This window comes from Thiomonas sp. (assembly GCF_054608695.1).
In genome coordinates, this window is the sequence record NZ_JBTRXV010000031.1 from 1 (window position 1) to 43,574 (window position 43,574).

Sequence of the window (43,574 nt, forward strand, 5' to 3'; positions counted from 1 at the left end):
CCTTGTTCGACCAACTTCAACTCGACGTCCCCACCAAAGAGCCCTTCGACATCGCCTCGTAGTGCCAATTTCGATCGCCTGAACATCGGCAAATCAATGACTTGCGCAAAAATATGTCGAACTCGGGGGGCCTGATCGGGCGGCAGATGTTCGCCATTGATGGCGTCAAGCTGCCGGCCAACGCCAGCAAGGAACGCAGCGGCACCCATGGCGAACTGCTGCACCGGGCCGAGCGGCTGGACAAGGCTGCCCGCAAGATCATCCAAGCGCACCAACGGCTAGACGTCGGCGGGGATGAGTCGGGCCTGGACGGACAACGCCAGAGCCGCATCAACGCGCTGCGCCAAGAAGCGCAAGCCACGCGCGACTTCATCGCCCGCAGCGCCCCGCGCCTCAACCGCAAAGGCCAGGAGCTCAAGACCAACGTCACCGCCCCCGACAGCGCCAAGATGGCCACTGGCAAAGGCGTGATCCAGGGCTACGCGGCGCAGGCAGCGGTGGACAGCGAGCACCAGATCATCGTGGCTGCCGAGGTCATCGGCTCAGGCTCGGAGCAGGCCACGCTGCTGCCCATGGTCCAGGCCAGCGAAGCGGTGAGAAACCAGGACACGCTGATCACGGCCGATGCCGGCGACCACAGCAGCGAGAACCTGCAGGCCCTGGCTGAGCAAGGCATTGAGGCACTGATCGCAGACAACCAGATGCGACAGCGCGACGCGCGCTTGGAAGGGCAGGGCAAACACAAGGCCAAGCCCGATCCGCTGTACCAGAAGAAACCCACGGGGCAAGGACAGGGCAAAGAGGGAACGATCCGGCTGTACCGCGCGCAAGACTTCCGCGTGGCCGAAGACGCCAGTCACTGCATCTGCCCGGCGGCCCAGAAGCTCTACAGCAACGGCAGCGGCTGCACGATCAACGGGCGAGGCTGCCACAAGTACACCGGCAGCAAGAGCGGCTGTGGGCCGTGTGAACATCGACAAAGCTGCCTGCGTCACCCGCAGCGTACGGCGGTGCGCCAAGTGGCGATCTTCAAGAAGAACCAGACCAGCCCCAACGAAGTGCTCCAGGCGATGAAGCAACGCATCGACAGCCCAGAAGGCCGCAGGCGCTACAGCCAGCGCATCGGGACCGTGGAGCCGGTGTTTGGCAACATCCGGCACAACAAGAGGTTGAACCGGTTCACGCTGCGTGGCAGCAAGAAGGTGGGCACACAGTGGCGGCTGTACTGCCTGGTGCACAACATCGAGAAGCTGGCCGGGTACGATCTGAAGAAATAGCGTGCATGGGCAGGGCCGGCTCGGTGCCAGAATGGGCACCACAGGCCCGATCAGACGGGAAGATCAACCGAAAACGAGATCAGGAAGGCTCGAGTCCATGGACATCCGAACGACCACGCTCATGCGCCAGCCAGCGGCTGGACTTGGGGTTTTTGCACAGCTTCGTTAGCCCACTTCAATCGCGAGAACTTGATGATCACTACAGAAGAAATAGCGAGCTGCATAACCGAAATTGAGCGCGACTCAAGGAAACGAAGGGCCGCGCCCAGCCAGTCGGGCCAAGCCTGTTCATGCCAGGGCTGCAGCCAGATGAAGGCGCGCATTTGCAAGCCTGTCTCCACCAGCCAGGCACGCCAGAGGGCCGTGGCGGGGCAAGCTGGCGCCTCGTGGCGGGCACACCGGCCTGCCAGGACATGCAGGCCGGTGTGCGGCAGGTAGCCGGCGGGCAGGCCGAGCGGGACCAGCAGCAGCGCAAGCCCGGGGTGGCCGAACCAAGCCAACACCCCACCCAGAACCAGCAGCGCGGCGAGCTGCGCAAGCAGGAGATAACGCGGCCAGCGGGCGGTCATGGATGGAGGTTCATGCGGAGTTGTGTTGAGTCTGCGCCGGAATTCAAGCGTGCCGCATCGGCCAGTTCATCGGCCACGGGTCAGCGCTTCATCAGCGCCATCAGGCGCGTGAAGGTTTTGCCATACGGCGGGCGGATCAGCGCGGTGCCGGCCAGGCGCGGCTGGCGCAGCACGGGCTTGAGCTTGCTGAGGGTGTCGAAGCCCCAGCGGCCGTGGTAATGACCCATGCCGGAGGGGCCGACGCCGCCGAAGGGCAGATCGTCCTGCGCCACGTGCATGAGCACATCGTTCACCGTCACGCCGCCGGCATGGGTGGTGCGCAGGGCGCGGGCGATGCGGCGCTTGTCGCGGTCGAACCAGTAGAGCGCCAGCGGGCGTGGGCCGGCGTTGACATGGGCGATGGCCTGTTCCACCGTGTCGTAGGGCAACACCGGCAGCCAGGGGCCGAAGATCTCCTCCTGCATCAGCGCGATGTCGAGCGGCGGGTCGATGAACAGCGTGGGCGCGAGGCGATGCCGCAAGTCCATGCGCTGCGCGCCGTCGAACAGCGCATGCAGCTTGACCCCGGCGGCGCGCGCTTGCGCCAGCAGGCTGGTGAGCCGGCTGTAGTGGCGCAGGTCGACGATGCTGCAGTAGTCCGGGCTGTCGAGGCCTGCGGGGTAGAGGCGGCGTGCCGCCTGTTCGCAGGCGGCGACGAAGGCGTCCAGCTCGGCGCGTGGCACCAGCACATAGTCGGGCGCAACGCAGGTTTGCCCGGCGTTCACCAGTTTGCCGTAGACGATGCGCTCGGCGGCCAGGGCGAGGTTGCATCCGGGCGTCAGCACCGCGGGCGACTTGCCGCCCAGCTCCAGCGTCACCGGCACCAGGTTGGCGCTGGCAGCGGCCATGACGCGACGGCCGACTGCGGTGGAACCGGTGAACAGCAGGTGGTCGAAGGGCAGGGCGCTGAAGGCCGCGGCCTCGTCGGCACCGCCGGTGAAGATGGCCAGCTCGGCGGGGTCGAACGCCGCGCGCACCAGGCGCGAGAACTGGACGCCGAAGGCCGGGCTGAATTCGGAGAGCTTGACCATGGCCCGGTTGCCGGCGGCGAAGGCCGAGGCCAGCGGACCCACGGCCAGGTAGAGCGGGTAGTTCCACGGCACGATGATGCCCACCAGGCCGAGCGGTTGCGGCAGCACCTGCGCGCGAGCCGGCCAGAACCAGATGGAGGTGGACGCGCGGCGTGGACGCATCCAGCCCGCACCGTGGCGCAGCGCATGGCGGATGGCTTCGAGCGAAGGCATGATGTCCAGCACCTGCGTCTCGGCGATGGCGCGGTGGCCGAAGTCGTCGGAGATGGCGTCGCACAGCAAGGCCTCGTGGTCCTGGATCAGGGCGGCCAGCCGCTTGAGGCGGTCGCGCCGCGCCGACCAGTCGGGATAGGGGTCTGCGCGGCTGGCCGCGTGCAAGTGCTCGTAGGCGGCGCGCAAGTCCGAGGAGAACAAAGGGGGTCTGTCCATGCTGCTTCCTCCGGTTGCGATCCGCCTTATGCTAAATCTGCTCGAAACCAGCCGCCACCCCGTGTTTGCGGCAAGTTTGCAGCACCGGGCCGCAGCACGAGCGCCAGCCGCAACCAGCAGCATTGACATTGCCTCCACCATGCCGAGCCAACCCCTGCACACGCTTTCTCTGCCGACGTCTCCCCCACCCCCACCCCCCACTTCCACGCCTTCCAGGGGTTCCATGGCCACACCTCTCCTGCCGCATTCCATGCGGCTGCTCGAACGCGGCTGGCTGTCGGCCAACAACATCGTGTTCCTCGACGACGCACGTACCGCCAGCGTGGTGGACACCGGCTATGTGCTGCACGCGGCGCAGACCGTGGCATTGGTGCGGCATGCGCTGGGCGGGCGGCAGCTCGCGCGCATCGTCAACACCCATCTGCATTCCGACCACTGCGGTGGCAATGCCGCGTTGCAGTTGGCGTTCGGCGGCGCCGCGCACTGCGCCGTCACCGTGCCGGCTGGCGAACTGCGGGCGGTGAACAACTGGGACGAAGACGCGCTCTCCTTTCGCTCCACCGGCCAGCAGGCTGCCGGCTTCAGCGCGGCTGCCGGCATGGCGGCGGGCGACCTGCTGCAGTTGGGCGGCATGCCTTGGCGGGTGCATGCCGCGCCCGGCCACGACCCGCATGCGCTGATGTTGTTCCAGCACGATGCGCGCCTGCTCATCAGCGGTGACGCGCTGTGGGAGCACGGCTTCGGCGTGGTCTTTCCCGAGATGGTGGGCGAGAGCGGCTTCGCGGCAACGCGCAGCACGCTGGACGCCATCGCGGCCCTCGCTCCCGCCGCCGTCATCCCCGGCCATGGCGCCGTTTTCACCGACGTGGCCGCAGCATTGGCGCGTGCGCGCTCGCGCCTCGGCGTCTTCGAGGCCAGCCCCGAGCGCCATGCCCGCCACGGCCTGCGCGTGCTGCTCAAGTTCCAGTTGCTGCAACAGCCCGAAGGCGTGGCCCGCGATGACTTGCGCGCCTGGTTTTGCGATGCCGAGCTTGTGGCGCGCGCGGCACGCCACTTCTGGCCGAACCTGACCCTGGACGCGCTGTTTTCCGAAACCCTGGACGCGCTGTTTCTGGCCAGTGCCGCAAGCCGCCGCGATCACCTGGTGTGCAACGCCGATCCGGCCTGAATCACCAGCGCATCAGCATCCGATGCGCTGGTGTCGCTGATCCAGCGGGTGCCGCTGGTGCCTTGAACCCGGCTCACTCGGCATGGCCGGCAAATCCCATCCGCTGTTCGCCCATCATGCCCAGGCGCTGGTTGGCGATGGCCCTTTGCTCGGGGCTCAGCACGGCGTAGAGATGCTTGAAGGCCTTGGTCATGGCCTCCATGCCGGTCAGGCGTTGCTGCAACAACTGCGTGCGCGCCTGCATGCGATCGGGGGCGGTTGCGTTCGCGTCCCGCAGCTTGCCGCGCATGGTTTGCATGGCCTCGGCTTGCTGCTTGGCCTGGGTGGCGAAGGCTTGCCAGGCGGGTTCCTGCGCGGCGGTGATGTTCAGCGCGGCCTTGGTGTCGGCCAGATGGCTGTCCACCATCGCCGCGGTATCACCCCCATGCATCATGCCTTCGGCCATGCCGCGCTGACCCATGATGCCCTCGCTCATCATGCCCCCGCCCATCATGCCTCCACCCATCATGGACCCCGGCTCCATGCCGGTGGCGGCGTCCGACATGCGATATGAGCCCATGCCGCCGGATTGCGCAAAGGCCGTACCGATGGCGGCGGCGGACAAGACGGCGGTGATGCCGACAATGACTTTCTGACTGCGTTTCATGGTGCTGCTCCTGTCTGAATTAGTGAATGGCTCAAGGGATGATCCCGCCGGGCCAGATGGAAGGAAGTCCTTCGCAACGGTTCCCATTTCAGCCTCGGCATGTAAGCGCGCCATGTCAACAAAGCGCTTTTTTGTATCGCACTGCGCGCAATCCTGACGTTGACATGCTGCGTTACATTGTTTTTTCCTGAGCACCCGGCCAGCCGGCCAAAATCGGCGCATGGAAACCTCCGACCACATCCTGATCGTCGATGACGACGCCGAGATTCGCCGCCTGCTGAGCGCCTATCTGCAGAAGAACGGCTTGCGCGTGACGGCTGTTGGCGAGGGAAAAGCGATGGAGCGCGCGCTGCTGGCCTCCGGCGTCGACCTGATCGTGCTCGACCTGATGCTGCCCGGCGACGACGGCCTGACCCTGTGCCGCAAGCTGCGTGCCAAGTCGGACATTCCCATCCTGATGCTGACGGCGCGCGGCGAGGAAACCGATCGCATCGTCGGCCTGGAAATGGGCGCCGACGACTATCTGCCCAAACCCTTCAGCGCGCGCGAGTTGCTGGCGCGCATCAAGGTCATCCTGCGCCGCGCCCGCAGCCTGCCGAGCAATCTTCAGCCGGAAGAGGTGCGCCAGGTGCGCTTCGCCGGCTGGACCCTCGACACCGCCCATCGCCACCTGGTTTCGCCCACCGGCGTGGTGGTCGCGCTGAGCGGCGCCGAGTACCGGCTGCTGCGGGTTTTTCTGAGCCACCCGAACCGGGTGCTCAACCGCGACCAGTTGGTCGATCTGACGCAGGGCCGTGAGGCCGACCCGCTCGATCGCAGCATCGACGTGCAGGTCAGCCGCTTGCGCCAGCGCCTGGGCGACGACCCGCGCGACCCCGCCCTGATCAAGACCGTGCGCGGCACCGGCTACGTCTTGTCGGCCCCGGTCGAGGGAACGGCTTGATGCGCCTGCTGCCGGCGTCGCTGTTCGGGCGGATGATGCTGATCCTGTTCAGCGGCCTGGTGCTTGCCCAGATCCTGAGCGCCTCGATCAATTTCGCCGAGCGCGATCGCCTGCTGTTGCGCAGCAGCGGCATGCAGTCGGCGCAGCGCATCGCCGACATCGTCAAGCTGCTCGATTCCCTCGGCCCGGCCGAGCGGCAGCGCATCGTCACCATTCTCAGCGTGCCGCCGCAGGTGGTGAAGCTGGAGGCAGCGCCGCGGGCGCCGAGTGCCGCGGCGCTGGACAACCCCCATGCCGCCATGTTCTCGGCCGCGCTGCATGCCGCGCTGGGCGATGCGCGGCCGCTGCGGGTTTCCGTCCGGCAGGTCGCGCCGGGCGCCAGGCCATCCGGGCTCGAGTCCGGCCGCCAGGGCATGATGGGCGAACATGCGGGCATGGCAGCGGCCATGTCGGCAGCCATGCCGGGCATGCCGGATATGCAGGCCATGAGACCCTCCATGTCATCGGGCTTGATGTTCCTGACCCAGGTGCAACTGCGCGACGGCAGTTGGGTCGCTTTCGACACCCAGCTGCCGCAAGGCCCGGCCAGCACGCCGTGGCGACTGCTGCTGACCCTGCTGGTGCTGCTGCTGACGGTGCTCGTCCTGTCGTATGCGGCGGTGCGCTGGATGACCCGGCCGCTGGCGGTCCTGGCATCCGCCGCCGATGCCCTGGGCAAGGACATCAACCGGCCGCCGCTGCCCGAGACCGGGCCGACCGAGGTGAGGCGCGCCGCGCATGCGTTCAACATCATGCAGTCCAGCCTGGTGCGTTTCATTCAGGACCGCACCCGCATTTTCGCCGCCATGTCGCACGACCTGAAAACGCCCATCACCCGCATGCGCCTGCGCACCGAACTGCTGGAAGACGCCGACTTGCGCCAGCGCTTCGACAAGGATTTGCGCGAGATGGAGCTGATGGTGACGCACACGCTGGATTTCATGCGCGGGTTTGAGCCGCCGCAAGTGGCGCGGCCGATCGACATCACGGCGCTGCTCGAAAGCCTGCAGGCGGACAACCAGGACATGCACCGCGAGGTGGCCATCGAAGGCCAGGCGCTGGCCCCCTACGTCGGCGACCCCGAGCGGCTCAAACGCTGCCTCTCCAACCTGATCGACAACGCCATCCTCTACGGCAGGCAGGCGCGCATCATCGTCGAAGACAGCCCCGCGGCCCTCACCCTTCGCATCCGGGACCAGGGGCCTGGCATCGCGCCAGACGAACTCGACAAAGTGTTCGAGCCGTTCTACCGGCTGGAAGCATCACGCAGCCGCGAGACCGGCGGCACCGGCCTGGGGCTCGGCATCGCCCGCAACATCGCGCGCGCGGCCGGTGGCGATGTGACCTTGCGCAACCACCCGGATGGCGGCCTGGAGGCCACGTTGCATCTGCCGCGCAAACCCGGCCTTCCATGAACCGCGATGGCGTCCTGTCCGCAGGTCGGTTGATCGAGTTCCCGGCGCCCGGCCGAGCGTGAGCCTGACCATCAGGCTCGAGTCTGCGCCATGGAAAAGAGCCCTCGTGGGCTCCAGGGCTCAAAACCAGACGCGCCTTGGAGCCGCTGGGCTCTTAGGCGGACCCATGGCGTTAAGAGGTCCGAAGTGGCTTATGGATTTTGCAATCCCGTAACCTCAACGACGACGCGACGATCCGGCTGTAGGCAGGCGATTAATTGCTTGGTAATTTTATTGCCCACGCACTGATCGGGTTTTGTTGCTGGATCTTCTCCATCCTTGCCCATTGCAGTTATTTTCGCTGCGTCTATGCCGTCAACATCCACGAGATATTTCTTGACGGCTTCGGCGCGACGCTTTGACAGCAGCATATTATAATGGTGCGCACCAATTCTGTCAGAATAGCCGGTTACGGAAATATCTGAATATTGTGCCCCTTTCAGTTTTTGTGCGAATTGATCAAGTTGCTCTTTGCCTTCGGGCATAAGCTTGGATTGATCGAAGCCGAAAAATGAATCAGCCAGAAACGTAACGCGAGTCGGTTTCGGCGCAGGCGCCACCACGACTGGGGCTGCCATGATTGGTGTCGGCGCTGGTGTGCTGGCAACTGGCTCTGGAGTCATGACAACTGGTTTTGGTTCAGGCGGCTGCGGTTGTGACTCGCGACCAAAAGGAAAAACGAGGCTGACCGAATAAACATCAATATCACCAAGATTTCCAACCGCATCGTTCACACGGTAACGCTTTGCGTCGGCGCGCAAAGAAACCCAATCATTGATTTTATATTGAGCGCCCAAGCCGAAATTGTAACCTCCGCCATTGTTATTGGCAGTCGGTATGGTGTGAACGCCGCCTGTGCTCGAAAAGCTGTCTTGCGTTCTCGTGTACTGGCCGCCAATGAAGCCGAGAAGAGTCATGCGCGGAGTGATTGGCCAAAGCCCGACGGCATCAAGAGCCAGCCCTGAAAACTTGGCATTTCCAGATAGTGTTCCCGCGGGATTTGTGCTGGCGTTGTAGCCAAATTCACCAAGATTAAAATAACCGCCTTCTAGTGCGAAATAGTGGTTAAAGCGATAGCCCAGGAATAAATTGTATGCCGTATCCCCTTGGCTATTGTTGATTCCATTAACCCCGAAGCCTGACGCTTTAAGGCCTGAAATAATGCGCGGGTCATCGATCGATGCCCTGGAGTGACCAATGCCTCCGATTCCATACAGGTTTGGAAGTCCATCCGCGTGAACAACCTGAAACGCAAGGCCTTCGAGGCATAACAAACCAGTCAATGCTGTAACTCTCATAAGTCTCATTTTAATTCCCCAAGAATGATTGATGCGGAGCTTTATTTCTGCTTATCAAATGCTGCATGCCCTATGGGGCGGCAGCATTTGATGGCAAATTGACAGAGATTCGAACGAGTTTCGAAAATGGTCGTCATGCTCATCAAGGAAGCGTGATGGTGGTGTTAACCATGGTCACGGATGCAACCAAACTCAAGGCCCTGCCGATCAAACTTGTCTGGATCGCCGTGCCGGCTGTCGAAAATGTGATGCCCGAGTTTGAAATGATGGTCCCGGCCATGGCACTTCCGGTCGCAATCGTGGCCGCGCTGCCGACTGCCCAAAAAACATTTTTCGCCTGTGCATTGTTGATCAACAGGATCTTGGGGGCAAATGTCGGGGATCCAACCGTCAAACTGCTGGCCATCTGGAAAACCCATACGGCATTATTATTGCCTTGACCGTCGAGCGTCAAATTACCCGCGGTAATCGAGAATGTTCCACCCGCAGCGGTGTAATCACCGGGCGCTAAAGTCAAATTACCAAGTTCACCAGCTCCAGGGCTAGGGCCTGGCGCCAGGGATTGCAGATAGTTATAGGCCGTGCGTGCATCCGATTGTGCTTGGGTCGCGATCGCAAGGGTTTGCGTCGTTCCTGGTGCCGGGGGGCCGCAATCAATGGTTCCCGTGACCTGCCCTATATTCAGGGGTGTTTCGGTATAGACGGTACCCGTGCTATCGTGGAAACCAGTAATCAGGGTGCATGCGGCCGTTGTGCCGAGATTGCCAGCAACGATGGTATTAATTCCCTGATTCGTGACTCCAGCCCCACCGCCAAATGCACCGAAAGCTGCAGCGGTTCCAAGTATGCTTGCTGAAGTGGTTGGAGGGGTCGTATTTGTCGGGGTAGTCGTGTTCGTTGGTGTGGTTGCCCCTGGAGCACCAGCGCCGCCACTCGCGGCAGGTTGAACAGACGCACCTAAAATGGGATCTTTCCCCCCGCCTCCGCCACAACCGGAGAGCAGCGTTGCGAATATCACAACGAAAAGCCACCCGGCGAAATTGAAATTAAAATAAGTTTTAATCATCGCTGTCCACCTAATGTGTTTATTGAAATCAGAAAATATTCATTATTTTCGGTCACATCTTAATTCTATTTGGCAAAAAAATAATCTGTCTGTTCGGTAGAACACATAGCGGATATCGTCAGATCACAATCATCCAAGCCGCGTTGAGCGCCTTGTCTGTGGCATTTTTGAAACAATAGGCAATCGTGTTGAATGGCCGCACGATGAGCTGGATCAAGCCTGATTTGCGTGAGTTTTGTGACGCCGAGATGCGTTGCTGCGCGCAATATGGGCGAGCAAGTGGGCGAGCAAGGCGCAATGCGAGTGATTCCCGGCTGTCAGTGGACAGTCGGATTTGTCCCACAGCGGCCCACTGCGAAAAATCCGCACGGACTGGTCAGGCAGCTCGCCGTCGTGACATCGGCGGGGGATTTTGCCGGCCGCAAACCTGGACCTGGTCTTTGGCGGTCTTGGCGCCACTGGGTGGAGCCGATGAAAAGCTCATGTCGCCACAATCGGTGGCGTCGAGGCGAGGCCCATGGTGTTGTGGTTTACGCCTGTCGGACAGCCTCTGAAACGGGTTCCGCATGGCATTCGCAGGGCTCGCCAGCCGCAGCGTGCTGCAGGTTCTGCAGGATGCCGCATGCGCTCGCCGTCTGGTTGGCGTGGCAGGTCTCGCGTAGTGCGTGCAACTGCTGCTCCAGCAGGCGCAGCGATTCGAGCTGATGGTGAATGCGGGCGATCTGCTCGTCGATCAACTGGTTGATGGCGTCGCAAGCCGATTCAGGATGCTCCTGAAAGCTGCGCAACACGCGCACGTCTGGCAATCCCATGCTCAGCGAGCGGCAGTGGCGAATGAAGTTGAGCTGCGCCAGGTGGCCACTGGTGTAGTTGCGATAGCCGTTGCCCTCGCGGGCGGGCGCGTCCAGCAAGCCTTCGCGCTCGTAAAACCGCACCGTCTCCACGTCGCAGCGGCCGCGCTGCGCCAATTCCCCGATTCGCATGATGCATTCCCCTATCGTTCAAAGGCACTTGACCCTGTAGCAGGTACAGACTGTTCAATGATGGCACTGTTCACCGAGATCCGCCATCATGAGCCAGCACGACCCCACCAGCACAGCGTTACGCCTGCCTGTCCAGGCGCAAAACCATGGACCCGTCTGTGACCACGATCATGCGCACGATCATCGTCACCACCACGGCCCTGAAGCCCATGCCCATGCACACTCGGCAGCCGATCCCTGCTGCGCCCCGGCGACGCAGACCGACTGCGCGACGGGGGCGTGCAAAACCAATCCGGCACCCGACGGGACGAGCCGGGTTCGCTACCGTATCGACAAGATGGACTGCCCCACCGAGGAGCGCCTGATCCGCAACAAGCTGGAGGCCATGCCCGGGGTTGTGCAGCTCGACTTCAATCTCATGCAGCGGGAACTCACGGCCTATCACCGTTTGGACCAGCCGCAGGAGATTGCCGTGGCGCTGGGCAAGCTGGACATGGCACCCAAGTTGCTAGAAGCCAATGCGCCGCCTTCCGTGCTTCCCCCGGCCCTGAGCCCGCGGCAAAAAGGCCTGCTCGCAGTTGCTGGCATCGCCGCGGTCGCGGCCGAGATCATCGCCTGGTCGAGCGGGCGGGAGACCTCATGGATGGTGATGGCGCTTGCCGCCGTGTCCATCGTCAGCGCCGGCCTGCCCACCCTCAAAAAGGGCTGGATCGCACTCAAAAACCTGACCCTCAACATCGACTTCCTGATGTCCATCGCCGTGGCCGGGGCCGTGGCGCTCGGCAAGTGGCCGGAAGCGGCCATGGTGGTGTTCCTGTTCGCCGTGGCCGAAGCGATCGAGGCGCTGTCGCTGGAGCGTGCCCGCAACGCGATCAAGTCGCTCACGGCCATCGCGCCGGAAACCGCCGAGGTCAAGGCCGGCGAGGCCTGGCAGACCAAGCCGGTGGCCGAGGTGGCCGTCGGCAGCCGCATCCGGGTGCGCACCGGTGCGCGGGTGCCGCTGGACGCACGCGTCGCGTCCGGCCGCGCGGCGCTGGACCAGGCGCCGATCACCGGCGAAAGCCTGCCCGTGGACAAACAGGCGGGCGACCTGCTGTATGCCGGCAGCATCGTTGCCGATGGCGTGGTGGAAGCCACCGTCTCGGCCTCGGCCGGTGACAGCACCTTGGCCCGCATCGCCCTGGCCATCCAGAGCGCGCAGTCCCAGCGCGCGCCGACCCAGCGTTTCGTCGATCAATTCGCGCGCTACTACACCCCTGCGGTGGCGGTCTTCGCCATCGCCGTGGCCATTCTCGGCCCGCTGCTGAGCGGTGGAGGCTGGAACTCCTGGCTGTATGAGGCCCTGGTCATGCTGGTCATCGCCTGCCCCTGCGCCTTGGTGGTTTCCACCCCGGTGACGGTGGTCAGCGGTCTTGCGGCGGCGGCCAGGCATGGCATCCTGATCAAGGGCGGGGCTTATCTCGAAGGCGGTCGTCTGCTCAAAGCCGTGGCGCTCGACAAGACCGGCACGCTGACCCGCGGCAAGCCCGCGCTGACCGACGCCATCCCGCTTGGCGACCTGCCGATCGCGCAAGCCTTGCGGATCGCCGCCAGCCTCGATGACCACAGCACGCATCCGGTCGCCCAGGCGCTGGTTGCCGGTTGGCGGGCGCAGCAGCCGGGTGCCGCAGTGCTGCCCGTCGAGGGTTTCGGCGTGCTCCACGGGCGTGGCGTCAAAGGCAGCGTCACCGGCCAGCTCTGGCATCTGGGCAATCACCGTCTGGTCAAAGAGATCGGGGTGTGTTCGGTGGCACTGGAGGCGCGGCTTGCCGTGCTGGAAAATGCCGGCAAAACCGCCATCGTTCTGTGCGGCGCGGCCGGCCCCGTGGCCGTGTTTGGCGTCGCCGACACCCTCAGGCCGGAGAGTGCACAGGCCGTTGCGGCCCTCAAGGGGCTGGGTGTCGAACCGGTCATGCTGACTGGCGACAACCCGGCCACGGCACGGGCCATTGCCGCCCAGCTCGGCATCGCCGATGCGCGCGGCAATCTGCTGCCGCAGGACAAGCAGGCCGCCGTTGCCGAACTGCATGCGCGCTACGGTTCGGTCGGCATGGTCGGCGACGGCGTGAACGATGCGCCGGCGCTGGCCCGCGCGAACATCGGCTTCGCCATGGGGGCGGCCGGCACCGCCACCGCGCTGGAGACCGCCGATGTCGCCATCATGGACGACGACCCGCGCAAGATCGCCGACTTCATCCGCTTGAGCCGGCGCACGGCCATGATCCTCAAGCAGAACATCGCCCTGGCGCTGGGCATCAAGGCGGTGTTCTTCGCCTTGGCCCTGAGCGGCGTGGCGACCTTGTGGATGGCCGTGTTCGCCGATGCCGGGGCCAGCCTGCTGGTGGTGTTCAACGGCATGCGATTGCTGCGCGAGACGTCGCTGCGCCAAACGCCTGGCGTCGCGATTGTGTCCACCTCACCTCGTGGTGGCGCAGAGGTCTTGACCGGCTGATCCACATGGAGAACACGTCAATCGGGCTCAGTCTGGGTTTGCCGCCGGCATCACTGCTGCGCTTGACGATGCATCGAACAGCAGCCCGGCCTGCAGCTTGAGCAGCGCTGCCGACTGGGCGGCGTCGAAGCGTGATTGCAGCGCCTGCCGCACCGCGTCGAGCGCGCTGCGGCGGGCCAGCAGCCAGTCGGAGATGCCGGCTTCGCCCAACTGGTAGGCGCGCAGCATGCGGGCACTGGCCTGGGTCTGCACCTGCGCGGCCCGATCCATCGCCTTCGCACCCGCAGCCTGCGATTGGGAGGTCGCCCAGAGCCGCTGGAATTCGGCCAGCGCCAGCGCTTGGGCGTCGCGCAAGCGCCATTGCGCGGCCTCCACTTCAGCCAGTGCGGCGCGCTCGGTCGACACCCGCGCCGGGCCGCCGAAGGGCATGGCAAACTGCAGGCCGATGATGCGCTCGCGACCGCCGCGATCGGAGCCAACGTAGGCCCCCACCGTTGGCTGCGGGGTGCGCGCTGCCGTGGCCTGCCCAGCCTTTGCCTGCGCCTGTTGCAGCGCGGCGCGGTCGCGCGCGAGGGTGGCGCTGTTTTGTTCCACGAGGGCGCGCAGGGCGTCGGCCGGCTGATCGGGCAGGGCGAGCTGCGCCGTGCTCCCCGCCTGCCCGCTCAGGGTGGTGTCGCCCGCGAGCGCGGGATAGCGCGCCTCCAGCGCGGCGCGGCTGCTCGACGCCAGCCCTTGCGCCAGCAACAGTGCGGACTGCGCGCGCGCTTCCTCGGCCTGCATCTGCTCCAGTTCGAGCATGCTGGCGTCGCCCAGCGCCTTGCGGCGCTGCAAGGCCTGCACCTGCCCCTGCATCAAGCCGAGGTTCTGCTGCGCCAGTGCCGCCTCGGCCTGGGCGCGCTGCGCGGCGAACCAGGCGGCGAGCACATCGGTCAACAGCTGTTGCCGCGCACCGATCAAGCCGGCGTTGGCCGATGTGGTCAAGGCGTCCGCCAGGCGGTTGTCGGCCTGCGCCTGCGAGGGCAGGCGGATCTGACGGTTGAGCAGCAACTGCCATTCGGCGTAGTTGCCGTTGTCCGGCGGGGCGTCGATGCGGCGCTGCTGCACCTGCGCCTGGCCGGTGAACTCCTGTGTGCCGGAGCGCAGCACCTGGCCGTTTTGCAGGGCGGCCTGCTGCATGGCCTGCGCCACGTGCAGCAGGGGCGTGTCGGCCAGCAGCCGGTCAAGCTGGGCGAATGGCGGCAGTGTGGGGCGCGGCAGGGCGCTCAACTGCGGCAGCATGTCCTGCGCGATGGCCGACTGGGGTGCTTGCGCCGACGGCTTGGCCGGCCCGGAGCCAGGCTGTGGCGTACCGGCCAGCGCCGGGACGGACGTGGTGAACAGCAGCGCCAGCGCGGCCACCAGGGCGCGCAGGGCGAAGGGTTGCGAGGTGAAATGCATCAGACGTTCTCCGTCGGGTTGGCTGCGGCTTCGGCCTCGCGTTCTTTGCGCGGCAGACCGAAGCGGGCGAACAGCAAGGGCAGCAGCACCAGGGTCAGGGCGGTGGAACTCAGCAGTCCGCCGACCACGACGATGGCCAGGGGTTTCTGGATTTCCGAGCCCGGCCCGGTGGCCGACAGCAGGGGGATGAGGCTGAGCGCGGTGATGGTGGCGGTCATCATCACCGGCCGCAGGCGGCGCATGGAGCCTTCGCGCACCGCCTGCAGCAGCGGCAGGCCGCGCTGCAGCAGCTCGTTGAAATGGCTGACCAGCACCACGCCGTTGAGCACCGCAATGCCCAGCAGGGCGATGAAGCCGACCGAGGCGGGCACCGACATGTACTGCCCGCTGGCCCACAGCGCGAGCACCCCGCCCACCAGCGCGAACGGAATGTTGGCGAACACCAGCACCGATTGCCGCACCGAGCCGAAGGTGGTCATCAGCAGCACGAAGATGAGCGCCAGCGCCACCGGCACCACCAGCCCCAGGCGGGCGGCGGCGCGTTGCTGGTTCTCGAACTGGCCGCCCCACTGCAGGCGCACGCCCTCGGGCAGCTTCACCTTGGTGGCCACGGCCTGCTTGGCGTCGGCGACATAGCTCACCAGGTCGCGCCCGCTCACATTGGCCTGCACCGCGGCGAAGCGGCTGCCGTCCTCGTGCGCCACCAGCACCGGGCCCTGCGTCGGCTTGAGCCGCGCGAGTTGCGACAGCGGGTAGGCGGTGCCGCTCGGCGCGGTGATCATCACATGCGAGAAGGCTTGCGGATTGCTGCGCAAATCGGCCCCGCCGCGCAGCAGCAGGGGCGTGCGGCGCACCCCTTCGAGCACCATGCCTTGCGGCTGGCCTTCGACCAGGGCGCGCAAGTCTTGCTGCAGGCTGTCCACATCGAAGCCGGCGCGGCCCGCGGCGAGGCGATCGACCTGCACCGTGAGGTATTGCACGCCCTCGGGCCGCGCCGCCAGCACTTCCTGCGCGCCGGGAACGGCTTTGAGCACCTGCGCGACTTGCTGCGACAAGTCGCCGAGCTGGGCGATGTCGGGGCCGAAGATTTTCACCACCAGATCGCCACGGCTGCCGGTGAGCATTTCCGACACGCGCATCTCGATGGGCTGGGTGAAGCCGAAGTCCACGCCGGGGAAACGCTCCAGCACCTTGCGCATCGCTGCGATCACCTGGTCCTTGCCGCCGCGCCATTCCGATGCGGGCTTCAGGACCAGGAAAGTATCCGTCTCGTTCAGCCCCATCGGGTCGAGACCGAGGTCGTCCGAGCCGCTGCGGGCGACGATGGACTTGATCTCGGGCACCGCTTTCAGCAGCGCCTGCTGCACCCGCAGGTCGAGCGCGGCGGTTGCACCCAGGCTGACCGAAGGCAGTTTTTGCAACTGCAAGATCACATTGCCCTCGTCGAGCGTCGGCATGAAGGTTTTGCCCACGCGGGTGTAAGCCCATCCCGCGGCGACCAGCGACAGCAGCGACACCGCGACCACGATGCGGCTGTGGGCGAAGCTCCAGTTCAGCACGCGCTTGTACCCGGCCGAGAGCTTGCGCACCAGCCAGGGGTCGCTGTGCGGCATGGTCTTGAGCAGCAGCGAGGCCATCACCGGAACGATGGTCAGGGCGATGAGCAGCGACGCGCCCAGCGCGAACACGATGGTCAGCGCCACCGGGCGAAACAGCTTGCCCTCCAGCCCTTCGAGGGTGAGCAGGGGCAGGAACACGATGGCGATGATGGCCACGCCCGCCAGCACCGGCCCGGACACTTCCGACACCCCGCGCATGATGCGTCCCAGGCGGTCGGTGGTCGCGGCGCCGGGGTTGCGGTCAGGAGCGTGTTCCGGGTCGTGGCTCATGTGGTTGACCAGGTTTTCCACCACCACCACGGCGGCGTCGACCAGCATGCCCAGGGCAATCGCCAGCCCGCCCAGGCTCATCAGGTTGGCGCTCAAACCGGCCCAGCGCATGAGGATGAACGTGGCCAGCGCCGACAGCGGCAGCGTGATGGCCACCACCAGCGCCGCGCGCCAGTTGCCGAGAAACAGCAGCAGCATCACCACCACCAGCGCCACGGCCTCGCCCAACGCTTCGAGTACCGTGCCCACGGCGCGCTCGACCAACTGGCTGCGGTCGTAGAACACCTGGATTTTCATGCCTCGCGGCAAGCGCGGCTCCAATTCGGCGAGGCGTTCTTTCACGCCGTGAATCACCTGCTGCGCATTGGCGCCGCGCAGGCCGAGCACGATGCCTTCCACCGCTTCGCCCTTGCCATCGGCGGTGACGATGCCGTAGCGCGTGCTGCTGTCCACGCTGACCTGTGCCACGTCGCTCACCCGCACCGGGGTGCCGCGCGCGTTGGCAATCACGGTGTTGCGAATGTCGTCGGCATTGGCGAAGGCGCCTTGCACCCGCACGATGCGCGTTTCTTCGCCCTCGTCCAGGCGGCCCGCGCCGTCGTTGCTGTTGTTGGTTTGCAGGGCCGTGCGCAACTGGTTGAGCGACAAGCCCCAGGCTGAGAGCCGCGCCGGGTCGGGACGAACCTCGAACACGCGCACATCGCCGCCGAGCATGTTGACGTCGGCCACGCCGGGCACGGTGCGCAGCACAGGGCGGATGAGCCATTGCAGCGCGCTGCGCTTTTGCTCCAGCGTCGCATCGCCTGCGATGGTGAACATGAACAGATCCGACAAGGGCGTGGTGATCGGTGCCAGCCCGCCTTGCGCCGATGCGGGCAACTCGCCGCGCACACTGGCCAGCGCCTCGCCCACCTGCTGCCGCGCCCAATACACATCGGTGCCTTCCTCGAAGTCCACCGTGATGTCGGCAATGCCGTATTTGGACACCGAGCGCACGATGCGCTTGTTGGCGATGCCCAGCACCTCCTGCTCGATGGGCAGGACGATGCGCGTCTCCACTTCTTCCGGGGTCATGCCCGGCGCCTTCATGATGATCTTCACCTGGGGCGACGACACATCGGGAAAGGCGTCGATGGGCAGCGCGCGCCAGGCGAAAATGCCGCCCACCACCAGCGCCAGCATGGCACCGATGGTCAGCAGGCGCTGGCGCAGCGCGCCATGCGTCAATGACATGAGGTTCATGGCGCCACCTCGCCCGCAGCCGCCTTGATCGCCACCACGCTGGCGGCCGCGACCTTGTCGCCCGCCTTGAGAGCGCCGCTGACCATCACTGCGTCATTCAAGCGTCCGGCAACGGTGACGGGCACGATGCGGAAACCATCTTTCACCATCACGAGCACCGCGTCACGCCCGTTGATCTGCGTCACCGCTGCGGGCGGCACGCGCCACACTCCGGCTCGCGCCGGCAGGCTCAGGCGCGCCAGCACCACGGCGCCGGCCTGCAAGCCGCCGGGCTGGGTGACGCGCACCCGCAGCAGCACGCTCTGCCCTGCATTCAACGCGGTGGATTTGGCCTGCACCACGCCTTGCGCCTGCAACTCCGGCACGGTCACCGCTGCGCCAACCTGCAGCGCTGCGGCCTGCTGCGGGCTGGCGTCGATCTCCAGCCACAACTGCCCCTGCTGCGCGATGCGGAACAGCGGCGCGGCCATGTCCACCCGCTGCCCCGGCAGGGCGGTGGTTTCGGTGACGACCCCGGCGATGGGCGCGCGCAGCACAGCCACGCCATTCAGCCCGGCGCCTCCCGCGGCCAGCTTGAGCGCCAGATCGCGTTCGGCCAGCATGGCTTGCGCCTCGCGGTTCTGGGCGCGGGCGGCGTCCAGCCGGGCGCTGGGCACGATGCCTTCGTTCACCAGCGCGGTGTCGCGCTGCAACTGGCGCTGCGCCAGGTCGAGGCGGCTTTGCGCGTCGCTGCACTCGCGCTGCAGCTGGGCGATTTGCGGGCTGCTGAGTTCGGCCAGCGGCTGGCCGCTTTTCACCGCGTCGCCAGGGTTCACCAGCAGGCGGGTGACCAGCCCGGCGGCGGGCGCGGCCACCACGGCCTGCTGCGACAGCGGCACCGTCACGCGGGCGGGCAGATCGATCTGCGCGGCGGTGGCGGCCTGCACCAGCGCCAGGCGCACGCCCAGCGCGGTTTGCTGGTCGGCGGAGATGGCGATGACGCCGGGAGATGCTGCGGTGGCCGTGGCGGGCAAGGCAGTGAGCGCAAGGCCCAACAGGGCAGCGGACAGGGAGCCTGCAAGCGGCGTGCGCGAAAAGACGATGTGAGACATTTGTCATCCCGGCGGTGCCGGGCTCCTTCAATGGCTGGATGGCGCAACGTTGGCGTCCACAGGTTTCACCTGTGTTTCACGCCTGTTGTCATGCGTTACGCGGCGGTAGCCGCGCGTAGGCGTCAGGCCAGAAGGAGAGGGGGCGCGTGGCCCGGAGGCGGCAGGCCGGCTGCGCCGCGTGAGGCGGGCGTCGTGGGCCGCGGGTCGGCGTGGCCGACACGTTCGGCGGCCGTTTGCCGGGCCAAAACCAGGGCATGCGCCGGGCCGGCGTGCAACCAGGGTTGAGGCGCGGGAGCCGGTATGTGCGCCGAGGCGATGCGCAAGACGCGCATCGCGTTCGGGCCGACAAAGACTCCGACCTCCGGCGGCTCGTGCGCAAACAGGCCGCTGCCGGCCCGCTGCGCGCCGGGGGCGGCCAGCGGAGCACTGCTGCTGCCGACTTGCAGCGGCCCGGCATGGATGTGCCAGCCCCGTTGCACGGGTTGCCCCAGATGCCCATGCACGAACGGCGCCAGCGTCAACAGCAGGACCAGCATGGTCACGGCGACCAGGCGGATGCTGTGGATGATGGCGCGGGCGTTCATGGTGGGCTGGAGCGAAGTGCAACGAAATCTAACAAAAAGACAGCAATTGTGCAGGTTCGGGGATTTGCCGCTGGCGCCCGGCGCGCCTGTGGCCAGTTGGCCAGCCCAACCAAGTACAGCCCAGCCCAGCCGAAGGCCGACAAACCCCAAAACAGCCCCTTCCTACAATGGGCCGATGCCTTCCCGCCCGCGCCGCCCAGCAGCCGCCGCCGCCACAATGGCGGGGGCTGCCGAGGCTGCGCCAAGCGCCTCGCCAGCATCTCGGCCCAAACCCAAACCCACCTCGCCCGGCGAGCGCCTGGGATTGCGCAGCGACTGGGACTACGCCCTGCACCTGCCGCTGCACTACATCGACGAAACCCGCCTCACCGCCATCGCCGCGCTGCGCGAAGGGCATGCTGCCGTGGTGCAGGCGCGGGTGGTGCTGGCTGAAGTCGCGGGCGGCGCTCGCAAGCAGTTGCGGGTGCAGGTGGAAGACGCCAGCGGCCAACTCGAGCTGCGCTTTTTCCACTTCTACGCCAACTGGCCGCGGCAGTACGCGACGGGCCAACTGCTGCGCATTCGCGGCGAGCCGCGCGCCGGGCTGTTCGGCATGGAGATGGTGCACCCCACCTGCCACGTGGCCCGCCCCGACGAGCCCATGCCCGACCGCCTGACTCCCGTCTACCCGGCGGCGGCCGGCATCAGCCAGGCGTGGCTGCGCAAGGCCATTGCCAGCGCGCGCGCCCGGCTCGACGTGCGCGAATGGCTGCCGGCGGCCTTGCTGGCGCAGCGGCATCTGCCCGACATCGCCAGCACCCTGGATATGCTGCACGCGCCCACCCCCGAGGTGTCGCTGGCGGCGCTGGAAGACCGCAGCCACCTGGCGTGGCAGCGGGTGAAATTCGACGAACTGCTGGCCCAGCAACTCGCGCAGCAACAGGCGCGGGCCAAGCGCGCCACCCTGCGTGCCTGGCCCATGGCGGCGCAGGCCGGCGGGCAAAGCCTCACCCGGCGGCTGCTGGACATTCTGCCCTTCACCCTCACGCCGGACCAGCAGTCTTGCGTGGCTGGGATCGCCGCCGACCTGGGGCGCGAACAGCCCATGCACCGCCTGCTGCAGGGTGATGTGGGCAGCGGCAAGACGGTGGTGGCGGCGCTGGCGGCGACGCAGGCCATCGACGCCGGTTTTCAATGCGCGCTGATGGCGCCCACCGACATCCTCGCCAGCCAGCACCTGCGCAAGCTGGCCGACTGGCTGGCGCCGCTGGGCGTGCATGTGGCCTGGCTCAGCGGCGCGCAGACCAGGCGCGAGCGCGCCGCCGCGCTGGCCGCTGCCGCCAGCGCGGCGGCGCAACTGGTGGTGGGCACGCATGCCGTGATTCAGGACAAGGTGCGTTTTGCCCGCCTCGGCCTGGCCATCGTCGACGAGCAGCACCGCTTCGGCGTCGCCCAGCGCCTGAGCCTGCGCGCCAAGGGGGCGCAGGGTACGGAGGTGTCGGACGCCGCCAACACCGGCCAGCCCGTGCGCGAGCCGCATCTGCTGATGATGAGCGCCACCCCCATTCCCCGCACCCTGGCGATGGCGGTGTTCGGCGATCTCGACGTCTCCACCATCGCTCATCTGCCGCCCGGCCGCAGCCCGGTGCAGACCCGCGTGTTCAGCGACGCCCGGCGCGACGCGGTGATCGCCCGCGTGTGCGAGCTGGTGGCCGCCGGCCGGCAGGTGTACTGGGTCTGCCCGCTGGTGGAGGAAAGCGAGGTGCTCGACCTGCGCAACGCCGAAGCCACTTACGCCGAGTTGCAGGCGGCGCTGGCTGGGGTGGGTGCCACGGGCGAAGGTGCGGACACCCGCGTCGGCCTGCTGCACGGCCGCATGCCAGCCGCGCAGAAAGCCCTGGTGATGGCCGATTTCGCCAGCGCACGCCTGCGCCTGCTGGTGGCCACCACCGTCATCGAGGTGGGGGTGGACGTGCCCGCCGCCACGCTGATGGTGATCGAACATGCCGAGCGCTTCGGCCTGTCGCAGCTGCACCAGTTGCGCGGCCGGGTGGGGCGGGGCGCCGAGGCCTCGGAATGCCTGCTGCTGTTCAGCGCGCCCTTGTCGGAGATGGCGCGCGCCCGGCTGCAGGCGCTGCGCGACAGCGGCGATGGTTTCGTGCTGGCGCAAAAAGACCTGGAACTGCGCGGCCCGGGCGAGTTGCTCGGCCAGCGCCAGAGCGGCCTGCCGGCGCTGCGCCATGCCGACCTGCGGACCGACACCGAACTGCTCGAAGCCGCGCGCGACGCCGCCATCTGGCTGCTGCGCCACGATCCGCCAGCGGCGCAGCAGCACTTGCAGCGCTGGCTGGGCGGGCGGCTGGACTGGCTGGCGGCGTGAGGGTTGGGTTCGCGCAGGACCCAACCATTGGGGCCGGTGAGTGCCGAGGATCAACCCCGGCCATCCATAGCGCCGAACCATGCCTTTGATAATCTGCTTCAATCGAAGCTATGACACTCACTGAACTTCGCTACATCGTCGCCGTCGCCCGCGAGCGCCATTTCGGCCGTGCCGCCGAGGCCTGTTTCGTCAGCCAGCCCACGCTGTCGGTGGCGATCAAGAAACTGGAAGACGAGCTCGACATGAAAATCTTCGAGCGCGGCGGCACCGAGGTCAGCATCACCCCGATCGGCAGCGAAATCATCGAGCAGGCGCAGCGCGTGCTGGAGCAGTCGGCGGCGATCAAGGAAATCGCCAAGCGCGGCAAAGATCCGCTGGCAGGTCCCTTGCGCCTGGGCGTGATCTACACCGTGGCGCCTTATCTGCTGCCGCCGCTGGTCAGGCGCATCATCCGCGACACGCCGCAAATGCCCCTGCTGCTGCAGGAGCAACTGACAGTGAAGCTGCTGGACATGCTGCGCAACGGCGAGCTGGACGTCGCCATCCTGGCCGAGCCCTTCCCCGAGCATGGCCTGGCGATTGCGCCGCTCTACGACGAGCCCTTTCTCGTCGCCGTGCCGCACGGTCACCGCCTGGCGCATGGCAAGCCGGTGAGCAGCGAAGCCATCAAGGAAGAAACCATGCTGCTGCTGGGCACGGGCCATTGCTTCCGCGACCATGTGCTGGAGGTGTGCCCCGAGTTCGCGCGCTTCTCGCCGGCTTCGGAGGGCATCCGCAAGACGTTCGAGGGCTCGTCGCTGGAAACCATCAAGCACATGGTGGCCTCGGGCATGGGCATCACCATCCTGCCCAAGCTGTCGGTGCCGTTCGAGCCCGGCAAGGCGCCGCCCGAAGGGCCGGGGCAGATTTGCTATGTGCCGTTTTGCGAGCCGGTGCCCACGCGCCGCGTGGTGCTGGTGTGGCGCAAGAGCTTCACGCGGCTGGAAGCGATCGAGGCACTGCGCCGCGCCGTGCTCGACTGCGACCTGCCCGGCGTGGTCAAGCTGCACCAGACGCAAGCGGCAGCCCAGGCGGCCTGAGCGCGAAGCGCCGCGCAACAACACAAAAGGCGCTCTCGGGCGCCTTTTGTGTTGTTGCGGTGCCGAAGCGGTGTCGAAGTCGCGTCAAAGCCGCGTCGAAACCGGGAAGCCAAAGTGAACCGCGGCCGCTTCACTCCACCTGCAGGGCCTGGGAGTTCTTCACTTCTTCCATCACCGCGTAGGTGTGGGTTTCGCGCACGCCGGGCAGGCTCAGCAGCACGCTGCCGAGAAATTCGCGGTAGGCCGGCATGTCGGCCACGCGGGTTTTCAGCAGGTAGTCGAAGCCACCGGCAACCATATGGCATTCCATGATTTCCGGGCGCGCCTGCACGGCGGTCTTGAACTGCTCGAACACATCGGGCGTGGTGCGGTCGAGCACGACTTCGATGAACACCAGCAATGCCGCGCTCAGTCTTTGGGGGTTGAGCCTGGCCTCGTAGCCGAGGATGAACTTCTCGCGCACCAGGCGGCGCACGCGTTCCAGCACGGCCGTGGGCGAAAGGTGCACGGCCTGGGCCAGCGCCAGATTCGACATGCGGCCATCGCCTTGCAGCAAGGCCAGGATGCGCCGATCGACACGGTCGAGGGCGTTTGCGGGGTCTTTCATGGTCGAGCCTCCGAGCAATCTAGGAATTGGTTTGTTGAACTCAATAGACAAATTAAAACAGGGGTGTCAAGAATCGTGAACTGAACGAGCGTGCCGATTGTCGTTGAAAAACCGAGCAAGCTTACACAAGCTGCGCGGCTTTGCCCATGATTTATTTGAGATAGTCGTGCACCACCCTGCCCAGCCCCAGGGTGAGGTCGGAGACCAGATGCACGCTGCTCAGCACTTCCAGCACCGGCAGGCTGGCCACCGGGGCCAGCGCGTGGGCATGCAGTTCCAGCGCGGCCGGGCCGGTCCATGCCCCCTTCACCACCACGTCTTCCAGGTTGTAAGTCACCAGTTCGCAAATGCGCGGCGTGCAATCCACATCGGGAATGATCTTCAGCAGATAGTTCGCCGCCAGCAGGCTCTTGCGCACTTGTTCGGTGTCCAGCACCTTGTGTTTGTAGCCCATGGTGCCGGTCGCCACGCGCACCGAGCCGTAGTCCAGCGTGCCCAGCAAGGTGTCGCTCTCCACAACCAGGCGGGGTTTGGCCAGCTTTTTCGGGAAGCCCCAGATTTCACGCCCACCGGCCAGCGGCGCCTCGTCGTCCAGGAACATGGCGACCTGGTAGGTGCCCGGCTTGCCCTTGTAGGTCACGGGCACCACCTGGCCAGATTCGGTGTAGTCGCCAAAGCCGGTGGAGTCGGGCATGCGGATGAACTCGAACTTGGCCGTATCGCCCGCGGGCTGCAGCGGTTCCGGCACCAGTTCGCGCAGCAGCGCGGGGTCGGTGCGGTAGGTGATGATGAGGAATTCGCGGTTGATGAAGCGATACGGCCCGCGCGGATAGGCCGGGCTCGACAGTGGCATGGAAAAAGCGGACTTTGCGACCTGTTTGGCTTGCATGGTTGAGATCCTTTCAAGAAAACGATGGGTCATTCTCGAATCTTCCTGACCCCCAATGGACGGGCCCGGCTGCTTGACCCTGGAGCGATCCAAGAGAAACAGTATTCAGTCTGTGCAGCGCAAAGCTGGAAAGTTCACGGAAATCGTCCGGTTTCAGTTTGGCTTCATCCGGTCATGGCGGGAAAATACGACAGCAGTTGATGCCGCTGCGGTTCAGCATGGCATCCAAATGGCAAAGTGGAAGAGTAAAATTAAACGCTTAAAATTGTCGGTTAACCGAATAATTATCGGCCATGCTAGCCCAAATGCAACACCCATTTTGGGGGGAGAGGCCTAAAGTCCTTGCTGTTGCACAGCCACCTGCCATCCCCTCAAAAACCATGTCCGCCCTGCCCACCTCGAACGCTCTCCGCTCCCTTGCCTCCACGCAGGCTTGCTCACCTTCCGCCATCCCGCGTCTGCCGGAGCCCGTGCGTGACGAAGCCGTGGTGATGCGCCAATTGCTCGCCCGCCTTGCCGGTTTCGACTGGGCCGCAGCCACCGCCGTGGCCGAGCCCTGGGTGACGGCCGTGCGCACCAAGCCCGCGCCGTTCTGGGCCCTGGAATCGCTGCTGCGCGAATACCCCATCGCCAGCAGCGAGGGCCTGGCCTTGATGCGCCTGGCCGAAGCCCTGCTGCGCGTGCCCGACACCGGAACGGCAGCCCTGCTCGCGGCCGATCAACTGGGCCAGGCCAAGTTCGACAAGGACGACGACCCATCCACCCTCAAAGCCCTGTCCGGCCGCCTGCTTGGTTTTTCACGCCGCCTGCTGCCGGAAGACGACTCGGCCACGCGCGGCCTCATCGCCCGCCTGGGCGCGGGCACCGTGGTGGCGGCGGCGGTGCGCGCCATTGCCTTGCTCGGCAAGCAGTTCGTGCTGGGCGAAAACCTGCAGCTTGCGGCCAAGCGCGCCCAGGCCATGCGGCGCGAGCAGCCCAACCTCACCTTCTCGTACGACATGCTGGGCGAGGGCGCACGCACGGCGGAAGACGCGGCGCGCTACGCCGCCTCCTACCGCGCCACGCTGGCGGCGCTGGCGCAGCAGCGCACGCCGGGCGGGCCCGAACTGCGCGACGGCATGTCCATCAAGCTGTCGGCGCTGCATCCGCGTTTCGAAGAGGCGCAGCGCGAGCGCGTGTTCACGGAGCTGCTGCCGCTGGTGGAACAACTGGCGCGCGAGGCCGCCGCGGCGGACGTGAATTTCACCCTCGACGCCGAGGAGAGCGAGCGCCTGGAGTTGCAGCTCGACCTGCTCGACGCCCTCGCTGCCCGCCTGGCGGCCGAGCCAAGCACCGCCACCTGGGGCGGCCTGGGCCTGGCGGTGCAGGCTTACCAGACGCGCGCGCCCGAGGCCGTATCGGCCGTGATCGCCATCGCCCGGCGCCACCGCATGCGCCTCATGGTGCGGCTGGTGAAAGGCGCGTATTGGGACGCCGAAATCAAGCGCGCGCAGGAACTCGGCCTGGCTGGCTATCCCGTGTTCAGCCACAAGCACCACACCGATGCCAGCTATCTCGCCTGCGCCCGGATCATGCTCGATGCAGCCGCGGCCAGTGACCGCCCCCAGGCCGCTGCCTTGCATCAGCCGCCCCCCGAGGGGGATGTGAAAACTTGGGGCGGCCCAGCGTTTTCTCATGACGCCCCCATCTACCCCCAGTTCGCCACCCACAACGCCGGCACCATCGCCGCCGTGCTGCACCTGGCGGCGCAGCGGCCCACGGCACGCTTCGAGCTGCAGCGCCTGCACGGCATGGGCGAGGGCATTTACCGCGAGGTGCTGAACAACAAGGCGCTGCGCTGCCGCGTGTACGCCCCCGTGGGCGAGCACCGCGACCTGCTCGCCTACCTGGTGCGCCGCCTGCTGGAAAACGGCGCCAACTCCTCCTTCGTGCATCTGCTGGCCGACACCTCCGTGCCCGCGCAAGAGCTGTTGCACGACCCGCTGTGGCTGGCCGACCGCAGCACGCTGCCCGCCCCGCGCAACCTCTACGGCCTGCTGCACGGCGAGCCGCGGCCCAACCCGCTGGGTTTCGACGTGGCCGACGCTCCCGCGCGCGAGCCCGTGCTGGCCGCCGCGCGCGCCTTGCCCCTGCCCGCCGTGGCCGAGGCGGGTGCGGAGGCGGTCGAGTCCGCCATGCGCACGCTGCATGCGGCCTGGCCCGCGTGGAATGCCACGCCCTTGCCCGAGCGCTGCGCCGTCTTGCTGCGCGCCGCCGATCTGCTGGAGCAGCGCCGCGACGCCTTCATCGCCCTGATGCAGCGCGAAGCCCACAAGACCCTGGGCGACGCGCTCTCGGAGGTGCGCGAAGCCACCGACTTCTGCCGCTACTACGCCCTGCAAGCGCGCCACCTGCTGGCCGAGCAGGAACTGCCCGGCCCCACCGGCGAGCGCAACGCCTTGCGCAGCAACGGGCGCGGCGTGTTCGTCTGCATCAGCCCGTGGAATTTCCCGCTCGCCATCTTCGCCGGCCAGGTGCTGGCGGCGCTGGTGGCCGGCAACAGCGTCGCGGCCAAGCCCGCCGAGCAAACCCCGGCCACCGCGCAAGCCTTCGTCAATCTGTTGGCCGAAGCCGGCTTGCCGCGCCAGGTGCTCGCCTTGCTGCACGGCCCCGGCGAAACCGTGGGCGCGGCACTCGTCGCGCACCCGCTCACCGCCGGCGTGGCCTTCACCGGCTCCACTGCGGTCGCGCGCAGCATCAACCGCGCGCTGGCCGCCAAGGACGGGCCGATTGCGCCGCTGATTGCCGAGACCGGCGGCGTCAACGCCATGATCGTCGACTCCACCGCCCTGCCCGAGCAGGTGGTCGACGCCGTGGTCAGTTCCGCCTTCCGCTCCGCCGGCCAGCGCTGCTCCGCGCTGCGTCTGCTGTGCGTGCAAGACGACGTGGCCGACGCCATGCTCGCCATGCTGGCCGGCGCCATGCACGAACTGCGCATCGGCCCGGCCTGCGACTTCGCCACCGATGTGCCGCCCGTGATCGACGCCGACGCCTGGAAGGGCTTGCGCGCACAAACCGAGCGCCTGCAGCGCGACGCCCGGCTGCTGGCGCGCACGCCCTGGCCGTGCGACATGCTGGAAGCCGCACGGACGGCTCCCCCTACCGACCTCCCCCATGCGATGGCGGAGGAGTCAAGCACACTACGCACTGACGCGATGAGAATAGAGCTTGGCTCCCTCCCCACTGGTGGGGAGGGCTGGGGTGGGGAGCTTGCCAACCCGATACAGGCTGCACTCGCGCTGCGTATCCCCGAGGACGCGCCGCTCCCCGGCGCACAGCCCGCTGCCCGAACGCTGCACTTCATCGCTCCCAGCCTGTTCGACATTGGCGGCGTGGTTGGTGTGGCCAAGGCCAAGGACGAAATCTTCGGCCCGGTGCTGCAGGTGGTGCGCTGGAAGGCGGGTGAGCTCGACGCCCTGATCGACGCCATCAACGCCCTCGGCTACGGCCTCACGCTCGGCGTGCAGACGCGCATCGACGGCCGCGCCCTGCGCATCGCCGAACGCGCCCGCTGCGGCAACGTCTACGTCAACCGCAACATGATCGGCGCCGTGGTCGGCGTGCAGCCCTTCGGCGGCGAAGGCCTCTCAGGCACCGGCCCCAAAGCCGGCGGCCCGCATTATCTACCGCGCTTTTGCAGCGAACAAACCCTCACCATCAACACCGCAGCCGCTGGCGGCAACGCGGCACTGCTGGCGCAGGCGGCGGTGTGAGGTGAAGGCCCTGGAATCTCCCCGAAGCAGGGGAATTCCAGGGCGGCGTTGATCGCGCAACGTCATCAATATTGCCGCCAGGCGATGGGCTTGTTCATCACGTTGCCGCCGAATTGAATCGGGCTGATCGAGTTCGGTGTCGTCGTGTTGGGTGGCGTGCTGCTGCCCGGGTAGATCACCGTTCCCGTGGGCGTGACGTAAACCGCCGGCGACAGCGGGATGCCCGCACCCAGCGCGATGACTCCATTGGTCACGGCATTGTTTTTATAGGTGATGGTGATTTTTGGCAGGTTGCCGGTGAGTAAGTCGAACAAGTCGTAGAAGCCGGTGCCTGCCCCACAGGTGCTGCCCGAAGGCGGCACATACACCGGCACCACCAGCACACCATTCACCAGGACGGGGGCAGCGGAAATCTGCCCGCCGCTCTGCAAGGGCATGACCGTCGTCGAGGAAACAGCCGTCAGCGTTCCACTGCTGTTGGGCTGGTAGCCGCTCGTGCCGCTGCTGGCCCAGAGAATGTTGGAGCTGCCGCCCGACAGGGCAAACGTGGTGATCTCACTGGCCGTTGCCGCCCAGACATAGGGCAAGCCGCGAATTTCGGTGTAACCCACATAGTTGATGGCTGCCGCCGGGCTGGTCGTTGCCACCTGTGTGGCATTCCCCGCGTCGCTCGGCGCCGAGCCGGAGATGTTCAGGCTCCACACCCCGCCATTGTTGTCGCCGAACCAGAGCGTGCCGGTCGTCGGCACATAGGTCAGAGAACTGTTGACATAGGTGCCTGAAGGCAGTGCTGTGAGCGAAGACGAAAGCGCCGTGCCGGTGGCTGGTTGTCCGGTCGCCACGTTCACCTCGTACAGCGTGCTCTTGGTCACAGCGGAGCTGCCGCTGCCCGTGGTTGTGTTGACCACGAACACCGCGTATTGCATGCCGCCCACGGTGACAATGATGGGCGCCTGCTCCTGCGGCGAACTCCCTCCGGCCACGTTGATTCCCCAAGTCTGGGCCGAGGGGGTTGGTGCCGAGGTGGCCGTGGAACTGCCGTTGCTGCTCAGCTTCAGTGCATAGTGATACGCCCCGCCGCCAGCCGCGCCCACCACGTAGCTGGCCCAGTCGCTCGCCTGAGGGCTGGTCGAGGTGTCCGCCGCATCGGTGGTGGTGAAGGCGCCATCGAAATACTGCCCGGTCTGGAAGCTGGTGTAGTACTGCAAGTTGGCAAGGAAAGACCGTGGCATCCAGCCCCAGACCAGTTTGCCCGTGGTCGCATCCGCCGCGTACAGGAAGCCGTCATTGCTGGTGAACAACACCAGTTTTTCACGGCCGCTGTTGTTGCGCGCGAAGGGCACATAACCGCCGATGCCCAGCAAATTCGCATTGCCCGGGGGGCCGAGGTATTGCACATGGTCGTTCGGGCTCAAGCTGCCCAGCATCCAGTTCAACTGCCGCCCGGCGAGGTAGGAGCAGCCCGCAACGCCGCTTGGAAAGCCCAGCCCGCTGATGTTGGGTGTACTGTCTCCCGCCGTGTTGAACGACGGGTCGAAGGTGTAGGCCAGGATGGTCGAGATATTGGGCACGCAAGTCGTTGCCGAGAGGGCGAACGCGCTCGGGCTGTAGTTCGGGCTGCTGCTGTTGTTGCCGATATTGTTCAGCGTGTCGATCGTTCCCGAACCAAGCCCAGAGCCGGAAGCAGTGCCCGTGGTGCTGAACAGTGCGGTTTGCCGCGTTGCGGCTGGCATGAGCGAGGGAGCGCCGGCATCCCACACCGCTGCGCCGCTGGCCGTGCCCACTGGAGCACTGGCGCTCGAACTCGGTAGCGCGACCGTGCCGTAAGCCTGGATGTGGCCGGCGATGGCGCCGGGAACGTTGTTCGAAGTGGCGGTGTAGATCAATGACCCGCCGGTGATGCTGGTGGGTGCCACCGGCGCAGACACCGCGATGCTGCTGAAAATTTGTCCGGCAATGCTGCTCAGCGCGGCATTGAAAGCCGGCACATTATTGGCCGGATATTCCTGCCCCGTGCCACCGGCAATGGCCATGGCGTTGAGCGCCCTATATGCAGCAGGATTGGCGGTGGAGTCAACTCCAGCGCCGAGGCCGACGACGTACGTTTTGATCCCTTTACTGGCGAGGGCCTGAATAGACGCAATGGTGTCGATCAGGGCTTGGTCATTGGTGTTGGATGCATCCAGAGCGCCTACAGGCCCACCCGTATTGCCGGTGTCGTTATTGATACCGTAGGCAGAGTTACCTGCTATCCCGTAAAACGCAGCATTAACACCGTAGCCTTGCCCGGCCGCGCTACCTAATGGGGGCCAGGCATTGCTTTGCAGATCCAGGGTTGGCAAACCATCGGTGACCAGAATCACGTACTGTCCGGCACATGATGCGGTGAGATTTTTGAGGGTGCTGCCGGCACCGTTCACGAGCCCAGCCAATGGTGACTGGTAGGCAAGCGCCTTGATTTCGGAACTACTCGTGTTGTTCGTTTCTGGCGCAAGTTTCTTGCTGAAACTGGACATAGCCGTAGTCAAGGCACTGCTGCTGGGGTTGGAGCCAAGATTGGTCATCGACACAGCTTGGTTACCGGTCGTGGCACTAAGACTTTGGACGTAATACCCGAACCCGCGCTGGGCATACATAACCTGCGGGGAATAGGGTACATAGCCGGCGTTCGTGGGGCTAGTCCCAAAAGCACCATTATTGGGGGCTGAACTGTTATACGAAACAAAAATTGAACCACTCTCGTAATTAGCCAAGCTGAAATTCGGTGGATATGGAGTGGCAGGGTTGGGGCCGTTGTAGGTGTCAAACAGGCCGCTGTTTCCGTTTGAGTACAAAACATCATTGATGCTTGAGTCGTCGCTCGATGATCCGATCTGCATGTACTGATTATTTGCGAGCTTGCCTGAAGTGTAGAGTCCGGCGTTTGCTATTGATGTGCAATAACTCTTAACCGAGGATGAAGCGGAAGAATATTGATAACAAGGGTTGACTACGTAACGATTGCCACTCGTTTGCGTATTGCTGAACTGAAATCCGCCCGATTGGGGCGACATGTAATACACCCAGGTGGTGTAGAGGCTTGAATCCCCTGTGCTGTAGTCCTCCAGCGCGAAATCCATGCTTGGCAGATATTGGCTGAGAACCGATGCAATGCCTGCCTTCGCCACATTCAGGCGACTCGCGCCGTTGTCATAGAGCGTGCTATTCTGGTTTACCGTGTACGGCGCTGATGCGGTACTTGTTGGGGTCAGAGGTGGTGTGAATCCGCTTGGCACCGTGTAATTCACGGGCGAACTGCTGTTGTATAGGCTGGTCAGTCCGGACGATAGCTGTCCCGACCCCGTCATGATGGCCCCGCTCAAATCTCCGTCCATCGATTGCGAATTGCCGATGGCGATCACGATTTGCGGGCGCGGCTGTGTGCTGGTCGTCGTGGTGCCGGCGTCAGTGGGAAGGGTGGTCCATGGCGTGAGCATCAGCGCCAGCGAAACACTCAGCGTGATGGTGTTGCGGATGCGGGTTTTCATGATGTGGTCGGCGTGCAGAGTTTGAACACGGTTTCGGTGGTGGCGGCGGTGGTGGCGTTCGCCTCTTGCGTGTGCAGGAAGATGTCGTAATACGTCGCGGTGAACCCCGTATTGCCACAGCTGTAGGCATCGGTCGGCTGGTTGGTCGGGACCACGGTGGCGAGGGCGGTGTAGCCGCCCGGCAGGGCGGGCGGCGCGGGGCTGATGACCGAAGCGACGTTGGCCACCGTGTCGCAGGTGCCGTTGCCTTGGCAGGTTTGCCAATACGTCGCGGCAGTGCCTGTGCCCGGCACGGGCCAGACGCTGCCGTTGTTCGGCGGGATGTAGAACCAGGCTTTGCCGGTGGCGGCAATTTCCAGCGGCACGTCCCCAGCGTTATTGGCGGTCTGAATGATGGCCTGCTGCACCTGCCGCAGCGCCAGGTCGCTGGCCTGCACGTCTTTCTGGCGCTGCATGGTGTTGCCGGTCATGGCGGTTTGCAGCAGCGTGCCGCGCATGGTGAACAGCACGCCGAACAGCAGCACCAGCAGGGTGATGAGGGTGAGCAGCAGCACGAAGCCCTGCTCGGGCTTGCGCTGCGCGCGGTGGTTCAGTGCGGCCATATCTGGTTCCGAATGGCAACTTCGGATTCGAGGACGGAGAAGCGGTTGTGGGTGTAGTCCGGCAGGCCACCCGTGCCATTGGGCACGGTGTAGTTGGTGAAGCTGTCCGGGCCGGTGCTGGGGCTGGCAATGGTGATGGTGGGTACACTGCCCACGCTTGGAACTGTGTACTTCGGGTCGGTCTGCAGGGTTTTGGTGACGATGGCAAACAGCACGCTGCGCACGTCAGCGGTGTAGTTGCCCTTCACCACGTCGGGCCAGGTGAGATAGTTGGTCACGCCGCCGGAGTTGGTCTCGTCCACACCGAACAAGGCTTGCAGGCTGACCACGCCGGCGGCCACGGGGTTGATGGAGGTGAGCGTGTCGTTCTGCGCATTGATCACGGCGCGCATCAGCATGGGGTAGCTGCCGGTTGCCGTGCCCGCAGTGCCATAGGTGCCGACGTAATACACCACGGTTTGCTCGACGGTGGTGGCCGCAGGGCCGAGGTCGGTGAGGCGCGAGCCGATCAGGTTGCTGTTGACCAGCCCCGAGGTTGGCCAGACACCGGCCGCCTGCATCTGTGTTTGAAAGCCCGTGTAGCCACTGCCAGGAAAGAGCTGGGTGCTTTTGCTGGCGATTGTCGGCGGGTTGCTGGGGTTGACATTGGCAATGGGTACCCGAAAACACACGAGTTTGCCGTTCAAAGGCATGCGCAGCAGTGCGCCGTCGCCGGCGTTGATGCCGGTGACTGTCTGTAGCGGCAAAACAGTCGAGCTGATGGCGCCATTCGCGCCGGGCGCGGTGGTCGTCGACGCTTGCTGAACCACATAGGTGCTCGGGTTGCCGTTGCTCGGCAACTGCAGGGCGCTGGTGGTGCCGGTGAAAAACAGCAGGTCGGTGAACTGCGCGTTGCTGCCATAGCCGTTTGGATCGGGCGTCGTGCTGGGGTAGGTTGAGCTGCCCACGGCCGTGCTGGTGGGCAAGGGCAGCGGTTGCGACGCCGCAGACACGGGGTATTGGAAGAACGCCGGGTTGGTCAGACTGCTGTTGTAGGCCAGGGTCACGCTGCAACGCGACTGCACCCCGCCGAGCATGAACCCGGAGTTGCTCAGGTCCTGGGTGATGAGGTCGAGCGCGGCGCGGGACTGGTTGTCGCGCTGGCTGACATCGGACATCTGCACGTTTTCCTTGGTCAGCGCGATTTGCACCAGCAGCACCGAGAGCGAGAAGATGATGGCCGCGACCAGCGCCACCATCAGCTCGACGAGGGTCAGGCCGCGCTGGCGGGGCAGGGTGAGGCGTGCAGGCGTGGCGTGCATGTCAGAACCCCACCTGGTAGTTGTAGGTCTGCGACCGGGTGGTCGTGGAATTGGGCTGCCACTGGATGTTGAGCATGATGCCGCAAAGCGTGGTGGTCGGCGTTGCGGCGCTGCAGGCGTTGCCGTCGGCGCCGTTGTTGGCGGTGATGGTGATGCTGGCGTTGGGGAGCATGGTTTGCCCATTGCTGAAAATATTCGTCAACAGCGGTTGAAGCGAAGTTGGGGCCGTGCTTTGGTTCGATGATTGGTAGATCTTCTGCGTGCCGCTTGCCGGCGAGGCGCCGAACAGTGTGTTGACCAAGCTGGGATTGGCCTGCAGCAGTGCCCAGAACTGGTTGCCGAAGGCGGCGGTGTCGGTGGCGGCTTCGTTGGCCGTGACGGCCGGTACCGCCATGGTGTAGATGGACGCGATGCTGAGCATGCCGAGGCTGAAAATGACGATGGCCACCAACACGCTGATGAGTGACAGCCCGGCCTGACGGCCGGCTTGCGCGCGGATTGACCGGATTGACGAAGGCGAGAAGGGCAGGCTCATGACGCGGTGTTGCTGTTGAGGATGACGCTGCCCGAACTGAGCACTTGCATCGTCCAGGTCTGCTGACCATTGGCGGTGCTCACGGTGATGGTGGGCGAGATTGGAGGACCGCCGACGCCGTCCGTGATGAAGCCTTGCGAATTAAAGTCAAGGTTCCCGGTGGTTGGCGCGTTCGTCGTGATGTTGCAGGTGACGCCGGGGTATTCCGCCGCTGCATTGGTCATGGAATGTTCCGCCACGGTGGGGCCGCCATTGACCGTCGCTACCCATTGGCAGTTGCCGCTGGACAAGGCGATTTGCACGGGCTGCTGCGACGTGACCGCCAGGTTGCGCGCCCAGGCCACGTCTTGTGGAAACTTGTTGACCAAAACCGAGGTCTTGCCGGACTGCACCATGCTCACCAGGTTCGGCACCACAAGCATGCCGAGCATGGCCGCCACCGCGATGGTGACCAGCAGCTCGATGAGGGTGAAGCCGCCTGGGTGGCGGGCCGCGTGGCGCATTTCAGCAGTCCCCGGACTGGTCGCGCACCCAGCAGGTGGAGTTGCTGCCGACGTTGGTGCTGGACCAGCCGCCGGTCGTCGGTACGCTGAGCGTTTGCTTGGTGCCGTTCTGATTGATGGAGTAAACCATCCCGGTCAGCGTGGGCGTGCTGCCCGTGGCCCTGATGGTGAACTGCGTCGCACTGGGCGCCGGGTTGCAGGCAAAGGTGAAGTCCGTTGCAGTCGGTGCGTTGGCGTTGCCGGTGGTGCAGACATTGGGGTTGGCCGCGGTGGGAGCGTAGGTGCGGTTGTCCTGGTAATACTGCTGCAACGCCACGCTGGCGCCCGACAGCCCCGAAAACGCCTCCGCCAGCTTGCTGCGCGTGACGTAGCTGTTGTAGGCCGGCAGGGCGATGGCCGAGAGGATGGCGACGATCGCCACGACGATCATCAGCTCGATCAGGGTGAAGCCACGAGAGGTTTTCATGCGCAAGAACTCCTTATGCTGCATTCTGGTGGAGTTATCGATGACGCACGGCAAAATCTGGATGAACGGTGGCTTTTCGCCGATGAACGGCGAATAAAATACATATCATCACAGAAGTAACAAATTGGTGCATTTGGGTATGGGCTCGGGCGCCGCTGGAAGGCGCAGTTCTCTTCTATTCCACCGGGTCCAGGGCTGAGGGGGCGGATAGGGCATCCAGCGGTCGCAAAGCACTGCTGTCTCCTCCCCCACCTGTGGGGGAGGCCGGGAGGGGGAGTTCGGTGCGCACCCCTCCCCAACCCGCACACAGGTGGGGGAGGGGGCCGGATGTGCGCCGTTCGCGCGTGGCGCATGGCGCTGCAGAACTTGCCGGCCACCAGCCGCCCGCGATAATCCCGGCATGAACTCCTCAACCCTCGTTTTCATCGGCGGCGGCAATATGGCGGGCGCGCTCATTGGCGGGCTGGTCCAGGCCGGGACGCCGGCTGCGTCCGTCCTGGTGCTGGAACCTTTCGCCGCACAGCGCGCAAGCCTGCAGCAGCGCTTCGGCGTGCGCGTCCTGGCCGAAGCCGGGCCGGATTTGCGCGCGGCGCAAGGGGTGGTGTGGGCCGTCAAGCCGCAGAGCTTTGCCGAGGCTGCCGCGGCTTGCGCCCCGCATCTGGCCGACGCCCTGCACCTGAGCGTCATGGCCGGCGTGCGCTGCGGCGCCATTGCGCGCCGGGCGGGGGCGCGGCGCATCGTGCGCGCCATGCCCAACACCCCCGCGCTCATCGGCCAGGGCATCGCCGGGCTCTACGCCAACGCCGCCTGCACCCCGGCCGACCGTGCCGAGGCCGAGCGCCTGCTGGCGCCCACCGGCGCCCTGCTGTGGGTCGAGCGGGAAGCCCAGCTCGACGCGGTGACCGCGCTGTCCGGCTCCGGCCCGGCCTATGTGTTCTATCTGGTGGAGGCCATGACCGCCGCCGGCGTGCGTCTCGGCCTGCCTGCCGACACCGCCAAGCGCCTGGCGCTGGGCACCTTCTCCGGCGCGGCGGCACTCGCCACCCAGTCGCCGCTCTCGCCCACGCAGCTGCGCGAGCAAGTCACCAGCAAAGGCGGCACCACCGCCGCCGCGCTCGACACACTGGCGCAGCACCGCGTCGCCCAAGCCTTCGACGCCGCACTGCAGGCCGCAGCCCAGCGCGCCACCGAACTGGGCGACCTGCTCGATTGAGCGCAGCCAGCCGGGAATCGCACACTTCCGCCAAGCACGCCCTGCTACTATGCCGGGCTCCCGGAGAGATGGATGAGCGGTTTAAGTCGCACGCCTGGAAAGCGTGTAAGGGTTAACAGCCCTTCGGGGGTTCGAATCCCCCTCTCTCCGCCAAAAATCAGCTGTAAATCATTGATAACAAAAGAATTTTAAGATTTACAAGGGCCTTACTCCCACAAAACCTACCACAGCATGTTTGCCTTGGTAGGTTTATTTTTGCCCGCGATTTGTCGCTTCAAGACGGCACCGACACAACAGCCCGCACCAGGCCCTGATCGAGGTGCCGGCCGGTGGCTGATGCCTTTCTGGCTGGTGATCGCGGCGGTGAAGAATCCGCCGAGCATGGACAGGTCCATGGTGACGGCCGGCCCCCAGTCTTGCAGGAGCAAGTCGTCGAGGCGGTCTAAAACAGCGGGGTGGTCAGTGGCAAAGGGCATGGTGGAGGTTGAGGGAAAACCACGGGCAGGCTCGACAGTTCCCAACATGGACGCACTCACTTTTTCTTGCGCAGCTCAGGAACCAGTGGTGCCAGGGGAGCTTTTCCAGCGGGAAGAACGATGGGTTTGTCCTTCTTGGGTTTCTTCGCTTCCTTGTTGCCGCGCTGTTGACCTTTAGGCATGATGAACCTCCAAAATGGCAGCCCGCGAATGTGCGGGGCCAGTCAAACAAGTGTAGGCGTGTGGGTGGCTTTTGCCCGGGCGTTCATGTGAAGGTGGCATGATGCGCCCATTGAGCTCAGGCTCCATGAAGAGGTCGGCCACGATGCGCATCTCAGCCTTTGCAGTCACGCCCGCATTTCAAGCCAAGCTGCTCGCCATGCCCGAAGCCGACTACATGTCGTCGGAACAGCTGGCGTTTTTCCAAGCGCTGCTGTGCACCGAGCGCGATGCGTTGCTGCGCGCAGCACAAGACACCACCCACCATCTGCAGGTGCTTGAGCCCACGCCGGACCCGTCGGACCGTGCGTCCCTCGAAGAGGATCATTTGATCGAGTTCAGGGTGCGAGACCGGGAGCGCAAACACCTGCATGCGATTGACAAGGCGCTCCTGCGCATTCGTGACGGCAGCTACGGCTGGTGCGAAGCGACCGGCGAGCCCATTGGCCTTCCACGTTTGCTCACCCGGCCCACGGCAACCCTGTCGCTGGAGGAGCAAGAACGGCACGAGTCGACGCAAAAGATGCGACGCTGATAGCCCGTTCATTTCAACCCCGGAGGTCATTGCATCTCACGGCTTCCCGGTGTCGCCTTTGTTGAACTCCGTGAACGGCTTGGTCGGCAGGGTTGCACCTGGTTCCATCACGGCGTAGCCCTTGTTCTGCCAATAGGTCAGGGCATAGGGGCCGGCTGGAATCACGGTTACGAAGCCATCCAGGTCTTCGGGTTTGAAACCCAGGGCAGCGGCGTCATTGCGGCAGACCTCGAACTTCACGCCTTGCTGGGCAAAGCTGGCGGCACGGTCCACGATGTCTTTGTACTTGGCGTAGTTCTGCTTGGCCCACAACACCACCTCGGGGCCGTGCGACACGATGACGACCTTGATCGGGTGGAAGCCATGGGGGCCATAGTCCTCGGTCGCTTTGATCAGCGCCGCGACATTGTTGAAGACAAAGCCCACCGACTTGGGATCCGCAAAGTTGAAATCCCAGACCACCTTGAGCGTCTTGAGGCTGTCGATGTCGCTGTAGCTCTTGAACTGGGCGGTGCCGTAGGGCTCTTGCACGGCACTGGAATCCGCCGCAACAGCAGCAGTGACTCCACCTAGGCAGGCTGCTGCGAGCACGAGACTCGGAATGAGTCGGGGCATGGTGGATCTCCTTATTGAATGGGTGTGTCGTCATGCAAGGTGTTGCGGGTTGGTAGCTCGAACCTGAAGCAAAGACTTTGAGCCAAATGAAGTTCACGCATCCCGCACATAGCGCCGTTCGCCAGTTTTCGGATTGCGGAGCACCACCATATTTTCTGTGGTGGTCACGATCATGACTGGGAGCTCCATGGTGGGATGGGCAGGAGTTCACCTGCAAGTCGGGCGGCAGTCCATGCTGGGGGCGCCTGAGATGCCGAGTCCAGATTTCCGGTTACGGACAGAGCAACGGCCCCGTCCGAATCCTTGGCTGACCTAGCCCCCAGCGGCTTCAGCAGCGATCGCATGCAGGGCCTTGGTCATGATCAGAATGGGCTGGGCCGAGGGACTGATGTCGTAGCGCTGCGCGAACACCGCAGGGTCGGTATAGCCCAACCAGACCCGATGCTCGGCATCTTCCCAGACCAGCATCTTCAAAGGCAGCCCAAGTCCTGCCTGTTGGTTCATCTGCATCAACTTCGTGCCCAAGGCCGGATTGCCGAAGATCACCAGCTTGGTGGGCCGAAGTTCCAGCCCCGCCTTGTGCGCCGAGCCGCTGTGATCCACCACCGCCACGATGTGCAAATGACGCTGCTGGATCGCGTGTTCCAGATGCTGCAGCGTCTGCGCAACCGTGTGCGTGCTGCGCACTGCAATCACTTGCGGGGCTTGTGCCCAGGCGCCCTGGACCAGGACAAATGCGGCAACAAAGGCCAGCAGGAATTTGGGCATCTCAATCTCCTTGTTGTTCGGGTTCCAGTCATCCATCACGAATCAGTCGGATTCGTGCGTCAGCACCCAGCGATTGCTGGCGATGCCTGGCAGGCGTTGGAGCACCTGGCCGTTGCGCAGATCGACCACCACGGACTCGTGGCGGTTTTCGATGGTGATGATGGCCTCGGCGCCATGGGGCAGCACCGCGAGGCCGCTGAGCTTGTCGGGCCCTGGCTTGCCGACGGCAACCTTGACCTCACCCAGATAGCGCGGCCCGGTGGTGGAGAACCGAAGAATGTGCCCCGAGAACCCTGCCGCGTACACGCTGCTCTGGTCGGGGCTGACCGCCAGTTGCATGAACCCAGCCGTGGCGGCGGGGATTTTGGCATACGCGAAATGGGGATCCACCTCAGCCGTGGGCATGCTGAAGATCGCGTTGGTCACGGGATTGAATGCGCTCATCACGCCGCTCTGGATGTCCGCAGAGAACAACAGTCCGCGTGCCCAGGCCAGATCCCCGGAATGGCCGATGGGGATCCGCCGCAGGATGTGGCCGGTGGCGGGATCGATATCGGCGATGGCCGTATCCATATTGCCACCCACATACAAGTGGCTGGCGTCCGCGTTGAACGCCAGCGCATTGCCACCAACCGGGATCTCGTAGCGCAACGCATCATCGCGGGTTGAGTACGCCGCCAAAGCCTTGCCGGAGAGCACGAACACCAGACTGTGGTCGGGCGAGACGACTGCCACGCGCCCACCCGGGATGCTCTTGAATTGCCGGACTGGTTTGTCTGTACGGAGGTCGATCACATTGGTGGTCCCGGCAAGACTCGGGATGAAGACTTGGTGGTCCTGCGCATTCACACCGACAAAAAAGCTATTCCCCTTGGGGGTGCCGGCCTGGCCAAAGTCCACCACATGCGCAGCATTGCCGGGCCAGCGCACCACCGCCATTTTGCCCGGGCCTCCCCCCATGGGTGGGGCCGGGAAGGCTCCGACCAAGAGCGCGGATGTGCCCGTCGGGGACGCATATGCAGAAGCGGCGGGAGCCGCCACAGCCATTAGCGCGAACAGGGCAACGCTGGACAGACGCAAGCGATGTTTCATTGGGCAAAGTTCCTTGGGGTTGGGTGGAAGGGGGGGCGACGGCTGCATGGGTGCAAGCCGCCTCGAGCAAGCGCAAATCAACCGACGCGGGGACTTCGGGAGGATCGGGTTGCATACTCCCCAGTGGATTGGTCGGAACAGGCTAAAGTTCCTGACACCCCGATGGGCATAAAGACGTATCCGCGTGCTACCGTCGCTTGGGGCGAGGGCGCCGTGATCACGTCACCCCGCACAACACGATAGTTGCGTCACGTCCTTGGTGAAGGTCTGGGCGGCCAGCTTGAGGCCTTCCACCATGGTCAGGTAGGGGAACAACTGATCGGCCAGTTCCTGCACCGTCATGCGGTTGCGGATGGCGAGTGTTGCCGTCTGTATGAGTTCACCGGCTTCGGCAGCCACCGCTTGCACGCCGATCATGCGTCCGGAGCCGACTTCGGCGACCAGCTTGATGAAACCGCGCGTGTCAAAGTTGGCCAGGGCTCTGGGCACGTTCTCCAGGCTCAGCGTGCGGCTATCGGTCTCGATGTTTTGCAGATGGGCCTCGGCCTCACTCAAGCCCACCGTGGCCACCTGCGGGTCCGTGAACACCACGGCTGGCATGGCCGACAGATCCAGCGCGGCGTCGCCGCCCGTCATGTTGATGGCGGCACGCGTGCCGCCGGCTGCGGCCACGTAGACGAACTGGGGCTGATCGGTGCAGTCACCCGCGGCGAAGATATGCGGCACGTTGGTGCGTAGATGGTCATCCACCGCAATGGCGCCGCGCGCATCAAGCTTGACGCCAGCGGCTTGCAGATTCAGCTCGGCTGTGTTGGGTGCACGGCCCGTGGCCACCAGCAGGCGCTCGGCCCGAATCTCGCCAAGGTTCGTGGTCAGCACGAAGGTGCCGTCGGCATGGGCCACCGCGCGAGCCTGGGTGTGGGTCAGCACCGTGATGCCCTCCTCGCGGAACGCGGCGGTGACGGCTTCGCCGATGGCCGGGTCTTCCTGCGAGAACAGCGTGTTGCGCGCCAGGACGGTGACCTGGCTGCCCAAGCGAGCGAAGGCCTGGGCCAGTTCCAGCGCCACGACGGAAGAACCGATGACCGCCAGGCGCGGCGGGATGGTGTCACTCACCAGCGCTTCGGTAGAGGTCCAGAAAGGGGTGTCCAGTAGACCAGGGACCGGCGGGATCGAGGGGCTTGCGCCGGTCGCGATCAGGCAGCGATCGAATCGCACCTCCTGTTCACGCCCGTCCTGCTGGCGCACGACCAGGGTATCGCCGTTCTTGAACCGGGCATTGCCGCGCAGGGTGGTGATATCGGGCTGGCTCTCCAGGATGCTTTCGTACTTGGCGTGGCGCAGTTCATCCACCCGCCCCTGCTGCTGGGCCAGCAGCCGGTCGCGCAGGATGGCCGGGGTGGTGGGCTGGATGCCGGCATCGAAGGGACTGTGGCGGCGCAGGTGGGCGATGTGCGCGGCGCGGATCATGATCTTGGACGGCACACAGCCGACGTTGACGCAGGTGCCGCCGATGACGCCACGCTCGATCAGCGTGACCTGCGCGCCGCTGCTGGCCGCCTTGATGGCTGCGGCCATGGCCGCCCCGCCGCTGCCGATCACGGCGATGCGCAAGTCGCTGCCATCGCCGCGCCGTGCCGGGCCGGTGGTATCGCCGGGCTGGCCATTCGGCACCTCGAGCGACTGGGTTGACAGTTTTGCCGAGTAACCGGCCTTGGACACGGCCGCCGCCATGACATCCAACGACACGCCGGCATCGGCAACAACCTGGGCTGAGCCGTGCGGGTACGAGACCTGCGCGGATCTCACCCCGGGCAATTGTTCCAAGACGTCCTTGACATGCATGGCACAGGTGTCGCAGGTCATGCCGCTGATGCTCAGGGTTTGCATGGGTTTGTCCTTGGGGTGGATGGTTTCGGTTCGGGGAAGATCAACGTCCGGCTTGGTCCGCCAAGGTGCCGCCATCAGCGCTGCAGCGGCGATGGGCGGGCGAAACGAGATCCCAGATCGCCACGGCCAGCATGACCGCCAGCCCCAGATACACGATGCCTCGGATGAGGCTGTAGCGGCCAATCAGCACCAGCATCGGGCCGATCATGCCGAGTGCCGTGCGATGCCATTGGCGGTGCGCGAACCAACCCAGGCCGTTGGCCAGGATGACGAGCACGGCGGACAGCGGCAGCACGACGTGGAACAGAACACCTTCCCACTGGCTGAGAAAGCCCAGGCCGACGGCCGCGCCGATGCTGGCAATGGCTGGATAGCACACGGCACAACCCATGGCCGAAGCCACCGCGCCGAGGGAGCCGGCTTTGTCGCCGAGACGTGTCAGAAAACTCAAGGGGTTGGCCATAACGGCATCTCCAATGCACAACGTTGTTTCGAGGGGGTGAAGGACGGTACACGCCGCCTCGGCCGCATGGCCAGGGCGACAGTCAAACCGTCGCGTCATCGACTTACTGCGCCACCGTCGAGGGATAGCCCGCATCGGTGGTGGCCTTGATCAGGGCTTTGACGTTGGTCTTGGCATCGTCGAAGGTGACTTGGGCTATTTTTTTCCCAAAATTGATGTCCACCTTTTCGACACCAGGTACGGTGTGCAAAGCGTTGTTGACGGTGATCGGACACACCGGGCAGGTCATGCCGGGCACGGCGAGGGTGACGGTCTGCACACCGGCCCAGGCAGGGGCAGTGCAAGCAGAAATGAGGGTGATGGCAGTCAGGAGCTTGTTCATGAGGGTTCCTTTCAATAGAACAGGGGAGCGACGTAAGGGAAAGCCAGGGCGACGACGATGAGCGCCGCCACGACCCAGAACAGCAACTTGTACGTGGCGTTGACTTGGGGAATGGCGCAGACCTCGCCAGGTTTGCACGCCGTCATGGGCCGGAAGAGTCGGCGGTAGGCGAAGAACAAGGCGACCAGAGCCGCGCCGATGAAGATCGGCCGGTAGGGCTCGAGCAGGGTCAGATTGCTGATCCACGCGCCGCTGATGCCCAGCGACAGCAGGATCAGAGGACCCAGGCAACAGGTCGAGGCCAGGATGGCCGCGAGCCCACCGGCGAACAGGGCGCCACGCCCATGGGGTTGGTTCGGTTGAGGCATGCACGAACTCCGTTCGGTTGACGATGGTGGCACTGTAGGGCCGTACCAAAGTCCGGAGTCAAGCGGCGCTGCGCCATGGTTGACAAGGTCTTGTGGCCTTGCCCCGCCCCGACGCATCAAGGATGCGCGGGATCGCCGTGCTCAAGTGTCGTGTCGCGAACACGGGCATGCAGTGCTTCGATCAAGGGGCAAGACGTGGATCCGAGGCTGGAGCCGCAGTCGCGCACCATCCTGGCCAGAGCCGCTTCGATGCGGTG

General features: G+C 65.2%; 37 protein-coding genes and 1 tRNA gene. 11 read left to right on the forward strand and 27 right to left on the reverse strand.

The annotated features are described in order from the left end of the window. Positions 1-101: 101 nt before the first annotated feature. Positions 102-1,277, forward strand: a complete 1,176-nt coding sequence (locus tag ACYCUK_RS11610; RefSeq protein WP_461594920.1) for a transposase — start codon at positions 102-104, stop codon at positions 1,275-1,277. Positions 1,278-1,396: 119 nt separating this feature from the next. On the opposite strand, the gene ACYCUK_RS11615 is transcribed toward ACYCUK_RS11610, so the two are convergent. Both ACYCUK_RS11615 and ACYCUK_RS11620 read right to left on the reverse strand, forming a co-directional pair. Continuing rightward, entirely contained in the window at positions 1,397-1,846 is a 450-nt protein-coding gene (locus ACYCUK_RS11615) for a hypothetical protein (RefSeq protein WP_461594921.1), read from the reverse strand. Positions 1,847-1,926: 80 nt separating this feature from the next. Next, the gene (locus ACYCUK_RS11620) at positions 1,927-3,345 is read right to left on the reverse strand and encodes a coniferyl aldehyde dehydrogenase (protein WP_461594922.1); all 1,419 of its coding nucleotides are present in this window, start codon (positions 3,343-3,345) and stop codon (positions 1,927-1,929) included. 223 nt (positions 3,346-3,568) lie between these two features. Here ACYCUK_RS11620 and ACYCUK_RS11625 point away from each other — a divergent pair, with 223 nt between their 5' ends. Continuing rightward, positions 3,569-4,513: an MBL fold metallo-hydrolase gene (locus ACYCUK_RS11625; RefSeq protein ID WP_461594923.1), complete on the forward strand. Its 945-nt coding sequence runs from the start codon at positions 3,569-3,571 to the stop codon at positions 4,511-4,513. Between the two features lie 73 nt (positions 4,514-4,586). Here ACYCUK_RS11625 and ACYCUK_RS11630 read toward each other — a convergent pair whose 3' ends face one another. Continuing rightward, a complete protein-coding gene (locus tag ACYCUK_RS11630; protein WP_461594924.1) occupies positions 4,587-5,159 on the reverse strand; it encodes a Spy/CpxP family protein refolding chaperone in 573 nt (190 codons plus the stop codon). A gap of 220 nt (positions 5,160-5,379) precedes the next feature. Between ACYCUK_RS11630 and ACYCUK_RS11635 the strand changes: the two genes are divergently transcribed. Together ACYCUK_RS11635 and ACYCUK_RS11640 are read left to right on the forward strand one after the other, a co-directional pair. After that, on the forward strand, positions 5,380-6,102 hold the full coding sequence (locus tag ACYCUK_RS11635) for a response regulator (protein WP_461594925.1): 723 nt from the start codon (positions 5,380-5,382) through the stop codon (positions 6,100-6,102). Beyond that, complete coding sequence (locus ACYCUK_RS11640) at positions 6,102-7,556, forward strand: ATP-binding protein (RefSeq protein ID WP_461594955.1); 1,455 nt, start codon at positions 6,102-6,104, stop codon at positions 7,554-7,556. Before ACYCUK_RS11635 ends, ACYCUK_RS11640 begins: the two co-directional genes overlap by 1 nt. 191 nt (positions 7,557-7,747) lie before the next feature. Here ACYCUK_RS11640 and ACYCUK_RS11645 read toward each other — a convergent pair whose 3' ends face one another. From ACYCUK_RS11645 to ACYCUK_RS11655, 3 genes are all read right to left on the reverse strand, one after another. Continuing rightward, entirely contained in the window at positions 7,748-8,893 is a 1,146-nt protein-coding gene (locus tag ACYCUK_RS11645) for an OmpA family protein (RefSeq protein ID WP_461594926.1), read from the reverse strand. A 142-nt stretch (positions 8,894-9,035) separates the two neighbouring features. Beyond that, positions 9,036-9,959: an ice-binding family protein gene (locus ACYCUK_RS11650; protein ID WP_461594927.1), complete on the reverse strand. Its 924-nt coding sequence runs from the start codon at positions 9,957-9,959 to the stop codon at positions 9,036-9,038. 530 nt (positions 9,960-10,489) lie between these two features. Continuing rightward, on the reverse strand, positions 10,490-10,942 hold the full coding sequence (locus tag ACYCUK_RS11655) for a Cd(II)/Pb(II)-responsive transcriptional regulator (RefSeq protein ID WP_461594928.1): 453 nt from the start codon (positions 10,940-10,942) through the stop codon (positions 10,490-10,492). 88 nt (positions 10,943-11,030) lie between these two features. Here ACYCUK_RS11655 and ACYCUK_RS11660 point away from each other — a divergent pair, with 88 nt between their 5' ends. Then, on the forward strand, positions 11,031-13,433 hold the full coding sequence (locus tag ACYCUK_RS11660; protein WP_461594929.1) for a heavy metal translocating P-type ATPase: 2,403 nt from the start codon (positions 11,031-11,033) through the stop codon (positions 13,431-13,433). A gap of 27 nt (positions 13,434-13,460) precedes the next feature. On the opposite strand, the gene ACYCUK_RS11665 is transcribed toward ACYCUK_RS11660, so the two are convergent. The 4 genes from ACYCUK_RS11665 to ACYCUK_RS11680 form a co-directional block, all read right to left on the reverse strand. Next, entirely contained in the window at positions 13,461-14,870 is a 1,410-nt protein-coding gene (locus ACYCUK_RS11665; RefSeq protein ID WP_461594930.1) for a TolC family protein, read from the reverse strand. Further along, positions 14,870-18,001 carry an efflux RND transporter permease subunit gene (locus ACYCUK_RS11670; protein ID WP_461594931.1) on the reverse strand — a complete coding sequence of 1,044 codons (3,132 nt, stop codon included), beginning with the start codon at positions 17,999-18,001 and terminating at the stop codon, positions 14,870-14,872. The genes ACYCUK_RS11665 and ACYCUK_RS11670 overlap by 1 nt, the downstream gene beginning before the upstream one ends. Next, the gene (locus ACYCUK_RS11675) at positions 17,998-19,092 is read right to left on the reverse strand and encodes an efflux RND transporter periplasmic adaptor subunit (protein ID WP_461594932.1); all 1,095 of its coding nucleotides are present in this window, start codon (positions 19,090-19,092) and stop codon (positions 17,998-18,000) included. Before ACYCUK_RS11675 ends, ACYCUK_RS11670 begins: the two co-directional genes overlap by 4 nt. Positions 19,093-19,214: 122 nt before the next feature. Next, entirely contained in the window at positions 19,215-19,676 is a 462-nt protein-coding gene (locus ACYCUK_RS11680) for a hypothetical protein (RefSeq protein WP_461594933.1), read from the reverse strand. 175 nt (positions 19,677-19,851) lie between these two features. Between ACYCUK_RS11680 and recG the strand changes: the two genes are divergently transcribed. Further along, positions 19,852-22,035 (forward strand): ATP-dependent DNA helicase RecG, encoded by a 2,184-nt coding sequence (gene recG, locus ACYCUK_RS11685; RefSeq protein WP_461594934.1) that lies wholly within the window; start codon positions 19,852-19,854, stop codon positions 22,033-22,035. A gap of 110 nt (positions 22,036-22,145) precedes the next feature. After that, the gene (locus tag ACYCUK_RS11690) at positions 22,146-23,114 is read left to right on the forward strand and encodes a hydrogen peroxide-inducible genes activator (RefSeq protein WP_461594935.1); all 969 of its coding nucleotides are present in this window, start codon (positions 22,146-22,148) and stop codon (positions 23,112-23,114) included. A gap of 130 nt (positions 23,115-23,244) precedes the next feature. Here the strand turns inward: ACYCUK_RS11690 and ACYCUK_RS11695 are convergent, their stop codons facing one another. Beyond that, on the reverse strand, positions 23,245-23,721 hold the full coding sequence (locus tag ACYCUK_RS11695; protein ID WP_461594936.1) for an Lrp/AsnC ligand binding domain-containing protein: 477 nt from the start codon (positions 23,719-23,721) through the stop codon (positions 23,245-23,247). 151 nt (positions 23,722-23,872) lie between these two features. Continuing rightward, complete coding sequence (locus ACYCUK_RS11700) at positions 23,873-24,610, reverse strand: acetoacetate decarboxylase (RefSeq protein ID WP_461594937.1); 738 nt, start codon at positions 24,608-24,610, stop codon at positions 23,873-23,875. A 380-nt stretch (positions 24,611-24,990) separates the two neighbouring features. Between ACYCUK_RS11700 and ACYCUK_RS11705 the strand changes: the two genes are divergently transcribed. Beyond that, positions 24,991-28,362: a proline dehydrogenase family protein gene (locus ACYCUK_RS11705; RefSeq protein WP_461594938.1), complete on the forward strand. Its 3,372-nt coding sequence runs from the start codon at positions 24,991-24,993 to the stop codon at positions 28,360-28,362. Between the two features lie 65 nt (positions 28,363-28,427). Here ACYCUK_RS11705 and ACYCUK_RS11710 read toward each other — a convergent pair whose 3' ends face one another. The 6 genes from ACYCUK_RS11710 to ACYCUK_RS11735 are packed head-to-tail and all read right to left on the reverse strand — an operon-like array spanning position 28,428 to position 35,296. Then, entirely contained in the window at positions 28,428-31,889 is a 3,462-nt protein-coding gene (locus ACYCUK_RS11710; RefSeq protein ID WP_461594939.1) for a pilus assembly protein, read from the reverse strand. Continuing rightward, positions 31,886-32,491 (reverse strand): hypothetical protein, encoded by a 606-nt coding sequence (locus ACYCUK_RS11715; protein WP_461594940.1) that lies wholly within the window; start codon positions 32,489-32,491, stop codon positions 31,886-31,888. The genes ACYCUK_RS11710 and ACYCUK_RS11715 overlap by 4 nt, the downstream gene beginning before the upstream one ends. Beyond that, complete coding sequence (locus tag ACYCUK_RS11720) at positions 32,479-33,792, reverse strand: PilW family protein (protein ID WP_461594941.1); 1,314 nt, start codon at positions 33,790-33,792, stop codon at positions 32,479-32,481. The genes ACYCUK_RS11715 and ACYCUK_RS11720 overlap by 13 nt, the downstream gene beginning before the upstream one ends. Position 33,793: 1 nt before the next feature. Beyond that, complete coding sequence (locus ACYCUK_RS11725; RefSeq protein WP_461594942.1) at positions 33,794-34,327, reverse strand: type IV pilus modification PilV family protein; 534 nt, start codon at positions 34,325-34,327, stop codon at positions 33,794-33,796. Continuing rightward, a complete protein-coding gene (locus ACYCUK_RS11730; protein ID WP_461594943.1) occupies positions 34,324-34,830 on the reverse strand; it encodes a GspH/FimT family pseudopilin in 507 nt (168 codons plus the stop codon). The genes ACYCUK_RS11725 and ACYCUK_RS11730 overlap by 4 nt, the downstream gene beginning before the upstream one ends. Position 34,831: 1 nt before the next feature. Beyond that, complete coding sequence (locus ACYCUK_RS11735; RefSeq protein WP_461594944.1) at positions 34,832-35,296, reverse strand: type IV pilin protein; 465 nt, start codon at positions 35,294-35,296, stop codon at positions 34,832-34,834. 400 nt (positions 35,297-35,696) lie between these two features. Between ACYCUK_RS11735 and proC the strand changes: the two genes are divergently transcribed. Further along, positions 35,697-36,509: a pyrroline-5-carboxylate reductase gene (gene proC, locus ACYCUK_RS11740; protein ID WP_461594945.1), complete on the forward strand. Its 813-nt coding sequence runs from the start codon at positions 35,697-35,699 to the stop codon at positions 36,507-36,509. Positions 36,510-36,571: 62 nt separating this feature from the next. After that, positions 36,572-36,662 (forward strand) — tRNA-Ser (locus ACYCUK_RS11745). Between the two features lie 68 nt (positions 36,663-36,730). On the opposite strand, the gene ACYCUK_RS11750 is transcribed toward ACYCUK_RS11745, so the two are convergent. Further along, positions 36,731-36,985, reverse strand: coding sequence for a hypothetical protein (locus tag ACYCUK_RS11750; protein WP_461594946.1), 255 nt, complete (start codon positions 36,983-36,985; stop codon positions 36,731-36,733). 56 nt (positions 36,986-37,041) lie between these two features. After that, positions 37,042-37,167, reverse strand: a complete 126-nt coding sequence (locus tag ACYCUK_RS11755) for a hypothetical protein (protein ID WP_461594947.1) — start codon at positions 37,165-37,167, stop codon at positions 37,042-37,044. Between the two features lie 143 nt (positions 37,168-37,310). Here ACYCUK_RS11755 and ACYCUK_RS11760 point away from each other — a divergent pair, with 143 nt between their 5' ends. Next, on the forward strand, positions 37,311-37,739 hold the full coding sequence (locus ACYCUK_RS11760) for a TraR/DksA C4-type zinc finger protein (protein ID WP_461594948.1): 429 nt from the start codon (positions 37,311-37,313) through the stop codon (positions 37,737-37,739). 36 nt (positions 37,740-37,775) lie between these two features. On the opposite strand, the gene ACYCUK_RS11765 is transcribed toward ACYCUK_RS11760, so the two are convergent. The 7 genes from ACYCUK_RS11765 to merT all read right to left on the reverse strand — a co-directional run bounded on the left by ACYCUK_RS11765 (position 37,776) and on the right by merT (position 43,317). After that, positions 37,776-38,354: a DsrE family protein gene (locus ACYCUK_RS11765; RefSeq protein WP_461594949.1), complete on the reverse strand. Its 579-nt coding sequence runs from the start codon at positions 38,352-38,354 to the stop codon at positions 37,776-37,778. Positions 38,355-38,666: 312 nt separating this feature from the next. Further along, on the reverse strand, positions 38,667-39,122 hold the full coding sequence (locus ACYCUK_RS11770) for a DUF302 domain-containing protein (protein ID WP_461594950.1): 456 nt from the start codon (positions 39,120-39,122) through the stop codon (positions 38,667-38,669). Between the two features lie 42 nt (positions 39,123-39,164). Beyond that, the gene (locus ACYCUK_RS11775) at positions 39,165-40,082 is read right to left on the reverse strand and encodes a YncE family protein (protein ID WP_461594951.1); all 918 of its coding nucleotides are present in this window, start codon (positions 40,080-40,082) and stop codon (positions 39,165-39,167) included. Positions 40,083-40,436: 354 nt separating this feature from the next. Beyond that, positions 40,437-42,104, reverse strand: coding sequence for a mercury(II) reductase (merA, locus tag ACYCUK_RS11780; protein ID WP_461594952.1), 1,668 nt, complete (start codon positions 42,102-42,104; stop codon positions 40,437-40,439). Between the two features lie 40 nt (positions 42,105-42,144). After that, positions 42,145-42,567, reverse strand: a complete 423-nt coding sequence (merC, locus tag ACYCUK_RS11785) for an organomercurial transporter MerC (protein WP_461594953.1) — start codon at positions 42,565-42,567, stop codon at positions 42,145-42,147. 103 nt (positions 42,568-42,670) lie between these two features. Next, complete coding sequence (gene merP, locus ACYCUK_RS11790) at positions 42,671-42,949, reverse strand: mercury resistance system periplasmic binding protein MerP (protein WP_461594954.1); 279 nt, start codon at positions 42,947-42,949, stop codon at positions 42,671-42,673. 11 nt (positions 42,950-42,960) lie between these two features. Next, positions 42,961-43,317 (reverse strand): mercuric ion transporter MerT, encoded by a 357-nt coding sequence (gene merT, locus ACYCUK_RS11795; RefSeq protein ID WP_112486480.1) that lies wholly within the window; start codon positions 43,315-43,317, stop codon positions 42,961-42,963. Positions 43,318-43,574: the final 257 nt, after the last annotated feature.

Bases quoted from the DNA above. Each gene is read 5' to 3' on its own strand.
- ACYCUK_RS11645 (WP_461594926.1), bottom strand. From the start codon at position 8,893: ATGAGAGTTACAGCATTGACTGGTTTGTTATGCCTCGAAGGCCTTGCG.
- ACYCUK_RS11755 (WP_461594947.1), bottom strand. From the start codon at position 37,167: ATGCCTAAAGGTCAACAGCGCGGCAACAAGGAAGCGAAGAAACCCAAG.
- ACYCUK_RS11655 (WP_461594928.1), bottom strand. From the start codon at position 10,942: ATGCGAATCGGGGAATTGGCGCAGCGCGGCCGCTGCGACGTGGAGACG.
- ACYCUK_RS11615 (WP_461594921.1), bottom strand. From the start codon at position 1,846: ATGACCGCCCGCTGGCCGCGTTATCTCCTGCTTGCGCAGCTCGCCGCG.
- ACYCUK_RS11635 (WP_461594925.1), top strand. From the start codon at position 5,380: ATGGAAACCTCCGACCACATCCTGATCGTCGATGACGACGCCGAGATT.
- ACYCUK_RS11625 (WP_461594923.1), top strand. From the start codon at position 3,569: ATGGCCACACCTCTCCTGCCGCATTCCATGCGGCTGCTCGAACGCGGC.
- ACYCUK_RS11690 (WP_461594935.1), top strand. From the start codon at position 22,146: ATGACACTCACTGAACTTCGCTACATCGTCGCCGTCGCCCGCGAGCGC.
- merT (WP_112486480.1), bottom strand. From the start codon at position 43,317: ATGCCTCAACCGAACCAACCCCATGGGCGTGGCGCCCTGTTCGCCGGT.
- ACYCUK_RS11620 (WP_461594922.1), bottom strand. From the start codon at position 3,345: ATGGACAGACCCCCTTTGTTCTCCTCGGACTTGCGCGCCGCCTACGAG.
- ACYCUK_RS11775 (WP_461594951.1), bottom strand. From the start codon at position 40,082: ATGGGGGGAGGCCCGGGCAAAATGGCGGTGGTGCGCTGGCCCGGCAAT.
- ACYCUK_RS11765 (WP_461594949.1), bottom strand. From the start codon at position 38,354: ATGCCCCGACTCATTCCGAGTCTCGTGCTCGCAGCAGCCTGCCTAGGT.
- ACYCUK_RS11710 (WP_461594939.1), bottom strand. From the start codon at position 31,889: ATGAAAACCCGCATCCGCAACACCATCACGCTGAGTGTTTCGCTGGCG.
- ACYCUK_RS11735 (WP_461594944.1), bottom strand. From the start codon at position 35,296: ATGAAAACCTCTCGTGGCTTCACCCTGATCGAGCTGATGATCGTCGTG.
- ACYCUK_RS11640 (WP_461594955.1), top strand. From the start codon at position 6,102: ATGCGCCTGCTGCCGGCGTCGCTGTTCGGGCGGATGATGCTGATCCTG.
- ACYCUK_RS11720 (WP_461594941.1), bottom strand. From the start codon at position 33,792: ATGCACGCCACGCCTGCACGCCTCACCCTGCCCCGCCAGCGCGGCCTG.
- merP (WP_461594954.1), bottom strand. From the start codon at position 42,949: ATGAACAAGCTCCTGACTGCCATCACCCTCATTTCTGCTTGCACTGCC.
- ACYCUK_RS11695 (WP_461594936.1), bottom strand. From the start codon at position 23,721: ATGAAAGACCCCGCAAACGCCCTCGACCGTGTCGATCGGCGCATCCTG.
- ACYCUK_RS11730 (WP_461594943.1), bottom strand. From the start codon at position 34,830: ATGCGCCACGCGGCCCGCCACCCAGGCGGCTTCACCCTCATCGAGCTG.
- ACYCUK_RS11750 (WP_461594946.1), bottom strand. From the start codon at position 36,985: ATGCCCTTTGCCACTGACCACCCCGCTGTTTTAGACCGCCTCGACGAC.
- merC (WP_461594953.1), bottom strand. From the start codon at position 42,567: ATGGCCAACCCCTTGAGTTTTCTGACACGTCTCGGCGACAAAGCCGGC.
- ACYCUK_RS11705 (WP_461594938.1), top strand. From the start codon at position 24,991: ATGTCCGCCCTGCCCACCTCGAACGCTCTCCGCTCCCTTGCCTCCACG.
- ACYCUK_RS11700 (WP_461594937.1), bottom strand. From the start codon at position 24,610: ATGCAAGCCAAACAGGTCGCAAAGTCCGCTTTTTCCATGCCACTGTCG.
- ACYCUK_RS11770 (WP_461594950.1), bottom strand. From the start codon at position 39,122: ATGCCCAAATTCCTGCTGGCCTTTGTTGCCGCATTTGTCCTGGTCCAG.
- ACYCUK_RS11650 (WP_461594927.1), bottom strand. From the start codon at position 9,959: ATGATTAAAACTTATTTTAATTTCAATTTCGCCGGGTGGCTTTTCGTT.
- ACYCUK_RS11760 (WP_461594948.1), top strand. From the start codon at position 37,311: ATGCGCATCTCAGCCTTTGCAGTCACGCCCGCATTTCAAGCCAAGCTG.
- ACYCUK_RS11665 (WP_461594930.1), bottom strand. From the start codon at position 14,870: ATGCATTTCACCTCGCAACCCTTCGCCCTGCGCGCCCTGGTGGCCGCG.
- ACYCUK_RS11630 (WP_461594924.1), bottom strand. From the start codon at position 5,159: ATGAAACGCAGTCAGAAAGTCATTGTCGGCATCACCGCCGTCTTGTCC.
- proC (WP_461594945.1), top strand. From the start codon at position 35,697: ATGAACTCCTCAACCCTCGTTTTCATCGGCGGCGGCAATATGGCGGGC.
- ACYCUK_RS11680 (WP_461594933.1), bottom strand. From the start codon at position 19,676: ATGAACGCCCGCGCCATCATCCACAGCATCCGCCTGGTCGCCGTGACC.
- merA (WP_461594952.1), bottom strand. From the start codon at position 42,104: ATGCAAACCCTGAGCATCAGCGGCATGACCTGCGACACCTGTGCCATG.
- recG (WP_461594934.1), top strand. From the start codon at position 19,852: ATGCCTTCCCGCCCGCGCCGCCCAGCAGCCGCCGCCGCCACAATGGCG.
- ACYCUK_RS11670 (WP_461594931.1), bottom strand. From the start codon at position 18,001: ATGAACCTCATGTCATTGACGCATGGCGCGCTGCGCCAGCGCCTGCTG.
- ACYCUK_RS11675 (WP_461594932.1), bottom strand. From the start codon at position 19,092: ATGTCTCACATCGTCTTTTCGCGCACGCCGCTTGCAGGCTCCCTGTCC.
- ACYCUK_RS11660 (WP_461594929.1), top strand. From the start codon at position 11,031: ATGAGCCAGCACGACCCCACCAGCACAGCGTTACGCCTGCCTGTCCAG.
- ACYCUK_RS11715 (WP_461594940.1), bottom strand. From the start codon at position 32,491: ATGGCCGCACTGAACCACCGCGCGCAGCGCAAGCCCGAGCAGGGCTTC.
- ACYCUK_RS11725 (WP_461594942.1), bottom strand. From the start codon at position 34,327: ATGAGCCTGCCCTTCTCGCCTTCGTCAATCCGGTCAATCCGCGCGCAA.